The organism is Pseudomonas fontis, assembly GCF_028656955.1.
Taxonomy (GTDB): domain Bacteria; phylum Pseudomonadota; class Gammaproteobacteria; order Pseudomonadales; family Pseudomonadaceae; genus Aquipseudomonas; species Aquipseudomonas fontis.
This window is the reverse complement of sequence record NZ_JAMDGY010000011.1, coordinates 1-57671: the sequence shown is the minus strand read 5'-3', so window position 1 is coordinate 57671 and position 57671 is coordinate 1. Positions and strand designations below refer to the sequence as shown.

The 57671-nt window shown below is 60.3% G+C and carries 48 protein-coding genes, 2 tRNA genes and 1 pseudogene (1 of these 51 running past the window's edge); 32 read left to right on the top strand and 19 right to left on the bottom strand.

The genetic code is table 11. The annotated features are described in order from the left end of the window. The 4 genes from carA to M5G11_RS03295 form a co-directional block, all read left to right on the top strand. Positions 1-912, top strand: the 3' portion of a protein-coding gene (gene carA / locus M5G11_RS03310; protein ID WP_273909640.1) for a glutamine-hydrolyzing carbamoyl-phosphate synthase small subunit. Its footprint begins 225 nt before the window's first position; only the last 912 of its 1137 coding nucleotides appear in the window; the start codon falls outside the window, past its left edge; its stop codon occupies positions 910-912. Between the two features lie 105 nt (positions 913-1017). Continuing rightward, positions 1018-4239 carry a carbamoyl-phosphate synthase large subunit gene (carB, locus tag M5G11_RS03305; RefSeq protein ID WP_273909641.1) on the top strand — a complete coding sequence of 1074 codons (3222 nt, stop codon included), beginning with the start codon at positions 1018-1020 and terminating at the stop codon, positions 4237-4239. A gap of 2 nt (positions 4240-4241) precedes the next feature. Further along, positions 4242-4718, top strand: coding sequence for a transcription elongation factor GreA (greA, locus tag M5G11_RS03300; protein WP_273909688.1), 477 nt, complete (start codon positions 4242-4244; stop codon positions 4716-4718). Further along, a complete protein-coding gene (locus M5G11_RS03295; protein ID WP_273909642.1) occupies positions 4696-5142 on the top strand; it encodes an MFS transporter in 447 nt (148 codons plus the stop codon). Before greA ends, M5G11_RS03295 begins: the two co-directional genes overlap by 23 nt. A 12-nt stretch (positions 5143-5154) precedes the next feature. On the opposite strand, the gene yhbY is transcribed toward M5G11_RS03295, so the two are convergent. Then, positions 5155-5463 (bottom strand): ribosome assembly RNA-binding protein YhbY, encoded by a 309-nt coding sequence (gene yhbY, locus M5G11_RS03290; RefSeq protein WP_273909643.1) that lies wholly within the window; start codon positions 5461-5463, stop codon positions 5155-5157. Between the two features lie 101 nt (positions 5464-5564). Here yhbY and rlmE point away from each other — a divergent pair, with 101 nt between their 5' ends. The 16 genes and pseudogenes from rlmE (at position 5565) to M5G11_RS03210 (ending at position 21508) form a co-directional block, all read left to right on the top strand. Then, positions 5565-6188, top strand: coding sequence for a 23S rRNA (uridine(2552)-2'-O)-methyltransferase RlmE (gene rlmE / locus M5G11_RS03285; RefSeq protein ID WP_273909644.1), 624 nt, complete (start codon positions 5565-5567; stop codon positions 6186-6188). A gap of 211 nt (positions 6189-6399) precedes the next feature. Beyond that, complete coding sequence (ftsH, locus tag M5G11_RS03280; RefSeq protein ID WP_273909689.1) at positions 6400-8307, top strand: ATP-dependent zinc metalloprotease FtsH; 1908 nt, start codon at positions 6400-6402, stop codon at positions 8305-8307. Positions 8308-8315: 8 nt separating this feature from the next. Then, positions 8316-9167, top strand: a complete 852-nt coding sequence (gene folP / locus M5G11_RS03275) for a dihydropteroate synthase (protein ID WP_273909645.1) — start codon at positions 8316-8318, stop codon at positions 9165-9167. A gap of 16 nt (positions 9168-9183) precedes the next feature. Then, the gene (glmM, locus tag M5G11_RS03270) at positions 9184-10524 is read left to right on the top strand and encodes a phosphoglucosamine mutase (RefSeq protein ID WP_273909646.1); all 1341 of its coding nucleotides are present in this window, start codon (positions 9184-9186) and stop codon (positions 10522-10524) included. 66 nt (positions 10525-10590) lie between these two features. Further along, on the top strand, positions 10591-11346 hold the full coding sequence (tpiA, locus tag M5G11_RS03265; RefSeq protein ID WP_273909647.1) for a triose-phosphate isomerase: 756 nt from the start codon (positions 10591-10593) through the stop codon (positions 11344-11346). A 3-nt stretch (positions 11347-11349) separates the two neighbouring features. Continuing rightward, a complete protein-coding gene (gene secG, locus M5G11_RS03260; RefSeq protein ID WP_273909648.1) occupies positions 11350-11736 on the top strand; it encodes a preprotein translocase subunit SecG in 387 nt (128 codons plus the stop codon). 21 nt (positions 11737-11757) lie between these two features. Then, a tRNA-Leu gene (locus M5G11_RS03255) sits at positions 11758-11843 on the top strand. A 98-nt stretch (positions 11844-11941) separates the two neighbouring features. Further along, positions 11942-12018, top strand: a tRNA-Met gene (locus M5G11_RS03250). 130 nt (positions 12019-12148) lie between these two features. Next, positions 12149-12607, top strand: coding sequence for a ribosome maturation factor RimP (rimP, locus tag M5G11_RS03245; RefSeq protein ID WP_045200046.1), 459 nt, complete (start codon positions 12149-12151; stop codon positions 12605-12607). A gap of 59 nt (positions 12608-12666) precedes the next feature. Then, a pseudogene (nusA, locus tag M5G11_RS03240) lies at positions 12667-14148 on the top strand (transcription termination factor NusA). Positions 14149-14175: 27 nt separating this feature from the next. Further along, on the top strand, positions 14176-16677 hold the full coding sequence (gene infB, locus M5G11_RS03235) for a translation initiation factor IF-2 (RefSeq protein ID WP_273909650.1): 2502 nt from the start codon (positions 14176-14178) through the stop codon (positions 16675-16677). A gap of 122 nt (positions 16678-16799) precedes the next feature. After that, positions 16800-17201, top strand: a complete 402-nt coding sequence (gene rbfA / locus M5G11_RS03230; protein WP_273909651.1) for a 30S ribosome-binding factor RbfA — start codon at positions 16800-16802, stop codon at positions 17199-17201. A gap of 3 nt (positions 17202-17204) precedes the next feature. Then, entirely contained in the window at positions 17205-18122 is a 918-nt protein-coding gene (truB, locus tag M5G11_RS03225) for a tRNA pseudouridine(55) synthase TruB (protein WP_273909652.1), read from the top strand. 154 nt (positions 18123-18276) lie between these two features. Beyond that, on the top strand, positions 18277-18546 hold the full coding sequence (rpsO, locus tag M5G11_RS03220; RefSeq protein WP_012274241.1) for a 30S ribosomal protein S15: 270 nt from the start codon (positions 18277-18279) through the stop codon (positions 18544-18546). Positions 18547-18795: 249 nt separating this feature from the next. Next, positions 18796-20901: a polyribonucleotide nucleotidyltransferase gene (gene pnp, locus M5G11_RS03215; protein ID WP_273909653.1), complete on the top strand. Its 2106-nt coding sequence runs from the start codon at positions 18796-18798 to the stop codon at positions 20899-20901. A 256-nt stretch (positions 20902-21157) separates the two neighbouring features. Further along, the gene (locus M5G11_RS03210; RefSeq protein WP_273909654.1) at positions 21158-21508 is read left to right on the top strand and encodes a BON domain-containing protein; all 351 of its coding nucleotides are present in this window, start codon (positions 21158-21160) and stop codon (positions 21506-21508) included. Between the two features lie 239 nt (positions 21509-21747). Here the strand turns inward: M5G11_RS03210 and M5G11_RS03205 are convergent, their stop codons facing one another. From M5G11_RS03205 to dksA, 14 genes are all read right to left on the bottom strand, one after another. Further along, positions 21748-24681 (bottom strand): DUF748 domain-containing protein, encoded by a 2934-nt coding sequence (locus M5G11_RS03205; RefSeq protein WP_273909655.1) that lies wholly within the window; start codon positions 24679-24681, stop codon positions 21748-21750. A gap of 102 nt (positions 24682-24783) precedes the next feature. Continuing rightward, complete coding sequence (locus tag M5G11_RS03200; RefSeq protein WP_273909656.1) at positions 24784-25800, bottom strand: class I SAM-dependent rRNA methyltransferase; 1017 nt, start codon at positions 25798-25800, stop codon at positions 24784-24786. A gap of 78 nt (positions 25801-25878) precedes the next feature. Further along, a complete protein-coding gene (locus tag M5G11_RS03195) occupies positions 25879-26751 on the bottom strand; it encodes an oxygenase MpaB family protein (RefSeq protein ID WP_273909657.1) in 873 nt (290 codons plus the stop codon). A 34-nt stretch (positions 26752-26785) separates the two neighbouring features. Beyond that, the gene (acs, locus tag M5G11_RS03190; protein WP_273909658.1) at positions 26786-28720 is read right to left on the bottom strand and encodes an acetate--CoA ligase; all 1935 of its coding nucleotides are present in this window, start codon (positions 28718-28720) and stop codon (positions 26786-26788) included. A 178-nt stretch (positions 28721-28898) separates the two neighbouring features. Further along, positions 28899-30563: a glucose-6-phosphate isomerase gene (pgi, locus tag M5G11_RS03185; RefSeq protein ID WP_273909659.1), complete on the bottom strand. Its 1665-nt coding sequence runs from the start codon at positions 30561-30563 to the stop codon at positions 28899-28901. Positions 30564-30707: 144 nt separating this feature from the next. After that, a complete protein-coding gene (panC, locus tag M5G11_RS03180; RefSeq protein WP_273909660.1) occupies positions 30708-31565 on the bottom strand; it encodes a pantoate--beta-alanine ligase in 858 nt (285 codons plus the stop codon). After that, positions 31562-32362, bottom strand: a complete 801-nt coding sequence (panB, locus tag M5G11_RS03175) for a 3-methyl-2-oxobutanoate hydroxymethyltransferase (protein WP_273909661.1) — start codon at positions 32360-32362, stop codon at positions 31562-31564. Before panB ends, panC begins: the two co-directional genes overlap by 4 nt. A 252-nt stretch (positions 32363-32614) precedes the next feature. Next, entirely contained in the window at positions 32615-33091 is a 477-nt protein-coding gene (gene folK, locus M5G11_RS03170; RefSeq protein ID WP_273909662.1) for a 2-amino-4-hydroxy-6-hydroxymethyldihydropteridine diphosphokinase, read from the bottom strand. Between the two features lie 7 nt (positions 33092-33098). Further along, on the bottom strand, positions 33099-34481 hold the full coding sequence (locus M5G11_RS03165) for a polynucleotide adenylyltransferase PcnB (protein WP_273909663.1): 1383 nt from the start codon (positions 34479-34481) through the stop codon (positions 33099-33101). A 701-nt stretch (positions 34482-35182) separates the two neighbouring features. Further along, complete coding sequence (locus M5G11_RS03160) at positions 35183-36625, bottom strand: sigma-54-dependent transcriptional regulator (protein WP_273909664.1); 1443 nt, start codon at positions 36623-36625, stop codon at positions 35183-35185. Between the two features lie 22 nt (positions 36626-36647). Beyond that, positions 36648-39602 carry a sensor histidine kinase gene (locus M5G11_RS03155; protein ID WP_273909665.1) on the bottom strand — a complete coding sequence of 985 codons (2955 nt, stop codon included), beginning with the start codon at positions 39600-39602 and terminating at the stop codon, positions 36648-36650. Beyond that, on the bottom strand, positions 39586-39762 hold the full coding sequence (locus tag M5G11_RS03150) for a hypothetical protein (protein ID WP_003250005.1): 177 nt from the start codon (positions 39760-39762) through the stop codon (positions 39586-39588). The genes M5G11_RS03155 and M5G11_RS03150 overlap by 17 nt, the downstream gene beginning before the upstream one ends. A 153-nt stretch (positions 39763-39915) precedes the next feature. Then, on the bottom strand, positions 39916-40803 hold the full coding sequence (gene gluQRS / locus M5G11_RS03145; protein ID WP_273909666.1) for a tRNA glutamyl-Q(34) synthetase GluQRS: 888 nt from the start codon (positions 40801-40803) through the stop codon (positions 39916-39918). Between the two features lie 84 nt (positions 40804-40887). Further along, complete coding sequence (gene dksA / locus M5G11_RS03140) at positions 40888-41331, bottom strand: RNA polymerase-binding protein DksA (protein ID WP_273909667.1); 444 nt, start codon at positions 41329-41331, stop codon at positions 40888-40890. A gap of 211 nt (positions 41332-41542) precedes the next feature. Here dksA and M5G11_RS03135 point away from each other — a divergent pair, with 211 nt between their 5' ends. Together M5G11_RS03135 and sfsA are read left to right on the top strand one after the other, a co-directional pair. Next, positions 41543-42715, top strand: a complete 1173-nt coding sequence (locus M5G11_RS03135; protein WP_273909668.1) for a pyridoxal phosphate-dependent aminotransferase — start codon at positions 41543-41545, stop codon at positions 42713-42715. Continuing rightward, on the top strand, positions 42715-43428 hold the full coding sequence (gene sfsA / locus M5G11_RS03130; RefSeq protein ID WP_273909669.1) for a DNA/RNA nuclease SfsA: 714 nt from the start codon (positions 42715-42717) through the stop codon (positions 43426-43428). The genes M5G11_RS03135 and sfsA overlap by 1 nt, the downstream gene beginning before the upstream one ends. Here the strand turns inward: sfsA and M5G11_RS03125 are convergent. Continuing rightward, entirely contained in the window at positions 43418-43738 is a 321-nt protein-coding gene (locus M5G11_RS03125) for a Rieske (2Fe-2S) protein (RefSeq protein WP_273909670.1), read from the bottom strand. The genes sfsA and M5G11_RS03125 overlap by 11 nt on opposite strands. A 142-nt stretch (positions 43739-43880) precedes the next feature. Here M5G11_RS03125 and M5G11_RS03120 point away from each other — a divergent pair, with 142 nt between their 5' ends. Beyond that, the gene (locus tag M5G11_RS03120) at positions 43881-44756 is read left to right on the top strand and encodes a heme/hemin ABC transporter substrate-binding protein (protein WP_273909671.1); all 876 of its coding nucleotides are present in this window, start codon (positions 43881-43883) and stop codon (positions 44754-44756) included. Positions 44757-44975: 219 nt separating this feature from the next. Here the strand turns inward: M5G11_RS03120 and M5G11_RS03115 are convergent, their stop codons facing one another. The 3 genes from M5G11_RS03115 to M5G11_RS03105 form a co-directional block, all read right to left on the bottom strand. Continuing rightward, entirely contained in the window at positions 44976-45251 is a 276-nt protein-coding gene (locus M5G11_RS03115; protein ID WP_273909672.1) for a TfoX/Sxy family protein, read from the bottom strand. Between the two features lie 165 nt (positions 45252-45416). Then, a complete protein-coding gene (locus tag M5G11_RS03110; protein WP_273909673.1) occupies positions 45417-45761 on the bottom strand; it encodes a pentapeptide repeat-containing protein in 345 nt (114 codons plus the stop codon). A gap of 104 nt (positions 45762-45865) precedes the next feature. Then, a complete protein-coding gene (locus M5G11_RS03105) occupies positions 45866-47428 on the bottom strand; it encodes a bifunctional aminoglycoside phosphotransferase/ATP-binding protein (protein ID WP_273909674.1) in 1563 nt (520 codons plus the stop codon). Positions 47429-47545: 117 nt separating this feature from the next. On the opposite strand from M5G11_RS03105, the gene mrcB reads away from it, so the two are divergent. The 9 genes from mrcB to msrQ all read left to right on the top strand — a co-directional run bounded on the left by mrcB (position 47546) and on the right by msrQ (position 57392). Further along, entirely contained in the window at positions 47546-49867 is a 2322-nt protein-coding gene (mrcB, locus tag M5G11_RS03100; protein ID WP_273909675.1) for a penicillin-binding protein 1B, read from the top strand. A 26-nt stretch (positions 49868-49893) separates the two neighbouring features. Next, positions 49894-50649, top strand: coding sequence for a tetratricopeptide repeat protein (locus tag M5G11_RS03095; RefSeq protein WP_273909676.1), 756 nt, complete (start codon positions 49894-49896; stop codon positions 50647-50649). Beyond that, entirely contained in the window at positions 50649-50972 is a 324-nt protein-coding gene (locus tag M5G11_RS03090; protein WP_273909677.1) for a YqcC family protein, read from the top strand. Before M5G11_RS03095 ends, M5G11_RS03090 begins: the two co-directional genes overlap by 1 nt. 415 nt (positions 50973-51387) lie before the next feature. After that, positions 51388-53112 carry an acetolactate synthase 3 large subunit gene (locus tag M5G11_RS03085; RefSeq protein WP_273909678.1) on the top strand — a complete coding sequence of 575 codons (1725 nt, stop codon included), beginning with the start codon at positions 51388-51390 and terminating at the stop codon, positions 53110-53112. 2 nt (positions 53113-53114) lie between these two features. Next, a complete protein-coding gene (gene ilvN / locus M5G11_RS03080) occupies positions 53115-53606 on the top strand; it encodes an acetolactate synthase small subunit (protein ID WP_273909679.1) in 492 nt (163 codons plus the stop codon). 52 nt (positions 53607-53658) lie between these two features. After that, on the top strand, positions 53659-54675 hold the full coding sequence (ilvC, locus tag M5G11_RS03075) for a ketol-acid reductoisomerase (RefSeq protein WP_273909680.1): 1017 nt from the start codon (positions 53659-53661) through the stop codon (positions 54673-54675). A 149-nt stretch (positions 54676-54824) separates the two neighbouring features. Continuing rightward, positions 54825-55682 carry a CDP-diacylglycerol--serine O-phosphatidyltransferase gene (gene pssA / locus M5G11_RS03070; protein WP_273909681.1) on the top strand — a complete coding sequence of 286 codons (858 nt, stop codon included), beginning with the start codon at positions 54825-54827 and terminating at the stop codon, positions 55680-55682. 64 nt (positions 55683-55746) lie between these two features. Next, positions 55747-56760: a protein-methionine-sulfoxide reductase catalytic subunit MsrP gene (gene msrP / locus M5G11_RS03065; RefSeq protein WP_273909682.1), complete on the top strand. Its 1014-nt coding sequence runs from the start codon at positions 55747-55749 to the stop codon at positions 56758-56760. After that, complete coding sequence (gene msrQ, locus M5G11_RS03060) at positions 56760-57392, top strand: protein-methionine-sulfoxide reductase heme-binding subunit MsrQ (protein WP_273909683.1); 633 nt, start codon at positions 56760-56762, stop codon at positions 57390-57392. The genes msrP and msrQ overlap by 1 nt, the downstream gene beginning before the upstream one ends. The last annotated feature ends 279 nt before the right edge of the window (positions 57393-57671 follow it).

Genomic DNA, 57671 nt, shown 5'->3' with positions numbered 1-57671 from the left:
TGGTCGGCGGGCCTGGTTATCCGTGACCTGCCGCTGATCGCCAGTAACTGGCGTAACACGATGTCGCTGTCTGACTACCTGAAAGCCAACAATGTTGTGGCCATTGCAGGTATCGACACCCGCCGCCTGACCCGCATCCTGCGTGAGAAGGGCGCGCAGAACGGCTGCATCCTGGCTGGCGACAATATCACTGAAGAAGCGGCCATCGCGGCAGCGCGCGGCTTCCCGGGCCTGAAGGGCATGGACCTGGCCAAAGTGGTCAGCACCAAGAGCCGCTACGAGTGGCGCTCCAGTGTGTGGAACCTGAAGACCGACAGTCACCCGACCATCGAGGCTTCCGAGCTGCCTTACCACGTGGTTGCCTACGACTACGGCGTCAAGCTGAACATCCTGCGCATGCTGGTCGAGCGCGGTTGCCGCGTGACCGTCGTGCCGGCGCAAACCCCGGCCAGCGAAGTGCTCGCGCTGAACCCGGATGGCGTGTTCCTGTCCAACGGTCCTGGCGATCCTGAGCCGTGCGACTACGCCATCCAGGCGATCCGTGACGTGCTCGAAACCGAGGTGCCGGTATTCGGTATCTGCCTGGGTCACCAACTGTTGGCCCTGGCTTCCGGTGCCAAGACCGTCAAGATGGGTCATGGCCACCATGGTGCCAACCACCCGGTCCAGGACCTGGACACCGGCGTCGTGATGATCACCAGCCAGAACCACGGTTTCGCGGTAGATGAGGCAACGTTGCCGAGCAACGTGCGCGCTATCCACAAGTCGCTGTTCGACGGCACCCTGCAGGGTATCGAACGCACCGACAAGAGCGCGTTCAGCTTCCAGGGCCACCCTGAAGCGAGCCCTGGCCCGACCGACGTCGCGCCACTGTTCGACCGTTTCATCGATGCCATGGCCAAGCGCCGCTGAGCAACTAGCGATAAGGCCCTGAACCGGCTTGCCCCGTGTTCAGGCGCCCGACCAAGAATGTTCAAGACGGCTTGCCGACTGACCTGCGGATTTGAGTGACAACCCATGCCAAAACGTACAGACATTAAAAGCATCCTGATTCTCGGCGCTGGCCCGATCGTGATCGGCCAGGCTTGCGAATTCGACTACTCCGGCGCCCAGGCCTGCAAGGCACTGCGCGAAGAGGGTTACCGCGTCATCCTGGTGAACTCCAACCCGGCCACCATCATGACCGACCCGGCCATGGCCGACGCCACCTACATCGAGCCGATCAAATGGCAGACGGTAGCCAAGATCATCGAGAAGGAGCGCCCGGACGCGCTGCTGCCGACCATGGGTGGCCAGACCGCGCTGAACTGCGCGCTGGACCTGGAGCGCGAAGGCGTTCTGGAGAAGTTCGGTGTGGAAATGATCGGTGCCAACGCCGACACCATCGACAAAGCTGAAGACCGTTCGCGTTTCGACAAGGCCATGAAGTCCATCGGCCTCGACTGCCCGCGTTCCGGTATCGCCCACAGCATGGAAGAGGCCAATGCGGTCCTCGAGAAGCTGGGCTTCCCGTGCATCATCCGTCCGTCCTTCACCATGGGCGGCACCGGTGGCGGCATTGCCTACAACCGTGAAGAATTCGAAGAAATCTGCGCCCGTGGTCTGGACCTGTCGCCGACCAAAGAGCTGCTGATCGACGAATCGCTGATCGGCTGGAAAGAATACGAGATGGAAGTGGTCCGCGACAAAAAGGACAACTGCATCATCGTCTGCTCCATCGAGAACTTCGATCCGATGGGCGTGCACACCGGTGACTCGATCACCGTTGCGCCTGCGCAGACCCTGACCGACAAGGAATACCAGATCATGCGCAACGCCTCTTTGGCGGTGCTGCGTGAAATCGGTGTAGAAACTGGCGGTTCCAACGTTCAGTTCGGTATTTGCCCGGACACCGGCCGCATGGTCGTGATCGAGATGAACCCGCGTGTGTCGCGTTCCTCGGCCCTGGCATCGAAAGCGACCGGTTTCCCGATCGCCAAGATCGCCGCCAAGCTGGCAATCGGCTACACCCTCGACGAGCTGCAGAACGACATCACTGGCGGTCGTACCCCGGCCTCCTTCGAGCCGTCGATCGACTACGTCGTCACCAAACTGCCGCGCTTTGCCTTCGAGAAATTCCCGAAGGCCGACGCTCGCCTGACCACCCAGATGAAATCTGTAGGTGAAGTCATGGCCATCGGCCGTACTTTCCAGGAGTCCCTGCAGAAAGCGCTGCGCGGTCTGGAAGTGGGTGTTAGCGGTCTTGATCCTAAGGTCGACCTGGCCTCCCCGGAAGCTGCCGGTATCCTCAAGCGCGAATTGACCGTGCCGGGCGCCGAGCGTATCTGGTACGTGGCTGACGCCATGCGCTCGGGCATGAGCGTTGACGAAATCTTCGACCTGACCATGATCGACCGTTGGTTCCTGGTACAGATGGAAGACCTGATCAAGGATGAGGAGAAGGTCAAGACCCTCGCTCTGTCCGCGATCGACAAGGACATGATGCTGCGCCTTAAGCGCAAAGGTTTCTCTGACCAGCGTCTGGCCAAGCTGCTGGGTATTACCGACAAGAACCTGCGCCGTCACCGCCACAAGCTGGAAGTGTTCCCGGTGTACAAGCGCGTCGACACCTGCGCTGCCGAGTTCGCGACCGACACCGCTTACCTGTACTCGACCTACGAGGAAGAGTGCGAGGCCAACCCGTCGACCCGTGACAAGATCATGATCCTGGGTGGCGGCCCTAACCGTATTGGCCAGGGTATCGAGTTCGACTACTGCTGCGTACACGCCGCACTGGCCCTGCGTGAAGACGGTTACGAGACCATCATGGTCAACTGCAACCCGGAAACCGTCTCCACCGACTACGACACCTCCGATCGTCTGTACTTCGAACCGCTGACCCTGGAAGACGTGCTGGAAGTGGTGCGCGTCGAGAAGCCAAAAGGCGTGATCGTCCATTACGGCGGCCAGACCCCGCTGAAACTGGCGCGTGCCCTGGAAGAAGCCGGTGTACCGATCATCGGTACCAGCCCTGACTCCATCGACCGTGCCGAAGATCGTGAGCGCTTCCAGCAGATGGTTCAGCGCCTGAACCTGCTGCAGCCGCCGAACGCCACTGTGCGCAGCGAAGAAGAAGCCATCCGCGCCGCTGGCGTGATCGGCTACCCGCTGGTAGTTCGTCCGTCCTACGTACTGGGCGGTCGTGCCATGGAGATTGTCTACGAACTGGACGAGCTCAAGCGCTACCTGCGTGAAGCGGTACAAGTGTCCAACGACAGCCCGGTGCTGCTCGACCACTTCCTCAACTGCGCCATCGAAATGGACGTGGATGCGGTGTGCGACGGTACTGACGTGGTCATCGGCGCAATCATGCAGCACATTGAGCAAGCGGGTGTTCACTCTGGTGACTCCGCGTGCTCGCTGCCACCGTACTCGCTGCCTGCCCATGTGCAGGACGAAGTGCGCGAACAGGTCAAGAAGATGGCCCTGGAACTGGGCGTTGTTGGCCTGATGAACGTGCAACTGGCCCTTCAGGGCGACAAGATCTACGTGATCGAAGTCAACCCGCGCGCCTCGCGTACTGTACCGTTCGTATCCAAGTGCATCGGTACTTCCCTGGCGATGATTGCCGCCCGTGTCATGGCTGGCAAGACGCTCAAGGAAATCGGTTTCACCAAGGAAATCATCCCGAACTTCTACAGCGTCAAGGAAGCCGTCTTCCCGTTCGCCAAGTTCCCAGGGGTTGACCCGATCCTCGGCCCTGAGATGAAATCCACCGGTGAAGTGATGGGCGTTGGCGACAGCTTCGGCGAAGCCTTTGCCAAAGCCCAGATGGGCGCCAGTGAAGTTCTGCCAACCGGCGGCGCGGCATTCATCAGCGTACGTGACGACGACAAGCCACAGGTGGCCGGTGTCGCTCGCGACCTGATCGCCCTGGGCTTCGAAGTGGTTGCTACTGTCGGTACCGCGAAGATCATCGAAGCGGCCGGCCTGAAAGTGCGTCGCGTGAACAAGGTGACCGAAGGTCGTCCGCACGTGGTCGACATGATCAAGAACGACGAAGTGTCGCTGATCATCAACACCACCGAAGGCCGCCAGTCGATCGCCGACTCCTACTCGATTCGCCGCAATGCGTTGCAGCACAAGATCTACTGCACCACTACCATTGCGGCCGGTGAAGCTATCTGTGAAGCGCTGAAGTTCGGTCCTGAAAAGACTGTTCGCCGCTTGCAGGATCTCCATGCAGGACTCAAAGCATGAGCATGACCAAGTACCCGATGACCGTTCAGGGCGCTCGCGCCCTGGAAGAAGAACTGACCCACCTGACCAAGGTTGTCCGCCCGAAGCTGAGCCAGGATATTGGCACTGCTCGCGAGCTGGGTGACCTCAAGGAAAACGCTGAATACCATGCTGCCCGCGAACAGCAGGGCATGGTTGAGGCGCGTATCCGTGATATCGAGGGTCGCCTGCAGAGCGCCGTGGTGATTGACGTCACCACTATCCCTCATTCCGGCAAGGTGATCTTCGGTACCACCGTGGAAATTGCCAACGTAGAAACCGACGAGCGTGTGAAGTACCAGATCGTTGGTGAGGACGAGGCGGACATCAAGTCCGGCAAGTTGTCGAGCGGCTCGCCTATTGCCCGTGCCTTGATCGGCAAGGAAGAGGGTGATGTCGTTACGGTCAAGACGCCAAGCGGTGTGATCGAGTACGAGATTGTCGAAGTCAGCCACATTTGAACGCCCCCGCAGCTTCGCAGCTGCGGCGGTAATCTGGCAACTGACCCAGGTGCTCTGGGTAGGTGGCCTGTGGATACTGCATTTTGGTCTGCTACCGGTGTTGGGCAAAATTGGCCTGGCGCCGCTGCTGATCGACGACATCAGTAACCTGGTGGCCTCGTTGCTGGTAGCCTTTGCGGCTTTCGGGTGTGGCTTGCAGGTGCTGGTACTGATTCAGGTTCAGGGCCTGGCCAGTCTGTGGCGGGATATGCGCGGGCAGTTGCTGCTGATGGCGGTGCTGGCGTGTGCGGTTTATTTCTTGCTGCGAATGAGCGTGGTGGATCAGTTGCGCTGGCAGCTGTTCTGCTACCTGGTGTTGGGCCTTACCGGTTTGCTGCTGGTGCTGCAGCCGGTGCCGGGCAGGGCGCGCAGGGCGCGCCACTGAACGGCGCGAACATCACTTGTAGCGGTGAATGTTCGACAGTTGCTTGTTAGGCTGCGGGTTCTTGCGATAGATCAGCGCTTTTTTCCCGATGGTCTGCACCAGTTCGGCGCGGCCAGCCTTGCACAACGCAGCAATTGCCGCTGCACGTTCTTCGCGATCATCCGAACGAACTTCGACCTTGATCAGTTCGTGATCGGCCAGAGCGCGTTCGAGTTCGGCGATAACGCCTTCCGTCAGCCCATTACCTGCCACAATCAGAACTGGTTTCAGATCGTGGCCAATGGATTTGTACTGTTTCTTCTGCTCGTTATTGAGCGGCATAATCTGACCCTTTGTCTAGATTCTGTAAAAATGGCGGCCATTTTACCCGAGGGCCCGTGGATCCGCCCAGTTAATCGCGACCCTTATCATCGAGGTGCCCAATGGCGCGTTCCAAGACAAGCCTTGGCTGGCTGAAAGAACACTTCAACGATCCTTACGTCAAAAAGGCGCAAAAGGATGGTTATCGCTCGCGTGCGAGCTACAAATTGCTGGAAATCCAGGAAAAGTATCGTTTGATTCGTCCTGGCATGAGCGTGATCGATCTGGGCGCTGCGCCGGGTGGTTGGTCGCAGGTGACCAGTCGTCTGATTGGTGGGCAGGGGCGTTTGATTGCCTCGGATATCCTTGAGATGGACAGCATCCCGGACGTTACCTTTATTCAAGGTGACTTCACTCGGGAAGAAGTGCTGGCCGAGATTCTCGAAGCGGTAGGTAAATCACACGTAGACCTTGTGATTTCCGATATGGCCCCCAATATGAGTGGTACGCCTGCCGTGGATATGCCAAAAGCCATGTTCCTGTGTGAGCTGGCGCTTGATCTGGCAACCCGGGTGCTCAAGCCCGGTGGTGATTTCGTGATCAAGATCTTCCAGGGCGAAGGGTTTGATGTGTATCTGAAGGATGCTCGCAAGAAATTCGACAAGATTCAGATGCTCAAACCCGATTCATCGCGTGACCGCTCTCGTGAACAGTACATGTTGGCGAGAGGTTATCGCGGCGAGTAAGGCGTCAGGCCGGCAACTTCCAGGGTATCCGATAGCTATTTCCAATCGGATGCCCTGCCTGACCTGGATGAACATCGTGTAGTCTAGGTTTCACAAAGGGTTACAGACGGCGCCTGCAGACCTGTAGGTAATGTAGTAAGTTAAGCCGGTGATTATCATGCGAGGCACGGCTGCGCCTCAGCCTGCTTCAGAGGGTAGCTAATTGAACGATATGGCAAAGAACCTGATCCTGTGGTTGATCATCGCCGCTGTCCTGGTGACAGTGATGAACAACTTCTCCAGCCCGAACGAGCCGCAAACCCTCAACTATTCCGACTTCATTCAGCAAGTTCAGGAAGGCAAGGTCGAGCGCGTTGCAATTGATGGCTATGTCATCACCGGTAAGCGTAGTGATGGCGATAGCTTCAAGACCATCCGTCCGGCGGTGCAAGACAATGGTCTGATGGGCGACCTGGTTAACAACCACGTGGTTGTTGAAGGTAAGCAGCCCGAGCAGCAAAGCATCTGGACCCAACTGTTGGTTGCCAGCTTCCCGATCCTGGTGATCATTGCTGTCTTCATGTTCTTCATGCGGCAGATGCAGGGCGGTGCCGGCGGCAAGGGTGGCCCGATGAGCTTCGGCAAGAGCAAGGCGCGCCTGCTCTCGGAAGACCAGGTCAAGACTACCCTGGCTGACGTCGCAGGTTGCGATGAAGCCAAAGAAGAAGTGGGCGAACTCGTCGAGTTCCTGCGCGACCCGGGCAAGTTCCAGCGCCTGGGCGGCCGTATCCCGCGCGGCGTGCTGATGGTGGGTCCACCGGGTACAGGTAAAACCCTGCTGGCCAAGGCCATTGCTGGTGAAGCCAAAGTACCGTTCTTCACTATTTCGGGTTCCGACTTCGTGGAAATGTTCGTGGGCGTCGGTGCGAGCCGTGTCCGTGACATGTTCGAACAAGCCAAGAAGCATGCCCCTTGCATCATCTTCATCGACGAAATCGACGCCGTTGGTCGCCACCGTGGCGCCGGCATGGGTGGTGGTCACGACGAGCGTGAGCAGACTCTCAACCAGTTGCTGGTAGAGATGGATGGCTTCGAGATGAATGACGGCATCATTGTGATCGCCGCGACCAACCGTCCAGACGTACTGGACCCTGCGTTGCTGCGTCCAGGTCGTTTCGACCGCCAGGTCGTGGTTGGGCTGCCGGATATCCGAGGTCGTGAGCAGATCCTCAAGGTGCACATGCGTAAAGTGCCGGTGGGCGAGAACGTCAACCCAGCGGTCATTGCCCGCGGCACCCCTGGGTTCTCCGGTGCAGACCTGGCGAACCTGGTCAACGAGGCTTCGCTGTTCGCTGCCCGTGGTGGCAAGCGCGTGGTCGAGATGAAAGAGTTCGAACTGGCCAAAGACAAGATCATGATGGGCGCCGAGCGCAAGTCCATGGTCATGTCCGAGAAAGAAAAGCAGAACACTGCGTATCACGAGGCGGGTCACGCCATTGTCGGTCGTGTCGTGCCTGAGCATGATCCGGTCTACAAGGTGTCGATCATCCCGCGCGGTCGTGCGCTGGGCGTCACCATGTTCCTTCCTGAGGAGGACCGTTACAGCCTGTCCAAGCGTGCACTGATCAGCCAGATCTGCTCGCTGTACGGTGGCCGTATCGCGGAAGAAATGACCCTGGGCTTCGACGGTGTGACCACCGGTGCTTCGAACGACATCATGCGTGCGAGCCAGATTGCCCGGAACATGGTCACCAAGTGGGGGTTGTCGGAAAAACTCGGGCCATTGATGTATGCCGAGGAAGAAGGCGAAGTGTTCCTGGGTCGTAGCGCTGGGTCGCAGCACACCAGCGTTTCGGGAGAAACCGCCAAACTGATCGACTCTGAAGTGCGCAGCATCATCGATCAGTGCTATGCCACGGCCAAGCAGATCCTGACCGACAATCGCGACAAGCTCGATGCCATGGCTGACGCACTGATGAAGTACGAAACCATCGATGCCGAGCAGATCGACGACATCATGGCGGGTCGTGAGCCACGTGAGCCGCGTGATTGGGATGGTGGCACTGGTGAGTCGGGTACCCCGACTGCGCAGGGCGATCGACCAGAGTCCCCGATTGGCGGGCCGGCAGCGCAACACTAAGGGCTGACATGATTTCACAGCAGTACCCAACCCGGTTGCCTTGCGGCAATCGGGTTCTTGACCTTTCGCGTACCCATGTCATGGGTATTCTCAATATCACTCCCGATTCCTTCTCCGATGGCGGTCGCTTCAACCAGCGTGATGCAGCCTTGCGTCATGCCGAGGCGATGGTTGCTGCCGGTGCCACGCTGATCGATATCGGCGGCGAATCAACCCGACCTGGTGCTCGCGTTGTCACGGCACTGGAAGAGCTTGAGCGTGTCGCGCCGATTGTCGAGGCAATCAATCTTGAGCTGGATGTTGTCATTTCGGTTGATACGTCGACGCCGGCAGTCATTCGTGAGTCGGCTCGCCTCGGTGCAGGGTTGATCAACGATGTGCGTTCGCTGAGTCGTGACGGTGCGCTGGATGCAGCTGCCGCCACGGGGCTGCCGGTGTGCTTGATGCACATGCGTGGTGAGCCGGGCAACATGCAGAATGACCCGCATTACGACGATGTGACCGCTGAAGTGGCGAGCTATCTCGAAGAGCGAATGGCCGCCTGTGCTGCCGTGGGGATCGGCGCTGAGCGCATTGTCCTTGATCCTGGCTTCGGCTTTGCCAAGACGTTGGCGCACAACCTCAGCCTGTTCAAGCATATGGAGGCTCTGCAGCGTCTTGGTCGGCCACTGCTGGTGGGTGTTTCGCGCAAGAGTATGATTGGCCAGGCGCTCAACCGTCAGGTCGATGAGCGTTTGTATGGAAGTCTGGCGTTGGCTGCATTGGCGATGACCAAGGGTGCAAGCATCCTGCGTGTTCACGATGTGGCTGAAACCGCCGATGTAGTGCGGATGATTGCAGCGGTAGAAGCCGCCGAATAAGAGTGACGGAGCATTTATGAGCAAAAAATATTTTGGCACCGACGGTATTCGTGGCCGTGTGGGCGAGTTCCCCATTACTCCGGACTTCATGCTGAAACTTGGCTGGGCAGCGGGCATGGCGTTCCGCAAGGCGGGCATTTGTCGTGTGCTGGTCGGCAAGGACACCCGGATCTCCGGGTACATGTTCGAGTCCGCGCTCGAGGCAGGGCTGTCGGCCGCAGGGGCTGACGTGATGCTGTTGGGGCCGATGCCTACACCGGCTATCGCCTACCTGACCCGTACCTTCCATGCCGACGCAGGCATCGTGATCAGCGCCTCGCACAACCCGCATGATGACAACGGCATCAAGTTCTTCTCCGGGCAAGGCACCAAGTTGCCGGATGAAGTCGAGTTGATGATCGAGGAGCTGCTTGATCAGCCCATGACCGTTGTCGAATCGAGCAAGATTGGCAAGGTTTCGCGCATCAATGACGCGGCGGGCCGCTACATCGAGTTCTGCAAAAGCAGCGTACCAAGCAGCACTGACTTCGCTGGCCTCAAGCTGGTGGTCGATTGTGCCCATGGTGCCACCTACAAGGTCGCACCAAGCGTGTTCCGCGAGCTCGGCGCCGATGTAACGGTACTCAACGCCCAGCCGGATGGCCTGAACATCAACCTCAATTGTGGTTCGACCCATATCGAGTCGCTTCAGGCTGCCGTGCTGGTTGGGCATGCAGACCTGGGTATCGCGTTTGACGGCGACGGCGACCGCGTGCTGATGGTCGATCACACCGGTGCGATCGTTGATGGTGATGAGCTGCTGTTCATCATTGCCCGCGACCTGGAAGAGCGAGGCAAACTGCAAGGTGGGGTAGTTGGCACCTTGATGAGCAACCTGGGTCTTGAGTTGGCGTTGAACGAGCTGTCGATTCCCTTCGTGCGCGCAAAAGTCGGCGACCGTTACGTCATGGCCGAGCTGCTGGCGCGTGATTGGGTGATTGGTGGAGAGAACTCCGGTCACGTCGTGTGCTTCAGCCACACCACTACGGGCGATGCGATCATCGCCGCCCTGCAGGTGTTGATGGCGCTCAAGCGTCGTGGCGAGAACCTTGCCCAGGCGCGTCAGGCGTTGCGTAAATGCCCGCAGGTGCTGATCAATGTGCGCTTCGGTGCGAGCAAGGTTGATCCGCTTGAGCATCCGGCCGTCAAGGAGGCGTGTGAGCGCGTGACCGAGGCGATGGCAGGGCGTGGTCGGGTATTGCTGCGCAAGTCCGGTACAGAGCCTCTGGTGCGGGTTATGGTCGAAGGCGACGACGAAAGTCTGGTGCGCAGCCATGCCGAAGCGCTGGCAAAACTGGTAAGTGAAGTTTGCGTTTGATTTGCGCTTGCCAGTAATGATTTGGTTGGGTAACATCTGCGCCCACTTTGACCGACGAGGTACAGCATGCGTCGCCCTATGGTTGCTGGTAACTGGAAGATGCACGGTACCCGCGCCAGCGTCGCTGAGCTGATCAAGGGCTTGAGCAATCTGGCCTTGCCGAGCGGTATTGAGGTCGTGGTGTTCCCACCCAGCCTGTACATCAATCAAGTGATTGAAGGGGTTGAGGGTAAGCGGATCGCCGTAGGCGCTCAGGATTCTGCTATAGAGTCTGCGCAAGGCGCACTGACCGGTGAAATTGCACCGAGCCAGTTAGTCGATGCAGGTTGTGAGTTTGTACTGATTGGGCATTCGGAGCGCCGCCAGCTACTGGGCGAGAGTGATGAGGTGCTAAATCGGAAGTTCGCGGCGGCACAGGCCACAGGCCTGCAGCCCATTCTCTGCATCGGGGAGACCCTTGCGGAGCGCGAAGCTGGCAAGACGCTTGAAGTTGTAGGGCGTCAACTGCGCAGCATTACCGAGGCTTTCGGTGTTGCAGCCTTTGCCAATGCAGTTATTGCTTATGAGCCTGTATGGGCCATCGGCACCGGCCTAACGGCTACGCCTCAACAGGCCCAGGATGTGCATAAGGCCATTCGTGAGCAGTTGGCGGCAGAGAATTCAGAAATCGCGCAAGGTGTGCGGCTTCTATACGGCGGCAGCGTGAAGGCGGCCAATGCGGCTGAACTGTTCGGCATGCCGGATATCGATGGGGGGCTCATTGGTGGAGCTTCCCTGAACGCAGACGAATTCGGTGCAATTTGTCGCGCCGCAGGAAACTGAAAAATGCTTGAAAAAGTCGTAGTAGTTTTTCACCTGTTGGGCGCACTGGGTTTGGTAGTGCTGGTGTTGCTGCAACAAGGTAAAGGTGCGGAAGCAGGTGCATCTTTCGGCGCAGGTGCTTCAAATACTGTGTTCGGAAGCCAAGGTTCTGCTACCTTTCTTAGTAAGTTTACTGCTATACTTGCCGCCAGTTTCTTCTTGACCGCCCTGGGGTTAGGATACTTTGCTAAAGAGAAAGCTCACGAGCTGACTCAGGTAGGGTTGCCAGATCCAGCAGTGCTTGAAGTACAGCAGCAAAAACCGGCAACAGATGATGTACCGGTGCTCCAACAGCAGAAGAGCGAAGCCACTAACACTGGTGATGTTCCTCCGGCTCAAGAGCAAAAGTAACACGGGTTTCAAAGTAGTATTGCCGAGGTGGTGGAATTGGTAGACACGCAACCTTGAGGTGGTTGTGCCCATAGGGTGTAGGGGTTCGAGTCCCCTTCTCGGTACCAATTGAAACAAGACAGCCCGCTACAGCGGGCTTTCTTGTAGGTGGAGGTTAGATTGACCCTGCAAGGGGTTCGGTCGTATACTTTCGCCCCAGCTTTGTCGCGGGGTGGAGCAGTCTGGTAGCTCGTCGGGCTCATAACCCGAAGGTCGTTGGTTCAAATCCAGCCCCCGCAACCAGTTTCAGCGGAGCCCCTTTTCAGGGGCTTTTTGTTAGCTGATCAGTTCTCAGCGCCGGTATTCAACGGCGTATTCAGGGATGGGCGCTTCGCCCATTTTTTATTTGCATAGCATGCACGAGGGGGTTCAGGTGTCGAGCAAGCTAGAACAGTTGCAGGCCTTGTTGGCCCCGGTGGTCGAGGCTCTTGGCTATCAATGCTGGGGGATCGAATTCATCTCTCAAGGCAAGCATTCGGTACTGCGTATCTATATCGATAAAGAGGATGGAATCCTGGTAGATGACTGCGCAATTGTCAGTCGTCAGATCAGTGGTGTCCTCGATGTCGAAGATCCGATCAGTTCCGAGTACACCCTTGAAGTGTCCTCTCCTGGCATGGAACGCCCGCTGTTCACACTCGAACAGTTCGCTTCGCATGCCGGTGAACAAGTGAAGATCAAGCTGCGCACGCCCTTCGAAGGTCGTCGTAACTTTCAGGGCCTTCTCCGCGGTGTGGAGGAGCAGGATGTTGTGGTCCAGGTGGACAATAACGAATTCCTATTGCCGATCGACTCGATCGACAAGGCCAACATTATTCCCAGTTTTGACTGAGACGTGCCGGGTCCGGTGAACCGCACGGACCCAATGGCTTGCGAAAGGCGAGGCGTACGATGAGCAAAGAAGTACTGCTGGTTGTTGAGTCGGTATCCAATGAAAAGGGTGTACCGGCGGGCGTAATTTTTTAAGCGCTGGAAGTGGCCCTGGCCACTGCAACCAAAAAACGTTTTGACGACGAAGTCGACCTGCGTGTGGAAATCAACCGCCACACCGGTAGCTACGAAACTTTCCGTCGTTGGACTGTCGTCGAAGAGGCGGATCTGGATGATCCAGCCATCGAAGTCTGGCCAGCGAAGATTCAGGAATCTCATCCTGAAGCGAAAGTGGGCGACGTCATCGAAGAGAAAATCGAGTCCATCGAGTTCGGTCGCATCGCCGCGCAAACTGCCAAGCAAGTCATTGTGCAGAAAGTTCGCGAAGCCGAGCGCGCTCAAGTCGTCGACGCCTACCGCGAACGTCTGGGTGAGATCATCTCCGGCACCGTTAAGAAGGTCACCCGTGACAACGTCATCGTGGACCTGGGTAACAACGCCGAAGCGCTGCTGGCCCGCGAAGACATCATTTCTCGCGAGACTTTCCGTGTAGGTGTGCGTGTTCGTGCACTGCTCAAGGAAATCCGCACCGAGAACCGCGGCCCTCAGCTGATTCTGTCGCGCACCGCGCCTCAGATGCTGATCGAGCTGTTCCGTATTGAAGTCCCGGAAATTGCCGAGGGCTTGATCGAAGTTATGGCCGCCTCCCGTGATCCGGGTTCGCGCGCCAAGATCGCTGTCCGTTCCAAGGACAAGCGTATCGACCCGCAGGGCGCCTGTATTGGTATGCGCGGATCGCGTGTACAGGCAGTGTCCGGCGAGTTGGGTGGTGAGCGTGTGGATATCGTCCTGTGGGATGACAACCCGGCTCAATTCGTCATCAACGCCATGTCGCCGGCAGAAGTCGCGGCGATCATCGTTGACGAAGACGCCCATGCCATGGACATCGCGGTGGGTGCAGACAACCTGGCCCAGGCGATTGGTCGTGGTGGCCAGAACGTCCGTCTGGCCAGCCAGTTGACTGGCTGGACCCTGAACGTGATGACCGAATCGGACATCCAGGCCAAGCAGCAAGCTGAAACCGGTGACATCCTGCGCAACTTCATCGACGAGCTGGAAGTCGACGAAGAGCTGGCACAGGTGCTGGTCGATGAAGGCTTCACCAGCCTGGAAGAGATTGCCTACGTACCGCTGGAAGAAATGCTCAACATCGACGGCTTTGACGAAGACATCGTCAATGAGCTTCGCGCTCGCGCCAAGGATCGTTTGTTGACCAAAGCCATCGCTACAGAGGAAAAGCTGGCAGACGCCCATCCGGCCGAAGACCTGCTCTCGCTTGAGGGTATGGACAAGGATTTGGCGATGGAACTGGCGGTGCGCGGCGTAATTACCCGCGAAGACCTGGCCGAGCAGTCGATTGATGACCTGCTCGACATCGACGGCATCGACGAAGAGCGTGCCGGCAAGTTGATCATGGCCGCCCGAGCCCACTGGTTCGAGTAATTAGGCGCGGCCTGAGGAGAGAAGTGCATGACGCAAGTCACGGTGAAAGAATTGGCCCAAGAGGTCGCTGCACCGGTAGAGCGCCTGCTGCAGCAGATGCGTGAGGCAGGTCTGCCGCACACCGACGCCGGTCAGGTAGTGACCGACAGTGAGAAGCAGGCTCTGCTGACTCATCTGAAAAGCAGCCACAAGGCGAAAGTGGAAGAGCCGCGCAAGATTACCTTGCAGCGCAAAACCACCAGCACCCTGCGTGTTGCCGGTAGCAAGAGCATCAGCGTAGAAGTACGCAAGAAGAAAGTTTTCGTACAGCGCAGCCCTGAAGAAATCCAGGCTGAGCAGAAGCGTGAGCTGGAAGAACGTCGTTCGGTAGAAAATGCCGCACGTGACAAGTCTGAAGCTGAAGCGCGTCAACGTGCCGATGATCGTCAGCCGAATGCTGTCGCTGCGGCACCTGCCGCTCCAGCAGCACCGGCTGCACCTGTTGCAGCACCTGCTGCCCAGGCTGGTGACGCGGCACCGGCACCTGCTGCCGAGCGCAAGCGTGATGACGCCCCTCGTCGCCCAGACAAGACTCGTGATGACGATCGTCGTGGTGCCGGTGAGCGCCGCAACGAAGCGCCACGCGTTTCGGTCAAGGTCAAGGAAAAAGCGCCAACTCCGCGTGCCGCTCCACGTACCACCGACGAAGAAAGCGATGGCTTCCGTCGTGGTGGCCGTGGCAAGGGCAAGTCGAAGAAGCGCAATGCCCACGGCTTCCAGAGCCCGACTGGCCCGCTCGTTCGCGACGTGCGGATCGGCGAGACCATCACGGTTTCCGACCTGGCCAACCAGATGTCCGTCAAGGGCGCTGAGATCGTCAAGTTCATGTTCAAGCTGGGCACTCCGGTGACCATCAACCAGGTGCTCGACCAGGAGACCGCTCAACTGGTCGCCGAAGAGTTGGGTCACAAGGTTACCTTGGTCAGCGACACCGCCCTGGAAGATTCCCTGGCCGAGTCGTTGAAGTTCGAAGGTGAGGCCTTCTCCCGTGCACCAGTTGTGACCGTAATGGGCCACGTTGACCACGGTAAGACCTCGCTGCTCGACTACATCCGTCGTGCCAAGGTTGCTGCTGGCGAAGCCGGTGGTATCACCCAGCACATCGGTGCCTACCACGTTGAAACTGAACGCGGCATGGTCACCTTCCTCGACACCCCAGGTCACGCCGCGTTTACCGCAATGCGTGCCCGTGGTGCCAAGGCGACCGACATCGTGATCCTCGTGGTCGCGGCTGACGACGGCGTGATGCCTCAGACCATCGAAGCTGTTCAGCACGCAACCGCTGCTGGCGTTCCGCTGGTTGTTGCGGTGAACAAGATCGACAAGCCGGGTGCAGACCTGGACCGCATCCGCAGCGAACTGTCGGTGCACGGCGTGACTTCCGAAGAGTGGGGCGGTGAAACGCCATTCGTTTCGGTTTCGGCCAAGATGGGTACCGGTGTCGACGAGCTGCTGGAAGCTGTCCTGCTGCAAGCCGAAGTCCTCGAGCTCAAGGCAACTCCATCGGCTCCTGGCCGTGGTGTCGTGGTTGAATCGCGCCTGGACAAGGGCCGTGGCCCAGTGGCTACCGTGCTGGTTCAAGACGGTACCCTGCGTCAAGGCGACATGGTCCTGTGCGGTTCGAACTATGGCCGTGTACGTGCCATGCTCGACGAGAACGGCAAGCCTATCAAGGAAGCCGGCCCGTCGATCCCGGTCGAGATCCTCGGCCTGGATGGCACTCCGGACGCTGGCGACGATCTGTCGGTAGTGGCTGACGAGAAGAAAGCCCGTGAAGTTGCCCTGTTCCGTCAAGGCAAGTTCCGCGAAGTCAAACTGGCTCGCGCTCACGCCGGCAAGCTCGAAAACATCTTCGAGAACATGGGCCAGGAAGAGAAGAAGACCCTCAACATCGTCCTCAAGGCCGACGTTCGTGGTTCTCTCGAGGCACTTCAGGGTTCCCTGAACGGCCTGGGCAACGACGAAGTACAAGTGCGTGTAGTGGGTGGCGGTGTCGGTGGTATCACCGAGAGCGACGCCAACCTGGCACTGGCTTCCAATGCAGTACTGTTCGGCTTCAACGTGCGTGCCGATGCCGGCGCGCGCAAGATCGTCGAGCAGGAAGGTCTGGATATGCGTTACTACAACGTGATCTACGACATCATTGAAGACGTCAAGAAAGCCCTGACCGGTATGCTCGGCAGCGATGTTCGCGAGAACATCCTGGGTATCGCCGAAGTCCGTGACGTGTTCCGTTCGCCGAAGTTCGGTGCCATCGCTGGTTGCATGGTCGTGGAAGGTACGGTTTACCGTAACCGCCCAATCCGTGTACTGCGCGAAGACGTGGTTATCTTCGAGGGCGAGCTGGAATCGCTGCGTCGCTTCAAGGACGATGCCGCCGAAGTTCGCAACGGCATGGAGTGCGGTATTGGCGTCAAGAGCTACAACGACGTCAAGGTCGGCGACAAGATCGAAGTCTTCGAGAAAGTCCAAGTGGCTCGTACGCTTTAAGGTAGGAGCTTGGGAACCGCTGGCAGCCTGTCGCAAGGCAGCTCCCCGCGGCTCTGAACGCAACGCCCGGTCCGGCTCAAGCCTGGCCGGGCGTTTGCCGCTTTAGTTACAGGTAGCAAAACATGGCAAAAGAATACAGCCGTACCCAACGTATTGGCGATCAGATGCAGCGCGAGCTGGCCCAGCTGATTCGTCGTGAAGTCAAAGACCCACGTGTCGGCCTGGTGACCATCACCGCCGTCGACGTGAGCCGCGATGTCGGTCACGCCAAGGTGTTCATCACCGTGATGGGGCAGGACAGCGCTGAAGACATCAAGCAAAGCCTCAAGGTGCTCAATTCGGCTGCAGGCTTCCTGCGCATGCAATTGGGCAAGGAAATGAAACTGCGCAGTGTGCCGCAGCTGCATTTCCACTACGACGAGAGCGTCACGCGTGGTGCCCACCTGTCGGCCTTGATCGAGCGCGCTGTCGCCGAAGACAGTCAGCACCAGGCCGACGATACCCCCCTGGACACCAAGGAGTAAGCGGTGGCTCAGGTCAAGCGTATCCGTCGTAACGTCAGCGGCATCATCCTGCTCGACAAACCGTTGGGGTTTACCTCCAACGCAGCGCTGCAGAAGGTCCGCTGGCTGCTCAACGCCGAGAAGGCCGGCCACACTGGTAGCCTCGACCCCTTGGCCAGCGGCGTCTTGCCGCTGTGCTTCGGTGAGGCGACCAAGTTCTCGCAGTACCTGCTCGATTCCGACAAGGGCTACGAGACGGTCATGCAACTGGGCCAGACCAGCACCACGGGCGATGCGGAAGGCGAAATTCTGCAGACCCGCGAAGTGACCGTTGGTCGCGCGGATATTGAAGCTGTTTTGCCACATTTTCGTGGTCAAATCAGTCAGATACCGCCGATGTACTCTGCGCTCAAGCGTGATGGCCAGCCGCTGTACAAGCTGGCACGTGCAGGTGAAGTAGTGGAGCGCGAACCGCGTTCTGTTACTATTCACCGGCTGGAACTGCTCGAGTGCGAAGGCACCCGGGTTCGTTTGTCGGTCGGATGCAGCAAAGGCACCTATATCCGCACGCTGGTCGAAGACATCGGTGAGATGCTCGGCTGCGGCGCTTATGTTGCCGAACTGCGTCGTACGCATGCCGGCCCGTTCGAGCTGGCCCAGACGGTTACCGTCGAGGACCTCGAACAGGTGCACGCCGAGGGTGGCAACGAAGCGGTTGATCGCTTCCTGATGCCATCGGACAGCGGGCTGCAAGACTGGCCGCTGCTGCAGTTCTCCGAGCACAGTGCGTTCTATTGGCTGCATGGTCAGCCGGTACGCGCACCGGACGCGCCGCAATTCGGCATGGTTCGGGTACAGGATCACAATGGTCGCTTCATCGGTATCGGTGAAGTGAGCGAAGACGGGCGTATCGCGCCACGTCGACTGATTCGGTCAGAATGATCGAAACCGTCAGGGCAAGGCCTCGGTCGGGTGCTGGCGGGTTAGAGGATGGCTGTTAACAGGCACGGTCACTCCTCACTTTTATGAAAACAGGGACTTGTCCCTGGCCTGTTGGAAACCGTGTAAGCGGGTTCCCTAGATTTGGAGAAGCCAGATGGCACTCAGCGTTGAAGAAAAAGCTCAGATCGTTACCGACTTTCAGCAAGCCGCCGGTGATACCGGTAGCCCAGAAGTGCAAGTTGCACTGCTGACCGCTAACATCAACAAGCTGCAAGGCCACTTCAAGGCCAACGGTAAAGACCACCACTCCCGTCGTGGCCTGATCCGCATGGTAAACCAGCGTCGTAAGCTGCTGGACTACCTGAAAGGTAAAGACACCACTCGTTACAGCGCCCTGATCGGTCGTCTGGGTCTGCGTCGCTAATAGCGGCCTGGCCAGTGGTGTGCACGGCGTGCTGCAGTCTTCGGTCGGGGCTTTTGGCACCGGCGCCGATGAGCACGTCGCGCATATCTATAAGGTTGGCTGTCTGTCTCGCCTGAGCGTTTTACGCAAGGGCAGGGCAGGCTCCCAGCCTTTAGTTTTATCTGGACGGTCAATGGGGCCGATTCCCCGTTCTGCCCAAGAATTCGCAAGAACCCGTTCCCCCAGAGCCACTGAAAAAGGTAGGAAACCGTGAACCCGGTAATCAAGAAGTTCCAGTTCGGTCAATCGACCGTTACCCTCGAGACGGGCCGTATTGCTCGTCAAGCCTCCGGCGCCGTGCTGGTCACCGTCGACAACGATGTCACCGTACTGGTGACCGTGGTCGGTGCCAAGCAAGCTGACCCAGGCAAAGGCTTTTTCCCTCTTTCCGTTCACTATCAGGAAAAAACCTACGCCGCCGGCAAGATCCCTGGTGGTTTCTTCAAGCGTGAAGGCCGTCCTTCCGAGAAAGAAACCCTGACCTCGCGTCTGATCGACCGTCCGATCCGCCCGCTGTTCCCAGAAGGCTTCATGAACGAAGTGCAGGTTGTCTGCACCGTCGTTTCCACCAGCAAGAAAACCGATCCGGACGTCGCTGCGATGATCGGTACTTCGGCTGCCCTGGCGATCTCCGGCATTCCGTTTGAAGGCCCGATCGGCGCTGCGCGCGTTGCTTTCCACGAAAGCACCGGCTACCTGCTGAACCCGACTTACGAGCAACTGGCTGCCTCGAGCCTGGACATGGTCGTCGCCGGTACTTCCGACGCCGTACTGATGGTTGAATCGGAAGCCAAAGAGCTGACCGAAGACCAGATGCTGGGCGCCGTTCTGTTCGCCCACGACGAACTCCAGGTAGTCATCCAGGCTGTCAAAGAGCTGGCCGCTGAAGCTGCCAAGCCTACTTGGGACTGGAAACCAGCCGTTGCCAACACCGAGCTGCTGAACGCTATCCGCGCCGAGCTGGGCGAAGCCGTTTCCCAGGCTTACACCATCACCGTCAAGGCCGACCGTTATGCGCGCCTGGGCGAGCTGCGTGATCAGGCGATCGCCAAGTTCTCCGGTGACGAAGGCCAAGCCACTGCTGGCGAAGTCAAAGAAATCTTCGGCGAAATCGAATACCGCACCGTTCGCGAAAACATCGTAAACGGCAAGCCACGTATCGACGGTCGCGACACCAAGACCGTGCGTCCGCTGAACATCGAAGTCGGCGTACTGCCGAAGACCCACGGTTCGGCCCTGTTCACCCGTGGCGAAACCCAGGCCCTGGTCGTTGCGACCCTGGGTACTGCGCGTGACGCACAGCTGCTGGACACCCTGGAAGGCGAGAAAAAAGACCCGTTCATGCTGCACTACAACTTCCCTCCGTTCTCGGTGGGCGAGTGTGGTCGCATGGGTGGTGCTGGTCGTCGTGAAATCGGCCACGGCCGTCTGGCTCGTCGTTCGATCCAGGCCATGCTGCCAGCTTCCGACGTGTTCCCGTACACCATCCGTGTGGTATCGGAAATCACCGAATCCAACGGTTCCAGCTCCATGGCTTCGGTCTGCGGTGCTTCCCTGGCACTGATGGACGCTGGTGTTCCGATGAAGGCACCGGTTGCCGGTATCGCCATGGGCCTGGTTAAAGAAGGCGAGAAATTCGCTGTCCTGACCGACATCCTGGGTGACGAAGACCACCTGGGCGACATGGACTTCAAGGTTGCTGGTACCGCCAAAGGTGTTACCGCGCTGCAGATGGACATCAAGATCAACGGCATCACCGAAGAGATCATGGAAATCGCCCTGGGCCAAGCCCTGGAAGCGCGCCTGAACATCCTCGGCCAGATGAACCAGATCATTGGCCAGTCGCGTACCGAGCTGTCGGAAAACGCACCGACCATGATCGCGATGAAGATCGACACCGACAAGATCCGTGATGTCATCGGTAAAGGCGGCGCGACCATTCGTGCCATCTGTGAAGAAACCAAGGCTTCGATCGACATCGAAGACGACGGTTCGATCAAGATCTTCGGCGAGACCAAAGACGCAGCAGAAGCCGCGCGCCAGCGCGTTCTGAGCATCACTGCCGAGGCCGAAATCGGCAAGATCTACGTCGGCAAGGTCGAGCGCATCGTCGACTTCGGTGCCTTCGTCAACATCCTGCCGGGCAAGGACGGTCTGGTTCACATCTCCATGCTGAGCGATGCTCGCGTTGAGAAAGTGACTGACATCCTCAAAGAAGGCGAGGAAGTTGAAGTACTGGTACTGGACGTGGACAACCGCGGCCGTATCAAGCTGTCGATCAAGGACGTTGCCGCAGCCAAGGCTTCGGGCGTCTAAGCATCACGCTTGAAAAAAGGACCCTGCGGGGTCCTTTTTTTATGGGCGGCATTTGTTGAGTGGACTTGCATCTTGCACGCGCGATTTAACGCCAACGTGCAAATTGCACGATAAACGTCTTCTCTGAAATTATTAAGTTATTGATTTATAAGATAAAAATTACTTTCTTGAAGTTGGCACAACGGCTGCAACACTACAGATACCCCTGCTGCCAGGACTCACGGCGCAGACTTTTCGAAAAACAGGAGTGTCTCGTATGAAGAAGTTCGCTATTGCTGCCGCTACTGCCACCGCTCTGACCCTGACCATGGCCAACGCGGCATTTGCCCAACAGCCCGCCCAGGCTCCACTGACCGTTGCGGCCGGTGAGATGACCAAGGCGACAGAAGCTACTTCCGATACCTGGATCACCACCAAGGTCAAATCCGACCTGATGACCGAGAAAGGCATCCCTGGTACCGACATCAAGGTTGAAACCAACAAAGGCGTGGTGTCCCTGTCGTCGACCGTGGCGGTCACCGAAGCGCAGAAAACCACTGCTGTGAATATCACGAAGAAGATCAAAGGTGTGAAAGCCGTTTCGGCTGATGGCTTGAAAGCCGAGTAACACAGGTTAGTCCCTGCTCGCTGATCCTGACGGTTCATGCGAAAGACCAAAAGGACTTGGTCACTCAAAGCCCCGGCACTGGTTGCCGGGGCTTCTTTATGGGATGGATATGACCTTGTAGCCGCTGCCGTAAGGCTGCGTTGGAGGCCAGAGGCCTCCCAATCATGCGACCATTGTGGCCATTGCGCCTGCGTTGCAGGCGAGCGCAGCCTGGCGGCAGCGGCTACAACAGCATGGCGTTACTCGGCATCCAGATGCAGTGGCGAGATCACGCGGCCATCGGCTTCCGCCTGCCCCAGGCTGGCATCGACGAAGTACACGCGGTCATCCGCCAACTGGCCCTTGTCGACCAGGTAGTCCTTGATGCTGCTGGCCCGTGCCTGGCCCAATTGGCGCAGCAACAGGGCGCTTTCTGCCCAGGACTTGAGTACTGCATCGCGTAACTTGCCAGTGCGCTCCTCACGGTCCAGCTGCGTCCATTCTGCTGGTGGCTGCTGTTTCAGGCGGGTCCGGTAGATACCTTCGAGCATGGCCGGCTTGTCACTGTCCGGCACCTCAAGCAGCGAGGCCTGTGCCGGCACCTTGTCGCCACGACGCTGGAGCATCTTGTAGTAGGTGCTCTGGTACTCACGCTCCAGACGCTGCTGGGCAATCAGCGGGCCATCGCTGGTCTGCGCGCTGGTGCCTTCAATCTCCAGGCGCAGCGCAGGACGCTCCTTCAGGGCTGCTGCGAGCTTGTCCAGGGCGCCCTGGGCATCCGGGCTGAGATCACTGGAGCCGGCAGCAAAGGCCACACTGCCCAGGTCCTGCGCATCACCACCGCTGATCAAGCCGCCGATGAACTTGAATGGGGCCTGCGCAGCGCGCAGCACCAGGTTGCGCAAGGTCTGCCAGACAATCGGCATCACGCTGAACTCGGGGTTGTTCAGGTCACCGGTAACCGGCAGTTCGATGGAGATCTTGCCGTCAGTGTCCTTGAGCAATGCCACTGCCAGGCGAATCGGCAGGTCGACGGCATCCGGGCTGTCGACTTTCTCGCCCAGTTGCAGCTCCTCGACCACCAGCTTGTTCTCGGCCTTGAGCTTGCCCTGGGTGATCATGTAGTGCAGGTCGAGGTTCAGGCGACCCTTGCGGATCCGGTAGCCGGCAAATTTGCCGGAGTAAGGCGTCAGTGTGGTCAGCTCGACGCGCTTGAAGCTGGTGGCGATATCCAGGCTGGCCATTGGATCGAACGGGTTGAGCGCGCCTTTGATGGTAACCGGCGCATAACGGTCGACCTTACCCTTGATATCGACCGGAGCCGGCTTGGGCTGACGGTTGTCGATGGTGCCAACCTGACCATTGAGCTGTTGCACGGCCGTGGCGAAGTTGGGCGTCAGGCTGAAGTCAGCGAAGTTGGCAGAGCCATCGTTGATCGCGATGGCACCGATACGTACCCCCAACGGCTTTTCAGCACTGGCCGCCTTGCCCTGGGGCTTGGCGCTGCTGTCCGCCGGTTGCGGGATCAGTAGGTCGTCAATGTTGGTGGTGCGGTCTTCGTTGATCATGAAGCGCGCATAAGGTTGCAGCAGGGTCACCTTGGCAATGCTCAGGGCATCGCCGTGACGGTATTCCAGCCCGTCGAGGTTCAGTTGCTGCCACTTGACGAAGTCGCGGTCCTTGATGGTGTCGAGGGTATGCAGTTGGTTGACCTGAGCCTTGCCGCCGACACTGAAGGCCAGTGGCTCGGTGCTCTTGAGGTCGACGTTGAGGTCACTGCCGAGCATGCCGCTACGCAGCTCCAAGCGAATGAACGGGCTGATGTAGGCCTGGGCAATCCGCAGGTCGATGTCCTGGGTCGCTACCTTGAGTTTGGCGCTGACCGGAGCCAGGTTGACCTCACCCGAGGCCTGCAGCTTGCCTTGTTTGCCAATGCCACTGTCGAGCTTGAGGGTGAAAGGCGACTGATTGAGGCTGTCGAAGTTTTGCAGGTCCAGGTTCAGTGGGCCCACATCAAGTGCCACAGGCTCTTTCTTCGAGCGGTCGGCCAGGTGCACCTGGTAATTGCGCAGTTGAACGTCCTTGAGCAGCACTTGCCAAGGTTTGCTCGGCGCCTGGGTGGCGGCTTTTTCTTCAGGTGTCGGTTCGGCAGCGGCAGGCTCTGCCTTTTCTTTGGGTGTGGCCTTGTCGGGTTGGCTGGCGAAAAGCTTCTGCCAGTCCAGTTGGCCATCGGCTTCAAGGGCCGCCCAGGTTTCCAGTTTCTCGCTGCGGATCTTGCCAACGGTAACCAGTTGCTTGGCCAGGTCGACCGAGCTCTCACTCACTTCAAGGCTGGCCAGACGTGCCAGAGGCCGACCGTCAGGGGCATTGATCGCGAAGGGTGCAACCTTGATCGAGGTATTGCTGAGCAGCAGCTCGGTTTCCTTGGACAAGTTGAGCTTGTAGTGGGTGTCCAGGCTCAGCACGCCATCTTCAAGCACCAGTGGTACGGCGTCACGCACATAGGGCCACCAGTACTTCATCTTGCCGTCAGTGACCTTGAGCGTGCCTTCGGAGGCAATCGGCACCAGGCTGAAAGTCCCCGCCCAGTCGATGCGCCCACCCGCCGGGCCAACCGCGACCAGGGTCATGTCGGTGTTGTCATCAGGCAGGGTGCTGAGGTTCTTCAGCTCCAGGTTCATCGAGTCGTAGAGGAACGCGATCGGCTCGCTTGGGCGCAGGTCCTGGAAGTGCAGGTAGCCTTCGCTCAGTTTGATGCTACCGATGCGCAGCGGGAACGGGTCGCTTGCCGGTTCCTCTGGCTTGGGCTCGCTGGCGGGCAGTTTGAACAGCTGGGTGAGGTTGAGGCTGCCGTCTTTTGCGAACAGCAACTCGGTGCGTGGCTTGTCCAGCTCGACGTCAGCCAGGTGCAGGGCGTGGGTCCACAAGCTGTCGATTTGCAGGTTGGCATACAGGCGTTCAAAGCCGACCTGCTCTTTACCTGGCTCACCGATCTGCAAGCCCCACAAGGTCAGCTCAAGGCTGAACGGGTTGAGCTCGATGCGCTGCAAGTGCGCAGGTACGGTCGCAAACTGGGCCAACTGCTGGTTGGCCACACGCAAGGCGATGCCGGGCAAGATCAGGAAACCTAGAAGGCTGTACAGGGCCAGGACGGCCAACAAGGCGCCGAGGGCGCGTTTCAATCCTTTGGGCATGTGCGGCGTCGTCTATCTGAAATCGGGAGTGCTTGGAGTATGGCACGTTAATTCGGTTCCGAAGGTCGTCGTAATTTGCCGACAACCCCCAGCTTTTTCGCATTACAGGTGCAGGATCAAGGACTTCAAGGGTGGCTGGCCATCCTGCGACGGAAAGTCGCCGGCCGGTTTGAGTTCCTGCCATTCACGCACCGGGCGCCCGGATTTTTCCGCGCAGCGCAGCACCTGTTCGCGCCAGTCGTCCATGCTGACCTTGGCCAGGTTGTTACAGCAGATCAGCACACCGTCCTCGGCCGTGCTGAGCAGTGCGGGCTTGAGCAGGCTTTGATAGTCACGCAGCAGGTCGACCGTACCAAAGGCGCTCTTGGCCCAGGCAGGCGGGTCGAGCAGCACCAGGTCGAACTCGCGTTGTTCCAGGCGTGGATACGCCGGCAACTTGTGCCCGCGACGCTGGGCAATCGGCAGGCCGGCAAACTGGCGAATGGCCGGGAAGTAGTCGGACTGGATGAATTCCATGGGCGCCAGTTGCGGGTTCAGTGCACCGTTTTCACGGCCGACGGCGAGGTTGCCCTCGGCGAAATCGAGGTTGCAGACTTCACGCGCGCCACCGGCGGCGGCGCTCAGGCCAACGCCGCAGGTGTAGGCGAACAGGTTGAGCACGCGTTTGCCGGCGCTGTGCTGCTTGACCCAGCCACGGGCGTTGCGCAGGTCGAGGAACAGCAGCGGGTCTTGCCCGGCATGGCGGCCGCGTACGCGGTAGTTGAGGCCCCATTCGTGACCGACCAGATCGGCCAATGCCGCGTCACTGGGTGTGTACACCGTGTCGCGGCGATCAACCCGGCTGTTGCCCTGGGAGCGGTCGTTGTACACCAGCAGCAATTCCAGGCCGAGCGTTTGCTCGATGGTGCCGTGCAGGTCCAGCAGGCTTTCGCGATCCAGGCTCTGGTGAAAACTCTGCACCAGCAATTGCGGGCCGTAGCGGTCGATGGTCAGGCCCCCGGCGCCTTCCTGGCTGCCATGGAACAAACGGTAGCAGTCGGTGCCCTGGGCATGCAGCTCGGCAAGCAGTGACTGGCGGGCGAGGAGGGCGGCGCGCAGCGCCTGATTCAAGAGGGACATGCACGTGGCCTTGGTTTGCGGACGTGCAGTTTAACAGCTGGCGGTACAGGAGGGGCCAGTGCAGCCCCTCCTGTGCGATCAGGCCGGCAGCCCCATGCGCCTGCGGGCACGGTGGGCGGAGCTGTCGCGCATGGCCCAGCGCAGGATCGGCGCCACGCTGTCAATCCCCAGCCCAACCAAACGCCGCTTCAGTGGGCCCTGGTGCAGGTCGAGCATGTCGCTGGCCCAGGTGGGCAACAGCGCGATGCCGGCCTGCATCATCACGTTGGCCACCGGCTTGGCCATGCGGCTCGGGGCGGGGGCGTCGAGAAGGGCGTGCAGCACATCATGGCTGCGTTCATCACACACCAGCTGTGGGCGGATGTTCTGCAGATAGTCCGCAATCGCACGGCGTGAGCGCGGCACGTTGCGCGCCCCCAGGCGTTCGGCGATCAAGGCGATCTCGGCGTAGTAACGGTCCTGTTCGGCTTCGCTGAGCTGCGGGTTGCGATAGCGCAGGTGCGCGGCCATGAAGCTGCTGACTTCGGCGACATGCACCCAGGTCAGCAAGTCCGGATCGCTTGCGGCATAGGCGCGGCCATCGGCGGCGGCACCGACAACCTGCAAGTGAATGGTGCGCACCTTGTCGATCAACCAGTCGGCGTCGCGGGTTGAGCCGAAGGTCGTGCCGGAGATGAACTGGCTGGTGCGGCGCAAACGCCCGAGCATGTCCTGGCGAAAGTTCGAGTGGTCCCACACCCCGGCGAGCGCCAGCGGGTGCAGGGCCTGGAGCATCAGTGCACTGATGCCGCCGATCAGCATGCTGGGAAAGTCCCCATGCACCTGCCAGCTGACACTCTGCGGGCCGAACAGGCCCGGATCACCCTTGGGGTTCACCAGGTCCAGTTGCCCGAGGGCGAGGCCGGTCAGGCTCAACAGCTGCGTTTCAATACGACGGCGTATGATTTCCATGGCTCCCTTAAGGCGCCTTGGCAACGGCGCCGCTCTACTGGTTCAGGCGTTTGTCGATCAGGCCCTGGACCACGCTGGGGTCGGCCAGGGTCGAGGTGTCGCCCAGGTTGTCGAGTTCGTTGCAGGCGATCTTGCGCAAGATACGTCGCATGATCTTGCCCGAACGGGTCTTGGGCAGCGCCGGTGCCCACTGGATCAGTTCGGGCTTGGCGAAGCTGCCGATCTCCTTGCTGACCAGCGCCAGCAGTTCCTGCCGGAGCGCGTCGTCCGGGGTGACGCCTTTCATTGGCGTGACAAAGGCATAGATGCCTTGGCCCTTGAGGTCGTGAGGGTACCCGACCACAGCGGCTTCGGCGATGCTGTCGTGCAGAACCAGGGCGCTTTCCACCTCGGCAGTGCCGATGCGGTGGCCGGAGACGTTGATCACGTCGTCGATTCGCCCGGTGATCCAGTAGTCACCGTCTTCATCGCGGCGGGCGCCGTCACCGGTGAAGTAATAGCCGGGCAGGGGCTTGAAGTAGGTGTCGATCATGCGTTGGTGATCGCCGTAGATGCTACGGATCTGCCCCGGCCAACTGGCCTTGATCGCCAGCAGGCCGCTGCCTGCGCCTTCGATCAGCTTGCCCTTGTCGTCGAGCAGTACCGGTTGCACGCCGAACAGCGGCTGGGTGGCGCAGCCTGGCTTGATTCTCGAGTTGCCGACCAGCGGGCTGAGCATGATCGCGCCGGTTTCGGTCTGCCACCAGGTATCGACGATCGGGCAGCGCTCCTCGCCGACTTGATGGAAGTACCACTCCCAGGCCTCCGGGTTGATCGGCTCGCCAACACTGCCCAGCAGCCGCAGGCTTTTGCGCGAGGTCGACTGCAACGGAGCGCTGCCTTCGCGCATCAGCGCACGCAGGGCGGTCGGGGCAGTGTAGAAAATATTCACCTTGTGCTTGTCGACCACCTGCCAGAAGCGCGAGGTGTCGGGGTAGTTCGGCACACCTTCGAACATCAGCGATACCGCGCCGTTGGCAAGCGGGCCGTAGACGATATAGCTGTGGCCGGTGACCCAGCCGACATCGGCGGTACACCAGAACACTTCGCCGTCGCGGTAGTCGAACACCACCTTGAAGGTCAGGGTCGCTTGTAGCAGGTAGCCGGCGGTGCTGTGCAGCACGCCCTTGGGTTTGCCGGTACTGCCGGAGGTGTAGAGGATGAACAGCGGGTCTTCGGCATTCATCGGCTCGGCTGGACACTCGGCGCTCACTTGCTGGATCGCCTCGTGGTACCAGAGGTCACGGCCAGCGCTCCAGGCCACCGGGCCTCCGGTGCGCTTGACCACGACCACGCTGCTGACGTTCGGGCAGCTTTGCAGGGCCTGGTCGACGTTGTTCTTCAGGGCAACCGTCTTGCCGCCCCGCACGCCTTCGTCAGCGGTAATCACGGTACGGCAGTCGGCATCCAGGATCCGGTCACGCAAGGCATCCGGAGAAAAGCCGCCGAACACCACGGAGTGCACGGCACCGATACGGGTGCAGGCCAGCATGGCATAGGCGGCTTCCGGCACCATGGGCATGTAGATGCACACGCGATCACCCTTTTTCACCCCACGCTGCTTGAGCAGGTTGGCCAGGCGGCAGACCTGCTGGTGCAGTTCGCGGTAGGTAATGGTGGCGGATGTGTTTGGATCGTCCGATTCCCAGAGCAGGGCGGTTTGCTCGCCGCGCGTGGCCAGGTGACGGTCGATGCAGTTGTAGCTGACGTTGAGCTGGGCGTCCTTGAACCAGGTGGCCGCGCCGGTGCTGATGTCGCACTGCTGAACCTGGCTCCAAGGCTTGATCCAGTCCAGCCGCTTGGCTTGCTCGGCCCAGAAACTGTCGGGGTCCTCTATCGATTGGCGGTACAGCGCCTGATAGTGCGCCGGGCTCATTTGCGCGGCTTTGTTGACAGCGTCGGCGTGTGGGAACTGGCGGATATCGAACATGGCGGGCCCTATCCTGCTCTTGTGGGAGCCGGCGTTGCCGGCGAAGGGCTGCACGCGTATTCCGAATTGGGCAAAGCGGTGCTTTGCATCGCCGGCAAGGCCGGCTCCCGCAGAGGGGAACAGGGTGCAGCAGCTATCGACTGGACAGTGTAGCTGCTACACCCGGCAGGGGCTTGGATCAGCCGCGGTGACGGCCGCGGAAGTAGTTGATCAGGCCCTGGGTGGATGCGTCTTCAGCCGCCTCCTCGGTATTGCCGGTCAGGCGTTGATAAACGCCTTTGCCCAGCTCCTTGCCCAGTTCAACGCCCCACTGGTCAAAGGCATTGATACCCCAGATCACGCTCTGCACGAACACCTTGTGTTCGTACATCGCCACCAATGCGCCAAGGCGACGCGGGCTGATCCGCTCGACCACCAGGGTGTTGCTCGGACGGTTGCCCGGGATCACCTTGTGCGGCGCCAGCTTCTGTACTTCGGCTTCGCTCATGCCCTTGTCGCGCAGTTCGGCCTCGGCCTCGGCGCGGGTCTTGCCGAGCATCAGCGCCTGGCTTTGCGACAGGCAGTTGGCGTACAGCCATTGGTGATGGTCGGCGACCGGGTTGAAGCTCACCACCGGCACGATGAAGTCGGCCGGGATCAGTTGGGTGCCCTGGTGCAGCAACTGGTGATAGGCGTGCTGGCCGTTACAGCCAACACCACCCCAGATCACCGGGCCAGTGTCATAGGTCACGGGTGTACCGTCCTGACGGACGCTCTTGCCGTTGGATTCCATGTCCAGCTGTTGCAGGTGCTTGGTGATGTTGCGCAGGTAGTGGTCGTACGGCAGGATCGCGTGGCTTTGCGAGCCCCAGAAGTTGCCATACCACACGCCAAGCAGGGCCAGCAGCACCGGCATGTTCTGTTCGAACGGGGCGTTCTGGAAGTGCTGGTCCATGGTGTAGGCACCGGACAGCAGTTCCTTGAAGTTTGCGGTGCCGATCGCCAGCGCAATCGGCAAGCCGATGGCCGACCACAGCGAGTAGCGCCCGCCGACCCAGTCCCACATCGGGAAGATGTTTTCTTCACGAATGCCGAAGGCCACCGCAGCCGCCTTGTTGCTCGATACCGCGATGAAGTGACGGTACAGCTCGGCTTCCGAACCCCCTTGGGCCAGGTACCAGGCGCGTGCGGCCTGGGCGTTCTTTAGGGTTTCCAGGGTGTTGAAGGATTTCGACGAAACGATGAACAGCGTGGTTTCGGCACGCAACTTGGCCGACAGTTCATGGAATTCACTGCCGTCGATATTGGCCAGGTAGTGGCAGCGCACGCCGCGTTGGGCGTAGGGCAGCAGGGCCTCGGAAACCAGCTCGGGGCCGAGGAACGAGCCGCCGATACCGATGTTCACTACGTCGGTAATCGGTTTTTCGCTGTAGCCGCGCCACAGGCCGTCGTGGATCCTGCCGACCAGTTCAGTAACCTGGTTGAGCACCTTGTGCACTTCCGGCATCACGTTGACGCCGTTGACGTTGAGCTTGTCGCCTACTGGGCGGCGCAGTGCGGTGTGCAGAGCCGGGCGGCCTTCGGAGGCGTTGAGGATTTCGCCGGCGAACAGCGACTTGATCGCGTCCTGCAGGCCAACTTCATTCGCCAGGTCAACCAGCAAGCCACGGGTCTGGCCGTTGATCAGGTTCTTGGAGTAGTCCAGGAACAGCCCGCAGCTGCTCAGGGAGAACTCATTGAAGCGTTGCGGGTCGGCGTTGAATGCCTCGCGCATGCTGAAGTCCTGCATGGCTTCGCGGTGCTGCTCGAGCGCCTGCCAGGCTGGCAGGGCGGTGACATCTTTGGGGGTGCGGTAGTACGCCATCGCTGCAGGTTTCCTTATTGCGTGAACTGCCTTGGACACTTGAAAAGCTGGCCCGTTTACCGCCCGCTGGGGATTATTTCCCAGGGGCGGCGACTGCCTTGGCTTGTTGAGCATAGGCGCGGATCAATATCCGGCCAGCATCTTCTACTGGTCGTCGAGATTGAGGTGCAGGTTGTCGATCAGCCGGGTGTTGCCCAGGTACGCAGCGGCCAGGATCACCAGGTCACGGTCGCAGTCCACGGCCGGCCGCAGGCTCAGGGCCTGGCGTACTTCCAGGTAGTCCGGCTTGAAACCGCCAGCCAGCAACTGCTGCTGGCCCTGTTCAAGCAAGGCGGGGTAGTCACGCTGGCCGTCGCGGATGGCCTCGGCCATCTGCCTGAGCACGCGGTACAGCGTAGGCGCGATGGCGCGTTGTTCCTGGTTCAGGTAGCCATTGCGCGACGACAGCGCCAGGCCGTCCTCTGCGCGTACGGTCGGTTCGCCGATGATCTGGATCGGCATGTTCAGGTCACGCACCAGCGCGCGGATCACCGCCAACTGCTGGAAGTCCTTCTGGCCGAACACTGCAAGGTCGGGCTGCACCATGTTGAACAACTTGCTGACCACGGTCGCGACACCTTCGAAATGCCCCGGACGGCTGGCGCCGCAGAGGCCTTCAGACAGTTGCGGTACGCTGACGCGGGTCTGCCCGGTCATGCCTTCGGGGTACATCTCTTCAACCGTCGGCGCGAACAACAGGTGGCAGCCGGCCTGGAGCAGTTGCTCCTGGTCGGCGGCGAGGGTCCGAGGGTACTTGTCGAGGTCTTCGCTCGGGCCGAACTGCAGTGGGTTGACGAAAATGCTCGCCACCACGAAGTCGACCCGCTGCGCGGCCTTGGCAACCAGTGCGGCGTGACCGCTGTGCAGGTTGCCCATGGTCGGTACGAAAGCGATACGTTTGCCTTCGCTGCGGGCGCGCGCTACAGCGGCACGCAGCTCCCGGACGGTCTTTACGGTATTCATGCACTGAACCCATGTTCGCTGGCAGGGAAGGAAACGTCCTTGACTGCCTGCACGTACGCGTTGAAGGCGCCGGCAATGTCACCTTGCCCAGCCATGAAGTTCTTCACGAACTTCGGCATGCGCCCGCTCAGGGACAGGCCGAGCATGTCGTGCATGACCAGCACCTGGCCATCAGTGGCGCTACCCGCGCCGATACCGATCACCGGGATGCTCACCGCCTGGGTGATTTCTGCCGCCAGCTCACTGGGCACGCACTCAAGCAGGAGCATGGCCGCGCCGGCCTGCTCCAGGGCGATGGCATCGGCACGCATCTGCCGGGCCTGGGCTTCATGGCGACCCTGGACTTTATAGCCACCGAGGATGTTCACGGTCTGTGGGGTCAGGCCCATGTGGGCACACACCGGCACGCCACGTTCGGCCAGCAGGCGGATGGTCTCGGCCAGCCAGGCGGCGCCTTCGACCTTGACCATGTGCGCGCCGGCTTGCATCAGCGTGCCGCAGTTGGCGAACGCTTGCTCGACCGTGGCACAGGCCATGAACGGCAGGTCGGCGAGGATCAGCGCACCTTCATTGCCGCGCTTGACGCAGGCAGTGTGGTAGGCCATCTCGGCGGTAGTGACCGGCAAGGTGCTGTCATGGCCCTGCAGGACCATGCCCAGGGAGTCACCCACCAGCAGTATTTCCACGCCGGCACGGCTGGCAACCTGAGCAAAGGTCGCGTCGTAGCACGTCAGCATGGTTATTTTCTCACCCTTGGCTTTGAGGCTCTGCAGGGTGGTCAGGGTTACTTCTGGCATGAAAAGGAATCCTCGTTCAGGCGCTGTGAAAAACGACTGCGTACAACGCGTGTATTCATCTTCTGGAACAGCACATCATCGGTTGTGGTGTTTGGTTCAAAACCTGTTCCAGGCCTATATACGCCTTTTTTGCGGCGCCGGGGCGCCACGGGACGCCTATAGTCGTGAGCAGGTGGGCTGAAGTCAATTACCGTGTTACCGCAATGTTACGCCTGCGCTGTTACGGACGTTACCGGCTGGGGGAATGCCCGGTTACAGGCGCTCAAGGCCGACGAACGGGCAGTCTGCCAGTAGGTCGGAAAGCGCGCGTTGGTCGGCCAGGCGGAAGTCGGCAGGCACCAGTTCGGCAAGCGGGTAGAGCACGAACGGACGCGCGTGCAGGTGATAGTGCGGGACGACCAAACGCGGCTCTTCGATGACCTGGTCGCCATACAGCAGGATATCCAGGTCGAGAGTGCGCGGGCCCCAACGCGCTTTGCGCTCGCGGCCCTGATCGGCCTCGATGGCTTGCAGGGCGTCGAGCAGTTCGAGCGGTGCCAGCGTGGTGTCGAGCGCGGCAACGGCATTGGTGTAGCGGGGCTGGCCGGGCGACAGCGAGTCGCTGGCATAGAAGGCTGAAACCCCGACCAATGTGCAACCGGGCAGCCGACCCAGCGCCTCAAGGGCGCTGCGTAGCTGCTGCTGAGGGTCTGCCAGGTTGCTGCCCAGGCCAATATAGACGCGCACCATCGGTGGCTTACTCGTCTGCCGCGTTGTCGGCACGCTTGCGCTTGTTCGGGCTGCGCTTGCGCTTGCGTGGGCCGGCGCCGCCTTCATCACGGCCACCCAGCTCGCGGATCATGTCGCGACGCTGACTATCGTTGCAGTCCTGATAGTCGGTCCACCATTGGCCGAGGCCTTCGGTTTCTTCGCCCGCGCTTTCGCGCAGCAACAGGAAGTCGTAACCGGCGCGGAAGCGTGGGTTGTCGAGCAACTGATCGGCACGTTTGCCGCTGCGACGTGGCAGGCGCTCCTGCATGTCCCAGATCTCGCGGATCGGGATGGTGAAGCGCTTGGGGATCGCGATGCGCTGGCACTGTTCGGCAATCAGCTCGTGAGCCGCTTCCTGCACCGCCGGGATCGGCGGCATGCCGCGGCTTTGCAGGCGCAGGGCCCGCAATGGCAAGGCTGGCCAGAGCAGGGCGGCAAACAGGAAGGCCGGGGTGACCGGCTTGCCCTGCTTGATCCGCAGGTCGGTGTTGATCAACGCCTGGCTGATCAGCGTGTGGGTATAGGTCGGGTTGTCTTCCAGGGCTTCGCTGCTGGCCGGGAACAGTGGCTCGAACAGCTGCAGGTCCACCAGCATTTCGAAGGTGATGGCTGCATGGCCCGAGAGGAACAGCTTCAGGGTCTCTTCGAACAGGCGCGCCGACGGGATCTCGCGCAGCATCGAGGCCAGCTCGCGGATCGGCTGCACGGTGTGCTTCTCGATACCGAAGTTGAGCTTGGCGGCAAAGCGTACGGCCCGCAGCATGCGCACCGGGTCTTCCTGGTAGCGCTGGGTCGGGTCGCCGATCAGGCGGATCAGGCGATTGCGGATGTCGTGTACGCCATTGGCGTAATCGAGGATGCGCTCGCTGACCGGATCGTAATACAGGGCGTTGATGGTGAAATCGCGGCGCTGTGCGTCTTCTTCCAGGGTGCCATAGACGTTGTCGCGAAGGATCCGCCCACTCTCGTTACGGGACGAGGTGTGGCTGTCTTCTTCGGTTTCCGAATGGTTGGCACGGAAGGTGGCGACTTCAATGATGTCGCGGCCGAAATGGATGTGAACGAGCTTGAAGCGCCGGCCGATGATGCGCGCATTGCGGAATTCGGCACGCACTTGTTCAGGGGTGGCACTGGTGGCGACGTCGAAGTCCTTGGGGGTGATCCCCAGGAGTTGATCGCGCACGCAGCCACCCACCAGGTAGGCCTGGTAGCCAGCATTTTGCAGGCGCTCGACGATACCCACCGCGTGACGACTGAATTGGCCGCGCTGCAGCGAGTGTTGACCACTGTTGATCACTTCAGGCGTGGTGCGCTTATGGTGCGGGCCACGCACGGGGGGACGGAACGACTGGAACAGCTTCTTCAGCATGGGATGCACTGTTTGAAGGAATGTTCGGCCAAAAACGAAGAATGGCCGCATGATGGGCGGGGATTCTAGCATTTACTGGAAGGAGGGTGTAGGCGGTAGCAAACGAGGGCTGTGCGACGAGGAGAAACTACAAGGGGAGCCGAAGCTCCCCAAGAAGTAGTTGCGTGCTCTTATTGTTTTTTTGTCGGGCTTCTTGTTTTTGTTGACGCCCTATCCACAAGGCCGTTAGGCATGTGGACTGTCTCCCTAACCGGGAGTCAAGAGCAAACGGATTGCTTTGATCGCCGATGTTGCAATGATCAGATGATCCAACCAGTTCAGGCCCTGCTTGAGTGCAGTTTTTGTTGTTCTCTGCCTGGCTGTGGGGCAAGCCCCAAATACAACTCCTCTCCAAAAGAATCAGTTAGCTGCGCCTCCGCCGTCTTGTTCTTATTATGCGTGAGCCGATTCGTCTTATTTTTATTGTCTTTTGCAGTGCTTGTTATTGTTCTTGTACCAAACATATAGCAGGTGCCGTGCCAACTTTTGCAAAACCCAGTAAAACAAGGGGTTAGGTGGGTTTTGGGGGGAATTTGAGGCGAAAAAAAACCGGGATTTCGTTACCGTAAACCCCGGTTTTTGTTACGTCGGCGGGGTCAGGTAACAGTTTGTTCCAACCCCCGTGTGTTACCCGCCGGTAACAGATGCTTAGCTGAAAGGGATCAGCTCTCGCTGATGGCGCCGCTCTTGCGCCGCGGGATGCCCAGGCGTTGGCGGCGTTCCCACAGGCACTTGCGGCTGACCCCGAGTTTGCGGGCCAACTCGGTCTCGGTCATGTGGTCCTGGTGTTCGAGTACGAAGTGCTGGAAGTAGTCTTCCAGCGAAAGGTCTTCGGTGGGCTCGTGGCTGGTGCTGCTGGTCTGGCTACCGTTCGTCGGCAAGCTGTCAAAGCGGCCGTCGTCGTCCAGGTCACTGAGCTCAATGTCGATGCCCAGCAGGTCGGCAGAGATTTCCGGGCTTTCGCACAGAATCACCGCGCGCTCCACGGCGTTTTCCAGTTCACGCACGTTACCCGGCCAGCTGTAGTGACGGATGGCCTGTTCGGCATCGTGGGCGAACTTCAGGTCGGTGCGACCGACACGTGCACTCTGGCGGGCGAGGAATGCGCTGGCGATCTCGTTGACGTCGGCACCGCGCTCGCGCAGGGCGGGCAACTTGAGGGCAATGACGTGCAGGCGGTAATACAGGTCTTCACGGAACTGGCCGACCTTGGCCAGGTTCTTCAAGTCCCGGTGAGTTGCCGCGATCAGGCGCACATCGACCTTTTGCGATTGCACCGAGCCGACCCGGCGAATCTCGCCTTCCTGCAGCACGCGCAGGAGGCGGGCCTGGGCTTCGAGCGGCAGCTCGCCGATCTCGTCAAGGAACAGCGTGCCGCCATCGGCCGCCTCGACCAGCCCGGCACGACCGGCGCTGGCGCCGGTGAATGCGCCTTTTTCGTGGCCGAACAGCTCGGACTCGATCAGGGTTTCCGGGATCGCTGCGCAGTTCACCGAGATCATCGGTGCCTTGGCACGACGGGAAAGGTTGTGCAGGGCGCGGGCCACCAGTTCTTTACCGGTCCCCGACTCACCCTGGATCAACACATTGGAGTCGGTTGGCGCGACCTTGCGGATCTTGCTGTACAGGTCCTGCATGGGAGGGCAGGTACCAATGATGCCGATCTCGCCGTTGGCGTTACCGCCGCCCGCCTTGTCGGCGGCAGCGGCCTTGCCATTGCCGGTGCGCTCGGCCGGCGTCGACGCCGGGGCGTTTTGCCGGTCGCGCAGGATGCGTGCGACCGCCTGGAGCATTTCATCGTGATCGAACGGCTTGGCGATGTAGTCGACCGCGCCCATCTTCATCGAATCGACGGCCGAGCGCAGGCTGGCATAGCTGGTCATGATCAGTACCGGGGTGCCCTGACCGAGCTTGATCAACTCGGTGCCCGGGGCGCCCGGCAGACGCAGGTCGCTGACAATCAGGTCGAACGTCGCAATGCTGAAGCGTTCCTGGGCTTCCTGTACCGAGCCGGCTTCGCTGACCTGGTACTGGTTGCGCTCCAGCAGACGACGCAACGCGGAGCGGATGATGGTTTCGTCTTCGACGATCAGAATATGCGGCATTGATTCAATTCTCTCGACGGTCTCAATTCACAGCGGACGTCGCTACGACATGACGCGGCAGGGTCACTCGGATCCTGGTGCCACGCTGGCTTTGAGTATCGGCCGGGCTGTCGATGGTGATTTGTCCATAATGCTCTTCCACGATGGAATAGACCAGAGCGAGGCCCAGCCCAGTTCCTTCGCCCGGATCCTTGGTGGTGAAGAACGGTTCGAACAATCGGTCCATGATGTTTTTCGGAATGCCGCTGCCCTCATCCTCGACGATCAGGTCGACGGTGTGCTCGCTGGCTTCGCTCTTGACCCGCACGGCAGTGCCGGCTGGCGAAGCGTCGCGGGCGTTGGACAACAGGTTGATCAGGACCTGGGCGAGCCGCTGCGGATCGCCATCGACCCAATGGTCCGGGTCGCACAGGTTGAAGAACTGCACTTCGAAATTGCGCCGGTTCAGGGCCAGCAGGCCGATGGCATCCTGCGCCACTTCGGCAAGGCACACCGGCTCGTCGCTGTGCTGGTGGCTGCCAGCGTGGGCAAAGCTCATCAACGACTGGACGATGCGCGAAACACGCTTGGTCTGTTCGATGATCTGGCTGCTGAGTTCGGTGATCTCGCTGTCTTCCTCACGCTCCTCGCGCAGGTTCTGCGCCAGGCAGGCGATGCCGGTGATCGGGTTGCCGATCTCGTGGGCGACGCCGGCAGCGAGCCGGCCGATGCTCGCCAGGCGCTCGGAGTGCACCAGCTTGTCTTCGAGCATCTGGGTTTCGGTAAGGTCTTCGACCAGCAGTACCAGGCCGCTGTTGCCCGGGGCCAGTGGCTCGTCGATGGCTGCCTTGTGCAGGTTCAGCCAGCGGGTTTGGCCGTCGAGGCCCAGGCGTTGCTTGTGCAGGTGTTCATCAGGGACGTTGGTAAAGCCCAGCAGCAGGCCGCGCCACGGCTCACCGATGGTGGTCAGGCGCGAGCCGACCACGCGTTTGGCGGGGATGCCGGTCAGCTCCTCCATGGCCTTGTTCCACATCAGGATCTCGTGGTCCTTGGCCAGTGAGCAGACACCCATCGGCAACTCCTGCAAGGTCTGGCGGTGATAGCGGCGCAAGGCATCGAGTTCGGCGGCCAGGCCGGTGAGGCGGGAGTGGTAATCCTCCAGCCGGCTCTCGATGAAATGAATGTCTTCGGTAACGTAGTTTTCACTGCCGGACTTGTACGGCAGGAAGGTCTCGACCATGTCCTGGGCGACACTTGGGCCCATCAGCCCGGAGAGGTTGGCTTCGATGCGGTCACGCAAGCGGCGCAACGCATAAGGGCGACGTTCGTCGAAGGGCAGATAGAGGTCGCGCAGGGCCTGCTCGACTTCTTTCTGCGCGGCCTTGGCGCCCAGTGGCTTGGCCAACTGGGTGGCGAACTCCTGCGGCGATGCGGCATGCAGTTCGCGGCGCTGCGGGCGGCGGACATTGTCCACCGCACAGGCTTCGGCTGCCGCGACTTCTTCGGCGCTGGCGTTGCTGAATAGCGAGATCAGGGTGAACAGCAGGACGTTGGCGGCGAGCGAGGCGATGGCTGCCATGTGCCAGCTGGTGTCGTCGAGCACGTAGATCATGTTCAGCAGCGGGATGTAGAAACCCTGCAGGTTGCCCACCAGCGGCAGCAACATGGTCACCATCCACACGGTGATCCCGGCCATCAGGCCGGCAATGAAACCGCGCCGGTTCGCCGTCGGCCAGTACAGTACCGAGAGCACGCCGGGCAGGAATTGCAGGGTGGCGACGAAGGCGACAATGCCAAGGTTGGCGAGGTCTTGCTGGGCACCCAGGAGCAGGTAGAAGCCGAAGCCTGCGGCGATGATCGCGACGATCAGGGCGCGACGGGTCCACTTCAGCCAGCGATAGATATTGCCTTCCGCCGGCGGCTGGTAGAGCGGCAGCACCAGGTGGTTCAAGGCCATGCCGGAGAGGGCAAGGGTGGTGACGATGATCAGCCCGCTGGCGGCGGATAAACCGCCGACATAAGCCAGCAAGGCCAGCCCCTGGTTATTGGCGGCAATGCCCAGCCCCAGGGTGAAGAACTCGGGGCTGGTGCTGGCGCCAAGCTTCAAGCCGGCCCAGAGAATCAGCGGCACGGCCAGGCTCATCAGCAGCAGGAACAGTGGCAGGCCCCAGCTGGCGCTGACCAGCGCGCGCGGGTTGAGGTTCTCGGTGAAGGCCATGTGGTACATGTGCGGCATCACGATGGCCGAGGCGAAGAACACCAGCAACAGGGTCCGCCATGGGCCTTCCTGCAAGGGGGTGTGCAGGGCGGCGAGGGCGGTCTGGTTCTGCAGCAGCCAGATTTCCAACTGGTGCGGGCCACCGAACACGCCATACAGCGCGTACAGGCCGATCCCCCCCAGGGCCAGCAGCTTGACCACCGATTCGAAGGCAATGGCGAACACCAGGCCTTCATGCTTCTCTCGCGTCGCGATGTGCCGCGAACCGAAGAAGATGGTGAACAGCGTGATCATCGCGCAGAAGGCCAGTGCCACCCGGCTTTTCACCGGCTCCCCGGTGAGGATGGTGATCGAGTCCGCGACCGCCTGGATCTGTAGCGCCAGCAGCGGCAGTACGCCGATCAGCATGAAGATCGTGGTCAGCGCCCCGGCCCAGGTACTGCGAAAGCGGAAGGCAATCAGGTCGGCCAGCGATGACAGCTGGTAGGTGCGGGTGATCTTCAGGATCGGATACAGCAGCACGGGCGCCAGCAGGAAGGCGCCGGAAACACCGAGGTAACAGGCAAGGAAGCCATAGCCGTACTGGTAGGCCAGGCCGACGGTGCCATAAAAGGCCCAGGCACTGGCGTAGACACCCAGCGACAGGGTGTAGGTCAGGGGGTGACGGATGATCGCCCGGGGGATCATGCCGCGTTCGCTGATCCAGGCCACGCCGAACAGTACCGTCAGGTAGGCGGCACTGATCAGGATCATCTGGGTCAGGCTAAAGCTCATCGGCATCACGTTGGCTCTGCAGGATAAAGGTCACGACGATCAGGATCAGCCAGAGCAAATACGGGCGATACCAGGCGCCAGTGGGTTCGATCCACCAGTCCATGATGGCCGGGGAGAACAGATAGATCCCCACGACCAGAAGCAGGACCAAACGATAGATATACATGTTGGCCTCGTTGGATTTCGACGCTGCGTGCCTGGACTTATTATTGGCGCAAAACGACGGTGATGGTAACGGAAGGGCCGGTGCCTGCAAACGAGGATTGCGACATTACCCAACGATTTGAATTGATTGGGCTTTGTGGCGTACGGCGAGCCGTCAGCACAGGTCGGCCTCGGGCACGCTCAAACGCTTGGGGATAGCTTCGGCAGACCAGTGCCGCGCGGCGTGCGCGAGCAACTCGGCAGGACGTGCCTGGGCCATCGCCGGGTCGGTCTGCTGCCCCAGTGCCCGCAGTGCCCGCAGTATCAGCGGGCTGGCCTGTTCAGGCGGCAGTGGTGCCGAGCGGTAGGACTTGCCCAGCTTGTGCCCGTCAGGCTGGGTAATCAAGGGCACATGCAGGTAGCGCGGTTGTGAAAACCCGAGCAGTTCCTGCAAGTACAGCTGGCGGGGCGTATTGTCCAGCAGGTCGGCGCCGCGCACGATATCGGTCACCCCTTGCCAGGCATCGTCCAGCACGACCGCTAGCTGATAGGCATACAAGCCGTCGCGGCGGCGTATGACGAAGTCCCCCACGTCGCGGCCCAGGTGCTGCTCGAAGCGGCCCTGCACACGGTCGACAAAGTGGTAGTTCAGCTCCGGCACCCGCAGGCGAATCGCAGCGTCTTCCTGTGCGTGGCAGAGGTTGCGGCACAGGCCGGGATAAATGCCGTGGTAGGGCTCCAGTTGTTTGCGCGAGCAGGTACAGGCATAGGCCAGGCCCATCTGGAACAAGCGCGCGACCACTTCGGCGTAGGCATCGTGACGCAGGCTTTGATAGACCACCTCGCCATCCCACAGCAAGCCGTAGCTTTCCAGGGTCTTGAGAATCGCCGCCTGGGCGCCAGGGGCTTCGCGTGGCGGGTCGATGTCTTCCATGCGCAGCAGCCAGCGGCCACCGACGGCACGGGCATCGAGCCAGGAGGCGAGGGCGGCCACCAATGAGCCGAAATGCAGGAACCCGCTGGGGGTGGGGGCGAAGCGCCCGACGTAGCTGGCGTTGTTCATGGCTGTGGGCGCTAGGGGCGGAATGTGTTGGAGGGCACAAATGAAACGGGGCGCCTTGAGCGCCCCGTCCTGTTCAGGTCAGTATTACTTTCCGACCTGTTTTTCCTTGATTTCAGCCAAGGTTTTGCAATCAAAGCACTGGTCGGCCGTTGGGCGCGCTTCCAGGCGGCGAATACCGATCTCTACGCCGCAGTCTTTGCACCAGCCGTAATCTTCGTCCTCGATCAGTTGCAAGGTCTTGTCGATTTTTTTGATCAGCTTGCGTTCACGGTCACGGTTGCGCAGTTCGAGCGCGAACTCTTCTTCCTGGCTGGCACGGTCGGCCGGGTCCGGGAAGTTGGCTGCCTCGTCCTTCATGTGGTCCACTGTCTGGTCCACACCCTGCATCAGCTCCAGCTTCCATTTTTGCAAAAGCAGGCTGAAGTGCTTGCGCATGGGAGCCCCCATGTACTCCTCACCCTTGGATTCTTTATAGGGTTCGAAGCCGCGAACAAGTTGACTGCTTTGTTGCTTTTCTTGGGTGGACATGAATAGACCGCCTCTCACTCTTCTAATCCATTGCGCAGGCTTCTCCATCTCCGGCGCCCGCCGGCCCTGCGACTGCGAGCCGCCGAACTTACCAGATAGATTCGGGGTGCGCTACTCCCGGTTGTCTTCAGGGTGGACCGCAGGTTTAGCCACACGTTCGCTTCGACGCATGGGTAGAATCATCATTTTAGACCCATTTGAGAGAAGGCCCATGGCTCAGCCCTACAGTGCGCGCAGTCGCGCCATCGAACCCTTCCACGTCATGGCCCTGCTGGCGCGGGCCAATGAATTGCAAGCGGCCGGTCGCGACGTGATTCACCTGGAAATCGGCGAGCCGGACTTCACCACCGCCGCCCCGATCGTCGAGGCCGGGCAAGCGGCGCTGGCGGCCGGGCATACCCGCTACACCGCCGCGCGTGGGCTGCCGGCGCTGCGTGAGGCGATCGCCGGCTTCTATGCCAAGCAGTACGGCCTGAGCATTGACCCCGCACGCATTCTCATCACGCCTGGCGGTTCGGGGGCGTTGTTGCTGGCAAGCAGCTTGCTGGTCGACCCGGGCAAACACTGGCTGCTGGCCGACCCTGGGTACCCGTGCAACCGGCATTTTTTGCGCCTGGTCGAAGGTAGCGCGCAATTGGTGCCGGTCGGCCCCGATGTGAATTACCAACTGACAGCGGACCTGGTCGATCGCTATTGGGACCAGGACAGCGTGGGCGCACTGGTTGCCTCGCCGGCCAACCCGACCGGCACGGTGCTGGACCGCGATCAGTTGGGCAGCCTGTCCCGCGCCATCCGTGGGCACAATGGCCACCTGGTGGTGGACGAGATCTACCATGGCCTGACCTACGGCATGGATGCGCCCAGCGTGCTGGAAGTCGATGATGAGGCGTTCGTCCTGAATAGTTTCTCAAAATATTTCGGCATGACCGGCTGGCGCCTTGGTTGGCTGGTGGCGCCACCGGGGGCAGTGGCGGACCTGGAGAAGTTGGCACAGAACCTCTATATCAGCGCACCGAGCATGGCCCAGCATGCGGCCCTGGCGTGTTTCGAGCCAAACACCCTGGCAATCCTGGAAGAGCGTCGCGCCGAATTCGGCCGTCGTCGTGACTTCCTCTTGCCGGCGCTGCGTGAATTGGGCTTCGGGATCGCAGTGGAGCCGCAAGGCGCCTTCTACCTTTATGCCGATATCAGCAAGTTCGGCGGTGATGCCTTCGCCTTCTGCCAGCACTTCCTGGAGACCGAGTACCTGGCGTTCACGCCGGGTTTGGATTTCGGCCGTCATCAAGCCGGTCACCACGTGCGCTTCGCCTATACCCAGAGCCTGCCGCGTTTGCAGGAAGCTGTGGAGCGGATTGCGCGCGGCCTGCGGAGCTGGCAAGGCTGATGCGCTTTTCTCCTGAACTCGAAGAAGCGCGCCTACTGCGCCGCTACAAACGCTTCCTGGCCGACATTGAGTTGGCCAGTGGCGAACAGATCACCATCCATTGCCCCAATACCGGCTCGATGCTCAATTGCATGCGTGAGGGCGGCAAGGTCTGGTTCAGCCGCTCCAACGACCCCAAGCGCAAGCTGCCCGGTACCTGGGAGATCAGCGAGACCCCGCAGGGGCGCTTGGCCTGCGTGAACACCGGGCGCGCCAATGCCATCGTCGAAGAGGCGTTGCGGGCGGGGAAAATCACCGAGTTGGCTGGTTTCACCGCGCTCAAGCGGGAAGTGCCCTATGGCGAGGAGCGCAGCCGAATCGATTTTCGCCTGGAGTTCGACAGCGGGCCCGCTTATGTCGAGGTCAAGAGTGTGACCTTGGGCTACCCCGAAAGCACCACCGCCGCCTTCCCGGATGCCGTGACCCAGCGTGGCGCCAAGCACCTGCGCGAGCTGGCCGCGCTGGCGCGCCAGGGTGTGCGTGCGGTGCAGTTGTATTGCGTGAACCTCAGTGGGGTCGACGCGGTACGCCCAGCGGAGGAAATCGATGCAGCCTATGCCGCGGCATTGCGTGCAGCAGTGGCTGAAGGGGTAGAGGTATTGGCCTATGGGGTCTACCTGGACCACGAGCAGGTCTATATTGATCGGGCCTTGCCGGTTCAGCTCACGCCGTGAGCCAGATGCCCTGGTGGTCTTCGTGGCACTCGAGGGCCTCCAGCGCATCGCCTTCACACGGCCCGGAGATGCACTCGCCGGACTCCACCAGGAACAGCGCGCCGTGGTGAGCACAACCGAGCAGGCTGGCAGTGGCGTCCAGTACCGAATCGCCTGGCTCCCAGTTCAGGGGGATGCCGCGATGGGGGCAGCGATTGCGGTACAGGTACACCTGGCCGTGACGGCGAACACCCAGCAGCTTGTTTCCGGCGACTTCGAAGCCTCGGCTGCGCCCCTCGGGCAGTTCGCTGGATAGACAAAGAAAGTGCATCGGGGATTTACCTGTTCGCTGCAACGGCTTGACGCTCAAATGCAAATAATTATCAAATTGCCCGGCTCGCGCTGCCGGGCCGTCTTTATACCGCGACTTGCGTCCCGACAATACTGTTGCCCGCCCTCAAAGGAAGCTTGCCATGCGTCGACGTACCCCCCTGATCGCCTTGTGTCTCGGGCTTGTGTTCCATCCGCTGCTGCAGGCCGAGCCGTTGCCGCAGCGCTGGGTCAGCGCCGGTGGCGCGTTGAGCGAGTGGATCACCACCTTGGGGGGAGAGAAACATCTGGTCGGCGTCGACACCACCAGTCAACACCCCGAATCACTGAAGGCCTTGCCCAGTATCGGCTATCAGCGTCAGTTGTCGGCCGAAGGGGTGTTGAGCTTGCGCCCGGATGTACTGGTCGGCACCGAAGAAATGGGCCCACCACCCGTGCTGGCGCAGATTCGCAATGCCGGGGTGCAAGTTGAGCTGTTTTCCAGCAAAGCCGACCTGGACGCGGTGCAGGTCAACCTGAAGCACCTGGGCAAGTTGCTGGGCAGTGAGCAGCAGGCTGACAAGCTGTTCAGCGATTACCGGCAGCAACTGGAGGGGTTGCAGGCACGCATCAAGGCTGTGCAGGGTTCGACCGAGACACCTGGAGTGTTGCTGTTGGTCGGGCATGCGGGGGCCAAACCGATGATCGCCGGTAAAGGCACGGCGGGTGACTGGCTGATCCAGCAAGCCGGCGGCCGCAATCTGGCGGATAACGACGGCTACAAGAACTTCTCCGTCGAGTCGTTGGCGGCGTTGAATCCCCAGGTAGTGATTGTTTCCGACCGCGCGCTCAGCGGTGAGGCGGCGTTGCAAGCCCTGCTCAAGGAAAACCCGGCACTGGCGGCTTCTCGTGCTGCCCGTGAAGGGCGGATGGTCGATCTCGATCCGACCTTGCTGGTCGGCGGCCTGGGCCCACGCCTGCCCGCCAGCCTGCAATCGCTGGCGCAGGTGTTCTACCCGGCGGCGCAACTGAAACCTTGAAGCTGTTGCTTTGACCGCTTGTGCCTGCGGTCAAAGCAAGAAACTGCAGGCAAAAAAAGACCCGGCAAAAGAGCCGGGTCAATAACCGTGATTAGCCTGATGAGGAGATAATCTGACCGCCCGAACCAGGGGCTTTCAGAGAATCCAACCAGTCTCGCGACCAGTTGTGATAATCATAACGATTCTCATTTCTAAGTCAATCCACCAATCCGCTTTTTCTCAATTATTTTTTCGCGGGGGGGTCTTGGCTTCCAACTGCTGGTTAAGCGTTTCTTTGCGTTCGGCTGGAATATCGTTCCAATGCACATCGAGCAAGGCCCCTTCAATGGCGTACAGCAGCACCTTCGAGGCACGGAACCCTCGGGTGCGTACCGCCCGGTACGCATCGACCGCCCCCAGGCGGCGCAGGTCCGAGGCGCTGTGGATGCCGACCGCATGCAGCCACTGCGCTGAAGTTTTGCCAAGATTTTTCAGATGCTGGAGTTCATCGTTCATCAAGCCTCCTTGCGACGGCTGAACGGGTCTTGGGAGTCGATTCGCGGCAGGTCAAAGAGGAGTGTAGCGGCACTTTAAAATAACGCGGCGTTTTGCCACCCAGCGGGCATGGGCCAACGCAGCCGGGCCTGCCAGGTTGTCCTGACAGGCGTTCACTAGGGCGTTTCAGCGGGTGCGATAACGCAGGCGGGTGCCGAATTTTACCGACATGAGGATTTCGTCAGCGCTCAGTTCGGCAGAAAAGTAGGTGCCGGATATCTGCGCGTGAGCCAGGCTTGCGCCTTCCAGGGAGTTTTCCCGCAGGTCCAGGCCACGCAGGTCGGCGGCGCGGAAATAGGCGCCGGTGAAATCGATGCCCTGGGTGTCGAGGTTGCGCAAGTCGAGCCCGCGAAAGTCGCCATCCTTGAAGTCGATGATCGCGTCCTTGGGTTTTTCGCGGTTGAAGGCGGCGATGTGCTCGTTGTGTACCAGCGCATAGAGCGCGCTGTCGAGTTGCCGTGGCTGGTTCATGAAGGCGCCTCCGTGTTGGACTTGTAGTGACACTATAGTGCCATCACTTGGAGGCGCTTCAGGAGAACGCGTGAAGTGTCGACTGCTTCACGCTCTAGCGGGTTTTACAGGCCTGGCAGGCGCTGGCGGATCTGCTTGACCAGTTGGTCCAGGCTGCCGCTTTCGTTGGTTTCGACGCGCTTGCTTTGCAGCAACTCCTGCGCGCTCAGTGGTTCGCGGCTGGCTTGTTGGGTGGCAACCACTTCCAGTGTGGCATCGGAAGGGTCGTTACGATCAGCCTGGCGCTGGGCAAGCCAGCTGGCGATCACGGCATCCGGGGCATTGCAGTCCAGGATCAGGAACGGAACGCCGGTCTCGCTGGCCACATCGGCAGCGTCTTGGCGTTGTGCCTGCTTCAGGTAGGTGGCATCGATCACCACCGGGAAGCCGGCACGCAGGATGGTTTTGGCCAGTGTGTGCAGATGCTTGTAGGTGGTCTGGCTGGCATCCTGGTTGTAGATACCGGCTTGCAGATGGCCCGCGTCGCTGGCGTTCTGCTCACCGAACAGGCGCTTGCGCTCAACGTCCGAACGCAAGCGCACGGCGCCGAGCGCATCGACCAGGCGCATCGCCACGTGGCTCTTGCCGACGGCCGACACACCATGGGTAATCGCCAGGAAGCGCGACGGGATGGCGCTGTAGCTTTCCGCCAGGTTGGCGTAGTTGCGATAGGTGCGCAGGGTGGTTGCGCGCTGCACGGCGTCGGCATTGGCCGGCATGCTGAACAGGGCGACTTTGGCGCGCACCAGGGCACGGTAGGCTTTGTAGAAGTTCAGCAGCTCCAGGCCCGCATAGTCACCGGTCAGTTCCAGGTACTGGCTGATAAAGCGGCGCGACAGGGATTTCAGGCCACGGTCTTCCAGGTCCATCGCCAGGAACCCGGTGTCGGCATAGACGTCGGTCAGGCGGAATGGCTCGTTGAACTCGATGCAATCGAAGATCACCACCTTGCCGTCGATCAGGGTGGCATTGCCCAAGTGGATATCACCATGGCATTCACGGATGAAGCCCTCGGCCTTGCGCGCTTCGAGCAGGGGATGCAGGCGCTTGAAACTGTCTTGTGCCCAGGCTTGCAGGGCATCAAGTTGCAGCAGGTCAGCCTTGTCGGAAAGGAACGGACGAATCTGCTCGAAATTCTGCGTGACCGGTGCCATTACGCTTTCTGGCGTGCCCAGCGGATGCTCGACCGCCACTTTCGGCGCGGCAAGGTGGAACTCGGCAATCTGCCGGGCCATCTGGTCGATATGTTCGGCCGTCAGCTCGCCGTTGGCCTGCAAGGTGCTGAGCATCTGGTTCTGTGGGAACTGGCGCATTTTCAGCGCGTACTCGATAGCTGGGCCTTCGCCTGCCAGCTGCGGCGCTTCGGCGCTGCCGGTGATCGCCAGTACTTCCAGGTACAGGTCATTCGTCAGGCGCTGGTTCAGACGCAGCTCTTCGTTGCAGAAGTGCTCACGCTGGGACAGTTCGGTGAAGTCCAGGAAGCCGAAGTTCATCGGCTTCTTGATCTTGTAGGCATAGTCGCCCGTCAGCAGCACCCAGGAGATGTGGGTCTCGATGACCTGGAAGTCCTTCACAGGATGGGGGAACAGGGCCGGGTTCTGCAGGGCGGCGATCAAGACTTGGCTCACGGGCGATCCTTCTGGGTCGAGGAGATTCGAATCGGCCATTATGGGGGTTGCCGAGCCGCCTGCAAACCGCCGGAGGGCGCCTGTCGACGAACAATAAAGTGCGTATAATCCGCCGCCATGACTCGTACCCGATCCCCCCGTACCCCTAAAAAACGTCCTGCTGGCAACGCGCGCGCGTGGCTGGGCTGGGTTATCAAGCTAAGCCTGGTCGGCCTTGTGGTGCTGGCCGGGTTCGCCGTTTACCTCGATGCCGTGGTGCAGGAGAAGTTCTCCGGCAAGCGCTGGACCATCCCGGCCAAGGTTTACGCGCGACCGCTCGAGCTGTTCGTCGGACAGAAGCTGAGCAAGGACGACTTCCTCACCGAGCTCGACGCCCTGGGCTATCGCCGCGAAAGCGTGGCCAATGGTCCGGGCGCGGCAGCTGTCAGCGGCAATACCGTCGACTTGAACACCCGTGGCTTCCAGTTCTATGAAGGGCTGGAGCAGGCGCAAAGCGTGCGCGTGCGCTTCTCGGGCGACTATGTGGCGGGCCTGAGCGGTACCAGTGGATCGAAACTGGCGGTGGTGCGTCTTGAGCCGCTGCTGATCGGCGGCCTGTACCCGAAAAATCTCGAAGACCGCATCCTGATCAAGATCGACCAGGTGCCGCCGTACCTGCTGGAAACCCTGGTGGCCGTGGAAGACCGCGACTTCTATCACCACTTCGGCGTATCGCCCAAGTCGATTGCCCGTGCCGTCTGGGTCAACACATCCGCCGGCGCGATGCGCCAGGGTGGCAGTACCCTGACGCAGCAGTTGGTCAAGAACTTCTACCTGACCAACGAGCGCAGCCTCAGCCGCAAGCTCACCGAAGCGATGATGGCGCTGCTGCTGGAGTTGCACTACGACAAGCGTGAAATTCTTGAAGCCTACCTCAACGAAGTGTTTGTGGGTCAGGATGGCCAGCGCGCGGTGCATGGCTTCGGCCTGGCCAGCCAGTTCTTCTTCAGCCAGCCGCTGTCGGAACTGAAGCTGCATCAGGTGGCCTTGCTGGTGGGCATGGTCAAAGGGCCGTCCTACTACAACCCGCGTCGTTACCCGGACCGCGCATTGGTGCGGCGTAACCTGGTGCTGGACCTGCTCGCCGAACAAGGCGTCGCTACGCCAGAAGCGGTGGAAGCCGCGAAGAAGATGCCGCTGGGCGTGACCAAGCGCGGCAGCCTGGCCGACAGCTCCTTCCCGGGCTTCCTCGACCTGGTCAAGCGTCAACTGCGCCAGGACTACCGTGACGAAGACTTGACCGAAGAAGGCCTGCGCATCTTCACCAGCTTCGACCCGATCCTGCAGATGAAATCCGAAGCCGCCATGGCCGACACCTTCAAGCGCCTGAGCGGGCGCAAAGGTGCCGATGAAGTCGAAGCGGCAATGGTCGTGACCAACCCGGAAACCGGTGAAGTCCAGGCACTGATCGGCAGCCGCCAGGCAGGCTATGCCGGCTTCAACCGGGCGATCGATGCGGTGCGCCCGATTGGCTCGCTGGTCAAGCCTGCGGTGTACCTCACCGCCCTGGAGAAGCCGAGCCAGTACACCCTGACCAGCTGGATCCAGGACGAAGCATTCTCGGTGAAGGGCGCCGACGGGCAGGTTTGGAAGCCGCAGAACTATGACCGGCGCTCCCACGGCACGATCTTCCTGTACCAGGGCCTGGCCAACTCCTACAACCTGTCGACGGCCAAGCTGGGCCTGGAAGTGGGTGTGCCGAACGTGCTCAAGACCATTGGGCGCCTTGGTGTCGAAGTAGACTGGCCAGCCTTCCCGTCGATGCTGCTGGGTGCTGGCGGCATGTCGCCGATGCAGGTGGCAACCATGTACCAGACGCTGGCCAACGGTGGCTTCAATACGCCAATGCGGGGTATCCGCAGCGTGCTGACCGCCGAGGGCGAGCCGCTCAAGCGCTATCCGTTCCAGATTCAGCAGCGCTTCGACCCGGCGTCCATCTACCTGGTGCAGAACGCCATGCAGCGGGTGATGCGTGAAGGTACCGGGCGTTCGGTGTACAGCGTGCTGCCAAGTTCCTTGAACCTGGCAGGCAAGACCGGTACCAGTAACGATTCGCGCGACAGCTGGTTCGCCGGTTTCAGCCAGGATTTGCTGGCAGTGGTCTGGCTTGGTCGCGATGACAATGGCAAGACGCCGTTTACCGGGGCAACCGGTGCGCTGCAGGTCTGGACCAGTTTCATGCGCAAGGCCGACCCGTTGCCGCTGGACATGCCGACGCCAGACAACGTCGTGCTGGCCTGGGTTGACCCGCACACCGGGCAGGGCTCTGACGCCAGCTGCCCAGGCGCGGTGCAGATGCCGTATATTCGCGGAAGCGAACCCCCTGCCGGCGCCGCGTGTGGTGGCGAGCAGGCACCCGCCGACTCGGTCATGGACTGGGTCAAGGGTTGGATGAATTAAGCAGCACTTAGCGAAGAGGGTGTGACGTGAACAAGTGGTTGTTTCCTGCCTTGACGGCGTTGGCTTTGCTTAACGGCTGTGCCAGCGTCCAGCGCGGCTCGATTCCGGTAGTGGATTCGGGTACGCGGGTTTCAAACAGTGAGCGGGTTTCGGCCAACCGTGGTGCGGCGTCGTCCGTCAACAACGGGACGCGCCAGGCCCAGGTGGTGCCGCAGGATTCCGGCGTTACCGTGATGGTGCCGCAAGGTGCTGGCGCTTCGCCGATCCAGACGTTCCCGGCCTCGACCGGGCCGGCAGCAATTTCCACCGGCGGGATTACTCCAGGGCCGGTGGATACCAACACCTACTCGATGCCGCCGAGCACCGGGGGTAGCTACACCGCACCGAGCGCACCTGCTGCGCCTACCGGTATCCCGCGTGCCAGCTCCAGCGCGGGTGGCCTGTCTGCCGACGAGCAGTTGGATGGCCCGGTGCTGGCGCTGTTGACCACCGCCCAGCAGCAACAGGGCAGCGGCGACTACAACGGCGCTTCGTCGAGCCTGGAGCGCGCCCAGCGTATTGCTCCGCGCGAGCCGCAAGTGCTGTATCGCCTGGCCCAGGTGCGCCTGGCCCAAGGTGATGCTGCGCAATCCGAGCAACTGGCGCGTCGTGCGCTGACTTATGCCAACGGTCGCCCAGACCTGCAGGCCGGGCTGTGGAACATCATCGCCCAGGCCCGTGACAAGCAGGGTGATGCCGCAGGCGCTGCACTGGCCCGCCAGAAAGCGCAGGTCAGCCTGTAATGGACCAACGCATTCTGGATATCGCCGACCACCTGCTGCTGATCAAGCACGAGCTGCATGCACAGGGCTGGTGGGACGAAGCGCCGCCGAGCGCGCAGGCACTGGCCAGTACCGTGCCCTTTGCCGTGGACACCATGAGCTTTGACCAGTGGTTGCAGTGGATCTTCCTGCCACGGATGAAACAGATCCTCGAAATGGGCCTGGCACTGCCAAGCGCATCGGGCATTCTAGTCATGGCTGAAACGGTTTATGTGGACCGCCCGGAGCAAAGTCGCGAGTTGCGTCGACTGTTGGCGGAATTTGATCAATTGATCAGCGCTTAGCCTGATTTCTTCTTTTTTTACCCTTAGGGCCGCAGATTGTGGCCCTTTTTTATGCCATATGTGTTTTTTCTGCTGCTGCTTTTAGGAATCGTGGTGATTGAATGAAGTCCTCAAGAAAAATTGGCAATAATTTTTCTTGACTTGGAGGCTCTGAATCAGAAGAATCCAAAGTCCGCTGTAGAGGGACTGCCAGAAGCAGACCCGCTAAGCAGATCATGAGGCGCACACCCGCGCCGACCTGTTACACCCCGCAACGCGTTACCTCGCGCTGGGTGGGAAAACCCCGCAACACTCTGGGGTACTCCCAATACTTGCTCAGTCAGTGCTGACTTCGTCGCTCATGCTCTGCTTGGCAGTAAACCTATTAAGACCCGTTCCAATTGGACGGTATTCTGGCGTTTTAGAGGTGAACAACGTGGAGCTTTTATCTGGCGCTGAAATGGTCGTCCGCTTTTTGCGTGACGAAGGCGTTAAGCACATTTACGGGTACCCTGGTGGTGCTCTCCTTCATGTTTACGATGCCCTGTTCAAAGAACCGGAAGTCAGTCATATCCTGGTTCGTCACGAGCAGGCAGCTACCCATATGGCGGACGGTTACGCCCGTGCCACCGGCAAGGCCGGCGTGGTCCTGGTGACCTCCGGTCCGGGTGCCACCAATGCCATTACCGGTATTGCCACGGCGTACATGGATTCCATTCCGATGGTCATCCTGTCGGGCCAGGTGCCTAGCAGCATGGTCGGCACCGATGCTTTCCAGGAAACCGACATGATCGGTATTTCCCGGCCTATCGTGAAGCACAGCTTCATGATCAAACATGCCTCGGAAATCCCGGAAGTCCTGAAAAAAGCCTTCTACCTTGCGCAATCCGGTCGCCCGGGCCCTGTCGTTGTCGACATCCCGAAAGACATGACCAACCCGGCGGAGAAGTTCGAGTACGTTTACCCCAAGAAGGTCAAACTGCGCTCTTACAGCCCTGCCGTTCGCGGTCACTCCGGGCAGATCCGCAAAGCAGCAGAAATGCTCATTGCGGCCAAGCGTCCGATCGTCTATGCCGGCGGCGGTGTCATCCTGGGCGGTGGTTCTGCAGCACTGACCGAATTGGCACAACTGCTCAACGTGCCTGTCACCAATACCCTGATGGGCCTGGGTAGCTATCCAGGTACCGATCGCCAGTTCCTTGGCATGCTGGGTATGCACGGCAGCTATACCGCCAACCTGGCCATGCACCATGCCGACGTGATCTTCGCCGTCGGTGCGCGCTTCGATGACCGTGTTATCAACGGCCCGTCCAAGTTCTGCCCGAACGCCAAGATCATTCACGTCGACATCGACCCGGCGTCGATCTCCAAGACCATCAAGGCCGACGTTCCAATCGTTGGCCCGGTCGACAGCGTCCTGACCGAAATGGTCGCGACCCTGCGCGAAATCGGCGAGCAGCCAGAAAAGGCCGCTATCGATGCCTGGTGGAAACAGATCGAAGAGTGGCGCGGTGACCGCGGCATGTTCCCTTATGACAAGGGCGACGGCAGCGTCATCAAGCCACAGACCGTGATCGAAACCCTGTGCGAAGTCACCAAGGGCGACGCCTTCGTCACCTCCGACGTTGGCCAGCACCAGATGTTCGCGGCGCAGTACTACCGCTTCAACAAGCCGAACCGCTGGATCAACTCCGGTGGCCTGGGCACCATGGGCTTCGGTTTCCCGGCGGCCATGGGCATCAAGCTGAACTTCCCGGACCAGGACGTCGCCTGTGTCACCGGCGAGGGCAGCATCCAGATGAACATCCAGGAGCTGTCGACCTGCCTGCAGTACGACCTGCCGGTGAAGATCGTCAACCTGAACAACGGTGTACTGGGCATGGTTCGCCAGTGGCAGGACATGGCCTACAACAGCCGCCACTCGCATTCCTACATGGAATCGTTGCCTGACTTCGTCAAATTGGCCGAAGCCTATGGTCACGTGGGTATCCGCATCACCAGCCTGAAGGACCTCAAGCCGAAACTCGAGGAAGCCTTCGCACTGAAAGATCGCCTGGTGTTCATCGACATCCAGGTCGATAACAGCGAGCACGTCTACCCGATGCAGATCAAAGACGGCTCGATGCGCGATATGTGGCTGAGCAAGACGGAGCGGACCTAATCATGCGGCACATTATTTCCCTGCTGTTGGAAAACGAACCTGGCGCCTTGTCGCGCGTGGTCGGTCTGTTCTCGCAGCGCAACTACAACATCGAAAGCCTGACCGTTGCGCCTACCGAAGACCCGACCCTGTCGCGTCTGACGTTGACCACGGTCGGTCATGATGAGGTGATCGAGCAGATCACCAAAAACCTGAACAAGCTGATCGAAGTGGTCAAGTTGGTCGACCTCTCGGAAAGCGCGCATATCGAACGTGAACTGATGCTGGTCAAGGTCAAGGCCACGGGCGCTCAGCGTGCCGAGATCAAGCGCACCACCGATATCTATCGGGGGCAGATTGTCGACGTCAGCAGTAGCGTATATACCGTTCAACTGACTGGCACCAGCGACAAACTGGACAGCTTCATTCAGGCCATCGGTACCGCGTCCATTCTCGAAACAGTGCGCAGTGGCGTCACCGGCATTGCCCGTGGCGACAAAGTGCTCAGCATCTAACTCAAAAAATTAGCGAATGGCCTGAAAGGGCCGAGATAACAGGGGTATTTTCATGAAAGTTTATTACGACAAAGACTGCGACCTTTCGATCATCCAGGGCAAGAAAGTTGCCATCATCGGTTACGGCTCCCAAGGCCACGCGCAAGCGTGCAACCTGAAAGACTCCGGTGTGGATGTCACTGTCGGTCTGCGTAAAGGTTCGGCCACTGTTGCCAAAGCCGAAGCCCACGGTCTGAAAGTTACCGACGTGGCTTCCGCTGTTGCTGCTGCCGACCTGGTCATGATCCTGACCCCGGACGAGTTCCAATCCCAGCTGTACAAGAACGAAGTCGAGCCGAACCTGAAGAAGGGCGCAACCCTGGCGTTCTCCCACGGCTTCGCCATTCACTACAACCAGGTTGTGCCACGTGCCGACCTCGACGTGATCATGATCGCGCCTAAGGCTCCAGGCCACACCGTGCGTTCCGAGTTCGTCAAAGGCGGCGGTATCCCTGACCTGATCGCGATCTACCAGGACGCTTCCGGCAACGCCAAGAACGTCGCCCTGTCCTACGCTGCTGGCGTTGGTGGCGGCCGTACCGGCATCATCGAAACCACCTTCAAGGACGAGACCGAAACCGACCTGTTCGGCGAGCAAGCCGTTCTGTGTGGCGGTACTGTCGAGCTGGTCAAAGCCGGTTTCGAAACCCTGGTTGAAGCCGGCTACGCGCCGGAAATGGCCTACTTCGAGTGCCTGCACGAACTGAAGCTGATCGTTGACCTCATGTACGAAGGCGGTATCGCCAACATGAACTACTCGATCTCCAACAACGCCGAATACGGCGAGTACGTGACCGGCCCGGAAGTCATCAACGCCGAGTCCCGTCAGGCCATGCGCAACGCACTGAAGCGCATCCAGGACGGCGAGTACGCCAAGATGTTCATCAGCGAAGGTGCCACCGGCTACCCTTCGATGACCGCCAAGCGTCGCAACAACGCTGCTCACGGCATCGAAGTCATCGGCGAGCAACTGCGCTCGATGATGCCTTGGATCGCAGCGAACAAAATCGTCGACAAGGACAAGAACTGATCTTGACCTGATGCGATGAAAACGCGGCTTCGGCCGCGTTTTTTCGTTTAGGCGGTCAGCTTCTGGTATAAAGCTTCATCACGTTTGTCGGCGAACCTTTGTCGCAAGCGTCTATCGAACACTTTCCAAACCGTTGCAAGGTAATGTCCATGAGCGAACGTCCCGAAGAGCCGAACAAGGCCTCTGACGCCGAAAGCCTGCTACCGATCGATGAGCATGTTGAAGAAGGGCATGACGCCGAGGGTCGCAAGGTCCGGCATCGTGGCATCTATCTGCTGCCAAACCTGTTCACCACCGCGAACCTGTTCGCCGGTTTCTATTCGATCATCAACTCGATGAGCGCGCAGAGCGCCTTGAGTGCCGGTGATCCGCGCGAGGCGAGCAAGTACTTCGCCTTTGCTGCCATCGCGATCTTTGTGGCGATGGTTCTCGATGGTCTGGACGGGCGCGTTGCCCGCATGACCAATACCCAGAGCGCCTTCGGTGCCGAGTACGACTCGCTGTCGGACATGGTCGCCTTCGGTGTGGCGCCGGCGTTGCTGGCCTTTGGCTGGGCGTTGGGCGACATGGGCAAGGTCGGCTGGATGGTCGCCTTCATCTATGTAGCGGGCGCAGCATTGCGTCTGGCACGCTTCAACACCCAGGTAGGTACCGCCGACAAGCGTTACTTCATCGGCCTGGCCAGCCCGGCTGCTGCGGGTGTGGTGGCGGGTACGGTCTGGGCATTCAGCGATTACGGCATCCAGGGTTCGAAGTTGTCGTTCCTGGTCGCGCTGTTGGTAGCTGCTGCCGGCATGCTGATGGTCAGCAACATCAAGTACAACAGCTTCAAGGAGCTGGATCTCAAGGGGCGCGTACCCTTCGTGGCCATCCTTGCCGTTGTGCTGGTGTTCGCCGTGGTGTTCAGCGATCCGCCGCGCATCCTGCTGCTGATCTTCCTCGCCTATGCAGCATCGGGCCCAGTGCAGTACCTGTTGCGCACGCGCCGCAAGAAAACTGCCGAATAGCTGTAATTTCACCCGGGCTCCGTAGTCTACTGGTGCATCAGCCCACCGGTTCTACGGAGTCACCATGCTTATCAAGCTGCCCCGAGCCTCCGACCCTAAAGAGTCGGAGGTCACTCCCGAGTCTTTCTATCTCTCTCGTCGCGCTCTATTGGGTGGTTCGGTCGCAGTGTTGGCGGCCAGCAGCCTGCCGCGTTGGGCGAGTGCCGCAGAGGCTTCGCGCTATGCGGATGTAGAAACCGGCTCCCCGCCTAACTGGTTTACCGAAAAGCTGCCGAACACCCAGTGGCAGGCAGTGACCGTGAAGGGTGAGGCGATCACGCCATTCAAGGATGCTACGCACTACAACAACTTCTATGAGTTCGGTACCGATAAAGGCGACCCGGCCGAAAATGCTGGCGCGCTGGTAACGGCACCGTGGACGGTAGTGATCGATGGCGAGGTGGGCAAACCCGGTCGCTATGCGCTTGAAGACTTCATGAAACCCTATCAACTTGAAGAGCGCATCTATCGTTTGCGTTGCGTCGAAGCGTGGTCGATGGTCATTCCCTGGATGGGCTTTCCCTTGTCGGCGCTGCTCAAGCAGGTCGAGCCGACCTCCAAAGCCAAGTACATACGCTTTGAAACACTGCAAGACCCCAAGCATATGCCCGGGCAGCGATCCGGCTTTGCCTTGATCGACTGGCCCTATGTCGAGGGTTTGCGCCTGGACGAAGCGATGAACCCGTTGGCTATTCTCGCCGTCGGCATGTATGGCCGCGAGTTGCCGAATCAGAATGGCGCGCCACTGCGTTTGGTGGTGCCATGGAAGTATGGATTCAAGAGCGTGAAGTCGATTGTGCGGATCAGCCTGGTCGAGCAGCAACCCAAGACCACCTGGCAGAACATCGCGCCTGACGAGTACGGCTTCTACGCCAACGTCAACCCGACAGTTGATCACCCGCGCTGGACCCAGGCGCGTGAGCGCCGGCTGCCGAGCGGGCTGTTCAGCCCGAACGTGCGTGAGACCCAGATGTTCAACGGCTACGCCGATGAGGTCGGTGCTTTATATAGTGGCCTGGATCTGCGGAAGAACTACTGATGCGTTATCCACTCTTTCGCCTGGGTATCTTTATCCTGGCGTGTGTCTGGCCGCTGTATTGGCTGTATGAAGCCTGGATCTTCGCCTTGGGGCCAGACCCGGGCAAGGTGCTGGTCGATCGGTTGGGGCAGGGCGGCCTGATCTTCCTGCTGATTACCTTGTGCATGACCCCTTTGCAGCGTCTTACAGGTTGGTCGGGCTGGATTGTGGTCCGTCGGCAGTTGGGCCTGTGGTGCTTTGCCTACATCGTGTTGCACCTGAGCGCTTATCTCTTCTTTATATTGGGGCTCGATTGGGGGCAGCTTGGCGTGGAGCTGCGCAAGCGGCCCTACATTATTGTTGGTTCACTGGGGTTGCTCGGCCTGCTGTGCCTGGCGGTCACATCCAACCGCTACAGCCAGCGTCGACTTGGCGCGCGATGGAAGAAGCTGCACAAGCTGGTCTATGCCATCCTGGGGTTGGGGTTGTTGCACTTTCTCTGGATAGTGCGGGCAGACCTCAAGCAATGGGCGGTGTATGCGGCTATCGGGGTGACGCTGCTGCTCCTGCGTATCCCTTCTATAGAGAAGCGGATTCCACGGGTGATTGGACGAAAACGACTTTCTGATGCGAAAGTCAAAATTAGCCCTTGACGCTCGATTTAATCTCTCTATAATTCGCCCCACTTCCGGCGTAGTCGGAACAAAAAACTCCTTGAAATTCAATTAGTTAGATGTTCCAGGTAGTGCCGGAATGCTTCGATCGAAAGATCGACAGCGGTGAAAAAGGCAGTTGACAGCAACGATAAGTTCTGTAGAATTCGCCTCCCGCTGACGAGAGATCGTAGCGAGTTAAGCGCTTGAAGTTAAACAGGAAATTCTGAAAGACTTCAAAATAAACGCTTGACAGGCCCTGAGGAAAGCGTAGAATGC

Excerpts from the sequence above, each read along its gene's own strand:
- M5G11_RS03135 (WP_273909668.1), top strand. The coding sequence starts at position 41,543 with ATGGCTCAGCCCTACAGTGCGCGCAGTCGCGCCATCGAACCCTTCCAC.
- M5G11_RS03205 (WP_273909655.1), bottom strand. The coding sequence starts at position 24,681 with ATGCCCAAAGGATTGAAACGCGCCCTCGGCGCCTTGTTGGCCGTCCTG.
- pgi (WP_273909659.1), bottom strand. The coding sequence starts at position 30,563 with ATGGCGTACTACCGCACCCCCAAAGATGTCACCGCCCTGCCAGCCTGG.
- yhbY (WP_273909643.1), bottom strand. The coding sequence starts at position 5,463 with ATGCCGCTCAATAACGAGCAGAAGAAACAGTACAAATCCATTGGCCAC.
- folP (WP_273909645.1), top strand. The coding sequence starts at position 8,316 with ATGATTTCACAGCAGTACCCAACCCGGTTGCCTTGCGGCAATCGGGTT.
- M5G11_RS03090 (WP_273909677.1), top strand. The coding sequence starts at position 50,649 with ATGGACCAACGCATTCTGGATATCGCCGACCACCTGCTGCTGATCAAG.
- M5G11_RS03120 (WP_273909671.1), top strand. The coding sequence starts at position 43,881 with ATGCGTCGACGTACCCCCCTGATCGCCTTGTGTCTCGGGCTTGTGTTC.
- M5G11_RS03165 (WP_273909663.1), bottom strand. The coding sequence starts at position 34,481 with ATGCTGAAGAAGCTGTTCCAGTCGTTCCGTCCCCCCGTGCGTGGCCCG.
- gluQRS (WP_273909666.1), bottom strand. The coding sequence starts at position 40,803 with ATGAACAACGCCAGCTACGTCGGGCGCTTCGCCCCCACCCCCAGCGGG.
- rbfA (WP_273909651.1), top strand. The coding sequence starts at position 16,800 with ATGGCAAAAGAATACAGCCGTACCCAACGTATTGGCGATCAGATGCAG.
- M5G11_RS03200 (WP_273909656.1), bottom strand. The coding sequence starts at position 25,800 with ATGTCCCTCTTGAATCAGGCGCTGCGCGCCGCCCTCCTCGCCCGCCAG.
- sfsA (WP_273909669.1), top strand. The coding sequence starts at position 42,715 with ATGCGCTTTTCTCCTGAACTCGAAGAAGCGCGCCTACTGCGCCGCTAC.
- acs (WP_273909658.1), bottom strand. The coding sequence starts at position 28,720 with ATGTTCGATATCCGCCAGTTCCCACACGCCGACGCTGTCAACAAAGCC.
- M5G11_RS03115 (WP_273909672.1), bottom strand. The coding sequence starts at position 45,251 with ATGAACGATGAACTCCAGCATCTGAAAAATCTTGGCAAAACTTCAGCG.
- glmM (WP_273909646.1), top strand. The coding sequence starts at position 9,184 with ATGAGCAAAAAATATTTTGGCACCGACGGTATTCGTGGCCGTGTGGGC.
- M5G11_RS03110 (WP_273909673.1), bottom strand. The coding sequence starts at position 45,761 with ATGAACCAGCCACGGCAACTCGACAGCGCGCTCTATGCGCTGGTACAC.
- ftsH (WP_273909689.1), top strand. The coding sequence starts at position 6,400 with ATGGCAAAGAACCTGATCCTGTGGTTGATCATCGCCGCTGTCCTGGTG.
- msrQ (WP_273909683.1), top strand. The coding sequence starts at position 56,760 with ATGCGTTATCCACTCTTTCGCCTGGGTATCTTTATCCTGGCGTGTGTC.
- infB (WP_273909650.1), top strand. The coding sequence starts at position 14,176 with ATGACGCAAGTCACGGTGAAAGAATTGGCCCAAGAGGTCGCTGCACCG.
- panC (WP_273909660.1), bottom strand. The coding sequence starts at position 31,565 with ATGAATACCGTAAAGACCGTCCGGGAGCTGCGTGCCGCTGTAGCGCGC.
- rpsO (WP_012274241.1), top strand. The coding sequence starts at position 18,277 with ATGGCACTCAGCGTTGAAGAAAAAGCTCAGATCGTTACCGACTTTCAG.
- M5G11_RS03210 (WP_273909654.1), top strand. The coding sequence starts at position 21,158 with ATGAAGAAGTTCGCTATTGCTGCCGCTACTGCCACCGCTCTGACCCTG.
- pssA (WP_273909681.1), top strand. The coding sequence starts at position 54,825 with ATGAGCGAACGTCCCGAAGAGCCGAACAAGGCCTCTGACGCCGAAAGC.
- rlmE (WP_273909644.1), top strand. The coding sequence starts at position 5,565 with ATGGCGCGTTCCAAGACAAGCCTTGGCTGGCTGAAAGAACACTTCAAC.
- folK (WP_273909662.1), bottom strand. The coding sequence starts at position 33,091 with ATGGTGCGCGTCTATATTGGCCTGGGCAGCAACCTGGCAGACCCTCAG.
- msrP (WP_273909682.1), top strand. The coding sequence starts at position 55,747 with ATGCTTATCAAGCTGCCCCGAGCCTCCGACCCTAAAGAGTCGGAGGTC.
- ilvC (WP_273909680.1), top strand. The coding sequence starts at position 53,659 with ATGAAAGTTTATTACGACAAAGACTGCGACCTTTCGATCATCCAGGGC.
- carB (WP_273909641.1), top strand. The coding sequence starts at position 1,018 with ATGCCAAAACGTACAGACATTAAAAGCATCCTGATTCTCGGCGCTGGC.
- secG (WP_273909648.1), top strand. The coding sequence starts at position 11,350 with ATGCTTGAAAAAGTCGTAGTAGTTTTTCACCTGTTGGGCGCACTGGGT.
- M5G11_RS03125 (WP_273909670.1), bottom strand. The coding sequence starts at position 43,738 with ATGCACTTTCTTTGTCTATCCAGCGAACTGCCCGAGGGGCGCAGCCGA.
- dksA (WP_273909667.1), bottom strand. The coding sequence starts at position 41,331 with ATGTCCACCCAAGAAAAGCAACAAAGCAGTCAACTTGTTCGCGGCTTC.
- mrcB (WP_273909675.1), top strand. The coding sequence starts at position 47,546 with ATGACTCGTACCCGATCCCCCCGTACCCCTAAAAAACGTCCTGCTGGC.
- tpiA (WP_273909647.1), top strand. The coding sequence starts at position 10,591 with ATGCGTCGCCCTATGGTTGCTGGTAACTGGAAGATGCACGGTACCCGC.
- ilvN (WP_273909679.1), top strand. The coding sequence starts at position 53,115 with ATGCGGCACATTATTTCCCTGCTGTTGGAAAACGAACCTGGCGCCTTG.
- M5G11_RS03155 (WP_273909665.1), bottom strand. The coding sequence starts at position 39,602 with ATGCCGATGAGCTTTAGCCTGACCCAGATGATCCTGATCAGTGCCGCC.
- M5G11_RS03195 (WP_273909657.1), bottom strand. The coding sequence starts at position 26,751 with ATGGAAATCATACGCCGTCGTATTGAAACGCAGCTGTTGAGCCTGACC.
- panB (WP_273909661.1), bottom strand. The coding sequence starts at position 32,362 with ATGCCAGAAGTAACCCTGACCACCCTGCAGAGCCTCAAAGCCAAGGGT.
- M5G11_RS03160 (WP_273909664.1), bottom strand. The coding sequence starts at position 36,625 with ATGCCGCATATTCTGATCGTCGAAGACGAAACCATCATCCGCTCCGCG.
- M5G11_RS03150 (WP_003250005.1), bottom strand. The coding sequence starts at position 39,762 with ATGTATATCTATCGTTTGGTCCTGCTTCTGGTCGTGGGGATCTATCTG.
- greA (WP_273909688.1), top strand. The coding sequence starts at position 4,242 with ATGACCAAGTACCCGATGACCGTTCAGGGCGCTCGCGCCCTGGAAGAA.